The 57,671-nt window shown below is 47.2% G+C and carries 45 protein-coding genes; 24 read left to right on the forward strand and 21 right to left on the reverse strand.

What is annotated here, in order from left to right; genetic code table 11:
* Window positions 1-7 precede the first annotated feature (7 nt).
* A complete protein-coding gene (locus RIF36_RS23985) occupies window positions 8-2,116 on the reverse strand; it encodes a ComEA family DNA-binding protein (RefSeq protein WP_350120045.1) in 2,109 nt (702 codons plus the stop codon).
* Window positions 2,094-2,915: a PorV/PorQ family protein gene (locus tag RIF36_RS23990; protein WP_350120042.1), complete on the reverse strand. Its 822-nt coding sequence runs from the start codon at window positions 2,913-2,915 to the stop codon at window positions 2,094-2,096. The genes RIF36_RS23985 and RIF36_RS23990 overlap by 23 nt, the downstream gene beginning before the upstream one ends.
* A 63-nt stretch (window positions 2,916-2,978) precedes the next feature.
* On the opposite strand from RIF36_RS23990, the gene RIF36_RS23995 reads away from it, so the two are divergent.
* Window positions 2,979-3,623 carry a toxin-antitoxin system YwqK family antitoxin gene (locus tag RIF36_RS23995; protein ID WP_350120039.1) on the forward strand — a complete coding sequence of 215 codons (645 nt, stop codon included), beginning with the start codon at window positions 2,979-2,981 and terminating at the stop codon, window positions 3,621-3,623.
* 21 nt (window positions 3,624-3,644) lie between these two features.
* Here the strand turns inward: RIF36_RS23995 and RIF36_RS24000 are convergent, their stop codons facing one another.
* Complete coding sequence (locus RIF36_RS24000) at window positions 3,645-5,162, reverse strand: POTRA domain-containing protein (protein WP_350120036.1); 1,518 nt, start codon at window positions 5,160-5,162, stop codon at window positions 3,645-3,647.
* Window positions 5,163-5,340: 178 nt separating this feature from the next.
* Here RIF36_RS24000 and yidD point away from each other — a divergent pair, with 178 nt between their 5' ends.
* Window positions 5,341-5,580 carry a membrane protein insertion efficiency factor YidD gene (gene yidD, locus RIF36_RS24005; RefSeq protein ID WP_350072221.1) on the forward strand — a complete coding sequence of 80 codons (240 nt, stop codon included), beginning with the start codon at window positions 5,341-5,343 and terminating at the stop codon, window positions 5,578-5,580.
* A 12-nt stretch (window positions 5,581-5,592) separates the two neighbouring features.
* Here yidD and RIF36_RS24010 read toward each other — a convergent pair whose 3' ends face one another.
* From RIF36_RS24010 to RIF36_RS24035, 6 genes are all read right to left on the reverse strand, one after another.
* Window positions 5,593-7,104: an alpha-amylase family glycosyl hydrolase gene (locus tag RIF36_RS24010; protein ID WP_350120033.1), complete on the reverse strand. Its 1,512-nt coding sequence runs from the start codon at window positions 7,102-7,104 to the stop codon at window positions 5,593-5,595.
* 93 nt (window positions 7,105-7,197) lie between these two features.
* Window positions 7,198-7,578 (reverse strand): GxxExxY protein, encoded by a 381-nt coding sequence (locus tag RIF36_RS24015; protein WP_350072223.1) that lies wholly within the window; start codon window positions 7,576-7,578, stop codon window positions 7,198-7,200.
* A gap of 499 nt (window positions 7,579-8,077) precedes the next feature.
* On the reverse strand, window positions 8,078-9,919 hold the full coding sequence (gene nadE / locus RIF36_RS24020; protein ID WP_350120030.1) for an NAD(+) synthase: 1,842 nt from the start codon (window positions 9,917-9,919) through the stop codon (window positions 8,078-8,080).
* Between the two features lie 185 nt (window positions 9,920-10,104).
* Window positions 10,105-10,848 (reverse strand): ribonuclease III, encoded by a 744-nt coding sequence (gene rnc, locus RIF36_RS24025; RefSeq protein ID WP_350072225.1) that lies wholly within the window; start codon window positions 10,846-10,848, stop codon window positions 10,105-10,107.
* A complete protein-coding gene (fabF, locus tag RIF36_RS24030; protein ID WP_350120027.1) occupies window positions 10,848-12,101 on the reverse strand; it encodes a beta-ketoacyl-ACP synthase II in 1,254 nt (417 codons plus the stop codon). Before fabF ends, rnc begins: the two co-directional genes overlap by 1 nt.
* Before the next feature lie 25 nt (window positions 12,102-12,126).
* Window positions 12,127-12,363, reverse strand: a complete 237-nt coding sequence (locus tag RIF36_RS24035; protein WP_151998840.1) for an acyl carrier protein — start codon at window positions 12,361-12,363, stop codon at window positions 12,127-12,129.
* 539 nt (window positions 12,364-12,902) lie between these two features.
* Between RIF36_RS24035 and RIF36_RS24040 the strand changes: the two genes are divergently transcribed.
* The 3 genes from RIF36_RS24040 (at window position 12,903) to RIF36_RS24050 (ending at window position 15,628) form a co-directional block, all read left to right on the forward strand.
* Window positions 12,903-13,331, forward strand: coding sequence for an IPExxxVDY family protein (locus RIF36_RS24040; protein ID WP_151998839.1), 429 nt, complete (start codon window positions 12,903-12,905; stop codon window positions 13,329-13,331).
* A 5-nt stretch (window positions 13,332-13,336) separates the two neighbouring features.
* A complete protein-coding gene (gene pyk / locus RIF36_RS24045) occupies window positions 13,337-14,773 on the forward strand; it encodes a pyruvate kinase (protein WP_350120024.1) in 1,437 nt (478 codons plus the stop codon).
* Between the two features lie 267 nt (window positions 14,774-15,040).
* Window positions 15,041-15,628: a DinB family protein gene (locus RIF36_RS24050; protein ID WP_350120021.1), complete on the forward strand. Its 588-nt coding sequence runs from the start codon at window positions 15,041-15,043 to the stop codon at window positions 15,626-15,628.
* 260 nt (window positions 15,629-15,888) lie between these two features.
* On the opposite strand, the gene RIF36_RS24055 is transcribed toward RIF36_RS24050, so the two are convergent.
* The 4 genes from RIF36_RS24055 to RIF36_RS24070 form a co-directional block, all read right to left on the reverse strand.
* On the reverse strand, window positions 15,889-16,497 hold the full coding sequence (locus tag RIF36_RS24055) for a hypothetical protein (RefSeq protein ID WP_350072230.1): 609 nt from the start codon (window positions 16,495-16,497) through the stop codon (window positions 15,889-15,891).
* Between the two features lie 340 nt (window positions 16,498-16,837).
* Window positions 16,838-17,791 (reverse strand): transglutaminase family protein, encoded by a 954-nt coding sequence (locus RIF36_RS24060; protein ID WP_350120018.1) that lies wholly within the window; start codon window positions 17,789-17,791, stop codon window positions 16,838-16,840.
* 161 nt (window positions 17,792-17,952) lie between these two features.
* Window positions 17,953-18,888 carry an alpha-E domain-containing protein gene (locus RIF36_RS24065; RefSeq protein ID WP_350120015.1) on the reverse strand — a complete coding sequence of 312 codons (936 nt, stop codon included), beginning with the start codon at window positions 18,886-18,888 and terminating at the stop codon, window positions 17,953-17,955.
* A gap of 36 nt (window positions 18,889-18,924) precedes the next feature.
* On the reverse strand, window positions 18,925-20,370 hold the full coding sequence (locus RIF36_RS24070; protein WP_151998832.1) for a circularly permuted type 2 ATP-grasp protein: 1,446 nt from the start codon (window positions 20,368-20,370) through the stop codon (window positions 18,925-18,927).
* 616 nt (window positions 20,371-20,986) lie between these two features.
* Here RIF36_RS24070 and RIF36_RS24075 point away from each other — a divergent pair.
* A complete protein-coding gene (locus tag RIF36_RS24075) occupies window positions 20,987-22,678 on the forward strand; it encodes a GMC oxidoreductase (RefSeq protein WP_350072233.1) in 1,692 nt (563 codons plus the stop codon).
* Between the two features lie 3 nt (window positions 22,679-22,681).
* Entirely contained in the window at window positions 22,682-23,272 is a 591-nt protein-coding gene (locus tag RIF36_RS24080; RefSeq protein ID WP_350072234.1) for a gluconate 2-dehydrogenase subunit 3 family protein, read from the forward strand.
* Window positions 23,273-23,326: 54 nt separating this feature from the next.
* Here the strand turns inward: RIF36_RS24080 and RIF36_RS24085 are convergent, their stop codons facing one another.
* Window positions 23,327-24,040: a hypothetical protein gene (locus RIF36_RS24085; RefSeq protein WP_350072235.1), complete on the reverse strand. Its 714-nt coding sequence runs from the start codon at window positions 24,038-24,040 to the stop codon at window positions 23,327-23,329.
* Between the two features lie 286 nt (window positions 24,041-24,326).
* Complete coding sequence (locus RIF36_RS24090) at window positions 24,327-25,121, reverse strand: PAS domain S-box protein (RefSeq protein WP_350072236.1); 795 nt, start codon at window positions 25,119-25,121, stop codon at window positions 24,327-24,329.
* 354 nt (window positions 25,122-25,475) lie between these two features.
* Here RIF36_RS24090 and RIF36_RS24095 point away from each other — a divergent pair, with 354 nt between their 5' ends.
* On the forward strand, window positions 25,476-26,669 hold the full coding sequence (locus RIF36_RS24095; protein WP_350120012.1) for a PHP domain-containing protein: 1,194 nt from the start codon (window positions 25,476-25,478) through the stop codon (window positions 26,667-26,669).
* A gap of 68 nt (window positions 26,670-26,737) precedes the next feature.
* Window positions 26,738-28,213 (forward strand): outer membrane protein assembly factor BamB family protein, encoded by a 1,476-nt coding sequence (locus tag RIF36_RS24100; protein WP_350120010.1) that lies wholly within the window; start codon window positions 26,738-26,740, stop codon window positions 28,211-28,213.
* Window positions 28,214-28,220: 7 nt separating this feature from the next.
* Here the strand turns inward: RIF36_RS24100 and RIF36_RS24105 are convergent, their stop codons facing one another.
* The 5 genes from RIF36_RS24105 to RIF36_RS24125 form a co-directional block, all read right to left on the reverse strand.
* Entirely contained in the window at window positions 28,221-29,372 is a 1,152-nt protein-coding gene (locus tag RIF36_RS24105; protein WP_350120007.1) for an MBL fold metallo-hydrolase, read from the reverse strand.
* 76 nt (window positions 29,373-29,448) lie between these two features.
* On the reverse strand, window positions 29,449-32,118 hold the full coding sequence (locus RIF36_RS24110; protein ID WP_350120004.1) for an ABC transporter permease: 2,670 nt from the start codon (window positions 32,116-32,118) through the stop codon (window positions 29,449-29,451).
* Window positions 32,119-32,136: 18 nt separating this feature from the next.
* Window positions 32,137-32,469: a PadR family transcriptional regulator gene (locus tag RIF36_RS24115; protein WP_350120002.1), complete on the reverse strand. Its 333-nt coding sequence runs from the start codon at window positions 32,467-32,469 to the stop codon at window positions 32,137-32,139.
* 247 nt (window positions 32,470-32,716) lie between these two features.
* A complete protein-coding gene (locus RIF36_RS24120; protein ID WP_350119999.1) occupies window positions 32,717-33,109 on the reverse strand; it encodes a response regulator in 393 nt (130 codons plus the stop codon).
* Window positions 33,106-37,017: a PAS domain S-box protein gene (locus RIF36_RS24125; RefSeq protein WP_350119996.1), complete on the reverse strand. Its 3,912-nt coding sequence runs from the start codon at window positions 37,015-37,017 to the stop codon at window positions 33,106-33,108. Before RIF36_RS24125 ends, RIF36_RS24120 begins: the two co-directional genes overlap by 4 nt.
* Window positions 37,018-37,583: 566 nt before the next feature.
* Between RIF36_RS24125 and RIF36_RS24130 the strand changes: the two genes are divergently transcribed.
* From RIF36_RS24130 to RIF36_RS24170, 9 genes are all read left to right on the forward strand, one after another.
* Entirely contained in the window at window positions 37,584-39,224 is a 1,641-nt protein-coding gene (locus RIF36_RS24130) for a TldD/PmbA family protein (protein ID WP_350119994.1), read from the forward strand.
* Between the two features lie 62 nt (window positions 39,225-39,286).
* A complete protein-coding gene (locus RIF36_RS24135; protein ID WP_350119991.1) occupies window positions 39,287-40,927 on the forward strand; it encodes a TldD/PmbA family protein in 1,641 nt (546 codons plus the stop codon).
* Between the two features lie 31 nt (window positions 40,928-40,958).
* Window positions 40,959-42,275 carry a TldD/PmbA family protein gene (locus RIF36_RS24140; protein WP_350119989.1) on the forward strand — a complete coding sequence of 439 codons (1,317 nt, stop codon included), beginning with the start codon at window positions 40,959-40,961 and terminating at the stop codon, window positions 42,273-42,275.
* A gap of 66 nt (window positions 42,276-42,341) precedes the next feature.
* Window positions 42,342-42,971 (forward strand): DUF4159 domain-containing protein, encoded by a 630-nt coding sequence (locus tag RIF36_RS24145; RefSeq protein WP_350094881.1) that lies wholly within the window; start codon window positions 42,342-42,344, stop codon window positions 42,969-42,971.
* Window positions 42,972-43,005: 34 nt separating this feature from the next.
* The gene (locus tag RIF36_RS24150; RefSeq protein ID WP_350119986.1) at window positions 43,006-44,013 is read left to right on the forward strand and encodes an AAA family ATPase; all 1,008 of its coding nucleotides are present in this window, start codon (window positions 43,006-43,008) and stop codon (window positions 44,011-44,013) included.
* 104 nt (window positions 44,014-44,117) lie between these two features.
* On the forward strand, window positions 44,118-45,014 hold the full coding sequence (locus RIF36_RS24155) for a DUF58 domain-containing protein (RefSeq protein ID WP_350119983.1): 897 nt from the start codon (window positions 44,118-44,120) through the stop codon (window positions 45,012-45,014).
* Window positions 45,011-46,222 carry a BatA domain-containing protein gene (locus tag RIF36_RS24160; protein ID WP_350119980.1) on the forward strand — a complete coding sequence of 404 codons (1,212 nt, stop codon included), beginning with the start codon at window positions 45,011-45,013 and terminating at the stop codon, window positions 46,220-46,222. Before RIF36_RS24155 ends, RIF36_RS24160 begins: the two co-directional genes overlap by 4 nt.
* On the forward strand, window positions 46,204-48,447 hold the full coding sequence (locus RIF36_RS24165; protein ID WP_350119977.1) for a hypothetical protein: 2,244 nt from the start codon (window positions 46,204-46,206) through the stop codon (window positions 48,445-48,447). Before RIF36_RS24160 ends, RIF36_RS24165 begins: the two co-directional genes overlap by 19 nt.
* Window positions 48,440-50,224 carry a hypothetical protein gene (locus RIF36_RS24170; RefSeq protein ID WP_350119974.1) on the forward strand — a complete coding sequence of 595 codons (1,785 nt, stop codon included), beginning with the start codon at window positions 48,440-48,442 and terminating at the stop codon, window positions 50,222-50,224. The genes RIF36_RS24165 and RIF36_RS24170 overlap by 8 nt, the downstream gene beginning before the upstream one ends.
* Before the next feature lie 16 nt (window positions 50,225-50,240).
* Here the strand turns inward: RIF36_RS24170 and alr are convergent, their stop codons facing one another.
* On the reverse strand, window positions 50,241-51,392 hold the full coding sequence (gene alr / locus RIF36_RS24175; RefSeq protein ID WP_350119971.1) for an alanine racemase: 1,152 nt from the start codon (window positions 51,390-51,392) through the stop codon (window positions 50,241-50,243).
* 171 nt (window positions 51,393-51,563) lie between these two features.
* Between alr and pyrF the strand changes: the two genes are divergently transcribed.
* The 6 genes from pyrF to RIF36_RS24205 all read left to right on the forward strand — a co-directional run bounded on the left by pyrF (window position 51,564) and on the right by RIF36_RS24205 (window position 57,615).
* Window positions 51,564-52,379, forward strand: coding sequence for an orotidine-5'-phosphate decarboxylase (gene pyrF / locus RIF36_RS24180; protein WP_350119968.1), 816 nt, complete (start codon window positions 51,564-51,566; stop codon window positions 52,377-52,379).
* A gap of 56 nt (window positions 52,380-52,435) precedes the next feature.
* Window positions 52,436-53,743: a DUF2851 family protein gene (locus RIF36_RS24185; protein ID WP_350119965.1), complete on the forward strand. Its 1,308-nt coding sequence runs from the start codon at window positions 52,436-52,438 to the stop codon at window positions 53,741-53,743.
* Window positions 53,744-53,843: 100 nt separating this feature from the next.
* Complete coding sequence (locus RIF36_RS24190; RefSeq protein WP_350119963.1) at window positions 53,844-54,998, forward strand: hypothetical protein; 1,155 nt, start codon at window positions 53,844-53,846, stop codon at window positions 54,996-54,998.
* Between the two features lie 60 nt (window positions 54,999-55,058).
* Entirely contained in the window at window positions 55,059-55,694 is a 636-nt protein-coding gene (locus RIF36_RS24195) for a NeuD/PglB/VioB family sugar acetyltransferase (protein ID WP_350072257.1), read from the forward strand.
* 77 nt (window positions 55,695-55,771) lie between these two features.
* On the forward strand, window positions 55,772-56,758 hold the full coding sequence (trhO, locus tag RIF36_RS24200; protein WP_350119960.1) for an oxygen-dependent tRNA uridine(34) hydroxylase TrhO: 987 nt from the start codon (window positions 55,772-55,774) through the stop codon (window positions 56,756-56,758).
* Window positions 56,758-57,615 carry a nucleoside phosphorylase gene (locus RIF36_RS24205; RefSeq protein WP_151998805.1) on the forward strand — a complete coding sequence of 286 codons (858 nt, stop codon included), beginning with the start codon at window positions 56,758-56,760 and terminating at the stop codon, window positions 57,613-57,615. Before trhO ends, RIF36_RS24205 begins: the two co-directional genes overlap by 1 nt.
* Window positions 57,616-57,671 lie beyond the last annotated feature (56 nt).

Genomic DNA, 57,671 nt, shown 5'->3' on the forward strand with positions numbered 1-57,671 from the left:
TAAAAATTCACCAGAGAGCCACCTTTATTTGTACTTTAAAATCATTTTTTAAAGAGCCATTTATCTCTTGCAAACCGGATCCGGTACTTTTGGTATTCATATAGGAAAACTTTGCCCAGCGGCCCCATATGGTAACCTTATCGGCAATTTTGTATTGAGCAAGCAGGTAAGTTCTGATGCCTTTGCCCGTGTATGCAGGAATAGAAAAGGCATAAAGCACATCTTTTTCATACACATATTGCCGATTGCTATAGTCGTCGGTGTCGAACAAGGCAATGCGTGAGCTGAGCCTCCATTTTGGTAGCGTAAGGTTCAAATCCTGAATGATGGCAAATCCTGTGCTCACCACTTCTTCCTTTTGGTACCTGCTTAGCTGTAGCCGGGATTTGAAACTTAACAGGTGTCCAGTGTCGTGATCAAGATTGAGAATTATGTTTTCTTTTTTGGTTTCAACCGGCACCTGTAAATTATTTGTAAGTACTTCGCCATTTTCGGCCTTGGTTTGATGCCTTAGTTGCACATAAACTTTGGTCAACTTGCTGAAACTGTAAGTGGCCATGGCAAGGTATTCGTTCCCATCTGAAGGAGCGTCGGTATTGTAGCGCAGCCAGGGAAAGCTAAACTTGTCATAATATGCAGTGAACAATAGTTTTGATGCGGCTCGCCATTTGATGCCCCAATAGATGCCTTTCTCATTCACATTTCTCGAGGCCTCTCCAAAAGATCTTGCGTAGAAACTATGAAAATCCCGCTGGTAGTTTCTCGCCACCATGCTGGCACCAAGACTATTGGTAATGCTCACCATAAGGCCGCCAATGGCACCCCATCCTCCGGAGCTAGACCTGGCTGCTTCGCCAAAAAATTGGGTGTTTTGCCAGAGCTTGGAGAAATATAAGCTGCTGATATGGTTAGCTCGGCCGGAAAACTCAAACTGGTTGTACAGTGCAGGCGTTTTTTGAATAGGTGTACTGAATTGGGTGTACAAAGTGTTGAGACCAAATTGAAAAGTGCCGCTTTTGTATTGCAGGTTGCCTCCCACGTCATGCTCCACCACCTGACCTTTGCCATTTATTTCCGATTCGGTTCGGTGGAAGCCTGTGTTGAGAATGGAAGAGATGTAGGCTTCTGGGCCGTCGGTGATGGTGTCTGTTCGCACGGTGCCGTCTTGCCGGAGTCGGGAGGCAATGGCGGTGAGCTCCCATTTTCCGAACGAATAGGTAGCGGCGGCCCCTCGGAAAAAGCCGGTTTCCAGCACGGAGGTGTAAGGGAGCAGACCAGTAGAGTTTCTTTTGACTGTCAGTAGCGTTTCACCACCTTTGCCAGCGGCAAATCCTGCTCCAAACACCAGCCCTTGTCCCATTTGAAGCTGGTAGTCACCAATATTGATGGCCTTGAAATTGCCCTGGTTTTTCACTTGCCCATGAAATGAATAGAAATCAGCACCGTAGGTATGTCTTGATTGGTTCCAGGCCAACTCCTCGCCTGCATCTTTCTCCACTGTGAAACCAAAACTAAAGTCGTTGGGATGACTTACCCGAAAGCGGGCGTAATGCTTGTAGGGGCTTCCGGCATACCTGCTACTCAGATCACCATTGTTGGCGGTATCCGCCTGGGTGTAGCCCCTGGCTGTTTCAAGAGTTCGCTCCGTTCGCAGCAGCAGGTAGTTGTTCTTTTCATTTACCACACGTTGAAAAAGTGACTTCCCTTGTTTGCTGCCTGCTCCCGAAACGGTAACGAAGGGCCTGATATTTCTGATTGTAGCCAGATCAAAATTGGGTACGGCTTGTAGCTCATAAAGGGAAAGAAGAGGCCCGTTAAGCTTCCGGTAGTTGAGCAGGCTTTCTATTTGAATCGGACTTAAAATATAAAAAGACGACAAATCTTCGAAAGTGGCAAGATTGATGTCTATCGGGCTGGTATAGAGCTGGAACAAGGACTCATACAAGTCGTCGTAGTTTACGTCTTCGTCCTGTATGGCAAAGAGCTCTTGTACGAAGGCATATAGATCGATGTCCTCTGCAGGTGGTTCAGGCGGCAACTGCTGTGCATGTAGCTGTAAGCAACACAAGAGGCAAAAGGCAATGCCTGTCAGGCTATTTTTTAGGGGCGAAAGCATAAATCACTGACATTTGGTGCAGTTCTCCCAATCTTGCATCATTCCTGAAGGCGTAGTCTATTTGAAATTTGCCCGGCTTAAACCCAAGGCCGAAGCAGGAAATAAAGGGGCCGGTGCTGAAACCGGTTCTCAGCGCAAGCTGGGGAATGATGAAATACTCCATCCCTGCTCTTGCTATCGGCTTGTAGTTGATGTCTTTGGATACTTCCATATTGACCATGAACGCCGTAATGGGCCGGTACGACACCCCAAGCTTCATCACAGTCGGCACCCTTTCACCAGTGCCGGGCACCAGCTTTGATTGGGTGAGGTTGTAAATATGTGCGCCCAGGTGCCACTGCTTGTTGATTGCCGCTATGCCACCCAGGTCAACTACCAATACGCCCCTGGTGCCAATGGTGGGGATGTTGTACTGCACATAGCTAAGACCTCCACCAAGGCTCACAAACCCAATTTTATTGGCCACTTTTAAACTTGCCAACTGCTCTGTGTAGAGTTTGCCACCGAACCGATAAAAGCCTACACCGGTGGTGAACTTTCCAAAAGGAATGGAAGCACCTGCGCCCATCACTTGAAAATCTTCTATTCGATAACGATTTTCATAACTTGCAAAGACGCCTGGTGAGTTTGCCTGAGCCAGCCCGGCTGGGTTGTTGAAAAGACTGAACTGATCGGTGAGCGTAGAAGAGGTGGTTCCCAGGGCGGCGCTTCTGGCACCCAGGGAGTAATCGCCGGCCTGACCAGCTGCCCTAAGTGCGAGAAAAACAATACATACAGAGAGTAAAAGCTTTTGAACCATCGTATTAATCTAGCTAAAGCTCTCTCTTTTGCAAAATTATGTGGAGGTTAAAACAAGATTGGCGTGCCTAAATCATTGAAGTTAAATGTTCTAATAGGGCTCATTACTTTTAATTTATCGCTTTTTGCGCAGCCTGTAGTAGAGAAATACCCTACTGGGAGTATTAAAAGTGAGGGGATATTAGACGAGCATCGTAAGCAAGGAGAGTGGGTGTTTTACTACCCGTCGGGAACGAAGAGCGCCACTATCAATTACAGCCTTGGCCAGCTCGATGGCCTGGCGATGTACTATTATCCCGATGAAACTATCATGGCTAAAGAGACCTGGGAAGATGGACTGCTCACTGATTCAGCCTTCTATTATCATGAAAACGGGCAGCTTGAGAAAAAGGGAGTCTATGAGGACGGTTTGTACAAGGGGCAATGGGTTTTTATGAACGACCAGGGTGTTCTGATTCGTAAAGGTACCTATGAAAATGGGCTGCCGAACAGGAGTTGGACGTCTTATTATGATGATGGTACTATTTGGCAGGAAGGAGCTTATACCGAGGGCTTGGAAAGCGGTTTGTGGAAGTTTTATAGAAAAGATGGCTCTTTGGAGTATGAGGGCCACTATGAAAATGGAGCACGGGTGGGGGAGTGGTTTTTGGTCAATAGAAGGGGGAAGAGAAAGCTCGTGGTTTTTGAAGAAATTGAGGAGAGTAATTGAAGGCTTGGCTATGAAAGCTTATTACAGTTCTGCCTTGAAGTTGAGGAAGAAATGAAAGTCTCCCTGGCTGTTATAGGAGTATTCCGTTCGTACGACAAAATCGTAGAAAGAAACCAGGTCGAGGCCAGTGCCGACGCCATAAAGCAGCTTGTTGCTCAAGCGGGTGTTGAGTTCATAGTTCGGGTAGTTTTGCACGTAGCCCAGGTCAAAAAACACTTTTGCGTATAGAGCGAGCGGTAGTTTCTGAAACTGAGGGATCAGCATGATTTTGCTAATGTCTTTCGTAGTCTTGAAAATCTCTTTTTTGAAAGTGTTTTTACTCAGTACATACCTTGGCCCTTCCACCACGTTGAGTTCGAAGCCTCGCACATAATTTCGGCCGAATCCCAGACTTTGGTTCAATGAGTAGGGCTGGCTTGAGGGGCCCGAGACTAGGCCGGTAAGGCCTGTGGCAAAGTAGAACCCTTTACCCATATCCCAGAATTTAGCATAGAGCAATTTTCCGCTCCAAAGGTTAACATCTGACTTATTGCTGAGACCGTCCTTTTCACCTATGAAGGATATATAGTAGCCCTTTAAAGGATAATTTCGGAAATCTCTCCTGTCTCTTAAAAATTGATATTTTAGATGAACGAACTGTTGTTGCTCCTTATTGATGCCAAAGTAGTTTGGGTTTAGCTGCCGTATTGTGTCGGCTGCCTGTAGCTTTTGATATCCAACAGTGAAGTAGTGAAAGTTGTAGAAGGCATTTCTGTAACTATACTGGAGGTAGGTATTGAATCGGTTCTGTATCAAGTCTTCCGACCGGATAAAGGTGGGTATGTGGTTATCTGTTTGGTAGGCCACATTCTTCGACTCGTTGTAGGAGGCGCCGGTTGTAAAACCATGACGCTGCCGTTTGTCGAAATAGGGAATGCTGTAAGTAATATCAAATTGCCTTGTAAAACCGAACTGGGCTATTAGCCGCAGTCGGTCATTCATGCCCCGCAGGTTGTACTGGTCAACCCTTACACCATAGTTGACTCTACTAAAATCCCGCCCCCGGTTTGTCCACCAGTCGTTAAAATTACGGTCGGCTAGCTGAAAGATAGGGGCAGGGAAGAAGTACCAGCGCTCTTCCACTTTCACCAGCACACTCCCTATTCCGGGGGCTGTTTCAAGCAGGGTCACATCCACGGTGTTAAACAGCCGGGTGTTAAAAATCTTTTGTTTGTCCAGCTCCAGGGTAGTAGCCAAAGTAGTTGAATCGTAGATGCCATTCTCTTCGATGCTCAGCTCCCGGGTAATGATCGACTTGCGGGTTCTTTTATGGCCGATAATGTAGATTTTCTCGACCTTGATAAAACGCTGCGGAATGGTGTCCGCAGCAACCGTCTTATTTTTTTTACCTGAATCCTGAGCAGCCGAAGGCAGGCAGCTGAAAAATGTCAGCGCAAAAAAGCAGGCAATCGCAAATGCATTGATTTTCAGCTGCATTACCGGTTCATCCTTTCCTATATTCCTTTTCTGTGGCAGCTTCATTTCACGGACAGACCCCAATTTCCCTTTATTTGTTGTAGTTCAGATTCTATAATGGAGAAAATTAAATAAAGAAACCTCAAACTTAGTTACTCTGCCAAACAAGTCCTCATTAATGCCGATATTTAAGGTGAAAAGGAAGTGTTTCAGGCTGGGGAATATTTTGGCCGGACTGATTGTTGTATAGGAAATCTAAGACATGGGAGGCAGGACATCTTTTCGAAAGCTGGGTATTTGGTTGGCTGTTTTGCCTATCAAGTTTTATCAGTATAGTATTTCGCCACTGTTTCCATCGGCCTGCCGCTACGCACCCACCTGTAGTGAGTATGCCAAAGAGGCCATTACCAAACATGGTCCTTTCAAAGGTGGTTGGCTGGCCGCAAAGCGGATTGGCAAGTGTCACCCCTGGGGAGGAAGCGGGTACGACCCGGTGCCCTAGGACGCTGCGTTGCTATTGAGTAGTGAGAACCAAACTGGACCTGGCACCTAGTGTTCGCACGCCGCCCGACCGCTCCACCTTGCCCTGGACGAATGTTTCTCTAAATCTCTCCGGTATTCCAATCGATATTTTTTTCGAAGACAAGTTGTGATAAACCAAAGCATGCATTTCTCTCAGCTTTCGGCTAAACGCCAGGATATTGCCCTCTTCCAGTGGCAGGCTCTCAATGGCTCCCAATGAAAATAGGTCTGTCTTCTTCAACGCAATAAGTTGCTTGTAAAGATTGTAAATGGAGGTTTTATCAGTCTTCTGCTGCATCGCCGGAACAACTGTTTCGGCAGTTGAGAATCGGGGCGTTATCCAGCGGGTTCGGTATGAGTCTCTTTCGGTTTCGTCCCACAACATTGGCTCCCTTATGTGTTCGTCCGGCTTCATGCCCAGCATGCCCAGCTCCTCGCCGTAGTATATGAATGGAATGCCCGGAAGTGTGAACAGGATGCAAGCAGCCAGCTTTATCTTGTCCATCTTGCCGCCCAGAACGGACGCTGTCCTGTTCTGGTCGTGATTGCTAAGGAAGCTTGCTTCCAGAAAATGTTCGTTATGCGCTTTAAACCATGGCAACGATTCGTTTATTATGTCTACCAGCCGCTGACCTTCACTTATTTTGTAGGAGTTGCCCACCACCGCTGCCGCTCTCTGTTGCCTGTTCTTCACAGATTCAAGAATGCTTTGAGCCCGATCAAAATTGAATAGTGAAGAAAACCCTGCTGCGTAAGGGGAGGCGCTTTTGGCATCGGACCATACTTCGCCAATGAGATAGACATCGGGCTTCACCGACTGCATTTGTGCCCTGAATGCTTTCCAAAACGCATGAGTGTCGGCTGCTCTATCGTCTGGGAAAATGTGCTTAGCTGCGTCCATTCTGAAGCCATCAACGCCCACTTCCGACAGCCAGAATTTGCCAATGGCATATACCTCGTTCCTTACCGCTGGGTTGTCATGATTCAGGTCGGGCATGTCACTATTGAAAAACCCATAGTAGTATTGCGCTGTTGAGTCTTTTGTGCTGATTGGGTGCCATTGCCGGATGTTGTCCGAATCTGCTGAGGTTTCCTTCTTCTCTATTTGCTCTGCCACATTCTCTTTGTCTGACCAGATGTAATAGTCACGGTACTTTGCGTGGATGCCCGTGCGGGCATTCAAGAACCATGGGTGCTGAGAGGAGGTGTGGTTGATGACAAAATCGATGATTACATTGATACCACGACGATGGGCTTCGTGAACGAAGTTTTTGAAGTCGTCAATTGTGCCGTAGTAGGGATGGACGGAATAGTAGTCGGTCACATCATACTTGTGGTAGCTGGGCGAAGGGCAAATGGGCATGAGCCAGACGGCAGTGATGCCAAGCCCTTGCAAGTAGTCCAGTTTGGTAGTCATCCCATTGATGTCACCAATGCCATCGCCGTTGGAGTCGGCAAAGGACTGCACAAAAATCTCGTAGAAGATTGCTTGGGTGTAGGACAATTTTGTCTGTAGAGGTTAAAGGCGCAATTTGCTAAAAACTGGGTACTTATTTAGTCCGATGGATCATCGGGCCACAACAGGCCAGCTTTAGATTCAAACGTATTTATTTACCACCCTTTTCAAGCCATCTGTAAGGAGCGAAACGTTGAAATTGATGATCAAACCAACACTTTTTTTTGCTAACTTCATATAGGTTAAAACCTGCGCAAGGGCAATAGGAGGTAATTCTGTTACAGCTTTTATTTCTACTATGATTTGCTTCTCCACAAAAAGGTCAATTCTGTACCCACATTCCAGAACGACACCGTCATAAATCAATGGCATCGGCTTTTCCTTTTCAACATAAAGCCCGGATTTAACTAATTCGTAGTAAAGACATTCTTGATAGGAAGATTCAAGCAGGCCCGGGCCCAGCGCTCTATGCACTTTTATAGCGCAGCCGATGATCTTTTCAGTTAGTTGGTTGTCAGTCATAGTTTTGTGAATAAGTAGTGATTATTTTACACGATAATTTAACATTATAAAGTTTATATTTGCTTTTTTATTCAAAGTGAACGCCACTTTAAAGCTACGAAGACTCTTTATAACTCACTTATCTTTATTGTGAAGGCAAGAAAAAGACCACCACAGAGAAAAGGAATGGACACAGAGGGAAGTCATCTACTTCAGGTTTGGTTTTGGCTGCACAGCAGGTAAAATCTCTGTGCAACTCTTTTTAACTCTGCGGTAGAAATAAAAATAAAGAGGAACCACCGAAGAGAAAGGGGAGTGACACAGAGGAGAGCCTCCGGCCTCAGGTTCTGTTTTGGCTGCACAGCAGCTAAAATCTCTGCGCTACTCTGCTATCTCTGTGGTGGGGAAAATGTGGTAGTAAAATTCCAGGTACTTACTGAAATAATCCCAGGTATATCAGCACTCCTCAACCGCAGTGCATCAATTGCCTTCTGCCTCGCTGTCACTAGTTGTGTAGAAGCTAACCAAGTTCCTCCAGCTCCTCCTCAAACCCTCCCGATAAAATAGGAAACCGGCACCACGTCCGTGGGTCCACGTTGAAATCGTCGAGGTGGAAGGCGGGGGCGATGCGCTCTCTTTTCCATTGGTTACGGCTCCACAGGCGGAAGAAGCGCTTGATGTGTTGCTTCAATAACGCATCGGGCTCTAGCTTCAGCATTTTCACTATTTCGAAAACTTCCAGAGGTGACTTCCGGTTGCGGATGCCTTCCCGTTCTATGGCTACCAACACGTGGTAAGGCATCAGGTCAGTTTCATCGCTCTGGTGCTGCTCTTTAGGCCGCAGTTCGGCTGTTGGTGTAAGGCTGTTCACTCTTCTCAAGCCTTCGTAGCCAAGCTCCCTTTGCGCCCACTTGAGCCATTGTTTTACAAACTCCTTGTCAACAGCGGCAATGGGCGCCAGGCTGCCACTAGTGTCGCCGTCCATGGTGGCATAACCCACATCGCCTTCACTGCGGTTGCTGGTGGTGAGTAGTAGCGCATTGGCAATGTTCGCCAGCATCCAGATAATCGGTGATCGGGCCCGGGCTTGTATGTTCTGCAAAGCAATGTCGTCCTTTTCCCAGGTAAGCTGCCGACCCAGTGCCTTTTCCACCTTTTCTCTGTAGCCCCTTACTTCGTCGTCGATCTGCCATTGGAAGAAAGTGGCTCCGATGCTTTCTGCCAGCTCTTTGGCGGAATCGAAAGTATCGTCGGAGCTATTCACCGTGCCCTGGTAGGCCGTTTGCAAAATGCTATGGACAATTGTCTTTCTGTCGTTTGGCAAAGAGGATGGCAACCCCAGCATTGTTTTGAAGGCATCGAACCCCAGCTCTTCAGTGCCTCTTCTGACCATTTCGGCCACCAGCACAGCGCAGGTAGATGAATCGGCGCCACCGGAAAGTGACAGCACAAAACCCTTGCTGCGGCTCTTTCTCATGTAGTCAAACAAAGCCAACGAAGCTGCCTTTGGAAACTCTTCATTTTGATCCGCTATTGGCTTGATCGCCTGACGTTCCGACCGCTCAGGGTTGCTGAAGTTGACCTCACAGGTCTGCAGCTTCCAGCTTACAAACGAAAGTCGCTGCCCATAAGAAAGTAGCTCTCCATACTGCGCTAGTATCACATCACCATCGTACACCATGCGCCCCGCCTCATTGCCCAATAGGTTGCAGTAGAGGTAGGCCACATTGAATTTCTTCGAACTCTCAACGACCAGGTTTTGCCTGAAGCTGGCTTTACCAAAGGCAAAATGACTGGCGCTTGGGTTGAGAATAAGCGCTACGCCTTTTTCCATATGATGGCAGGCTGGTCGCACGTCATGCCAGGCGTCTTCACAAATCTCAAAACCCAGGTGTACGTCTTTCAGGTGAAAGGTGAGCTCGCCTATAGGATAAGCCTTGCCATCAACTTCAATGGTATCACTGGTAGAAGGGGGCCATGGGGTAAACCAACGGGGCTCGTAGTGAACACCTTCGTTGGCCAGAGTTTGTTTGGCGTAGAAGCCCTGGATTTGACCATCGACTATATAGCAGGTGCAGTTGTATACTTTGTTCTGATGACGCACAGGCAAGCCAAGCGCTACGGCTAGTCCGTCACACTTCGGGGCTATTTCGAGCAAGATTTCCATGGCTCTGGTTGGCAGCCATTTGCTCAGAAAGAGGTCTTCACAGCCATAGCCTGTAATGCACAGCTCGGGCAGGCAAAGCAACTCTACGCCTTCCTTTTTCGCTTGTGCGATGCAGGCCAGCATATTGGCTTTGTTGTTTTTCCAGTCTAAAGGGATTTGGTTGACGGTAGCGCCACCCAGCTTGAGTGTTTTCATTCGTTCATTCAGTACCAGATAAGGTGTGTTTGGTAGGGGAGGATTATCAATTGAAAACGAGTGTCAGTCTGAGCCTGTCGAAGACCGATTCAAACACCAATTCTATGTTTCGACAAGCTCAACATGACATTCCTGTGAAGCTCGCTGCCCTCATCCATCAAGCACGTCCTTAAAACAAGCCGAAGTTATGGCAGGTTTAGCATTTCGCAAGTTTTTTGAGCGGCATCTTGCTCGGCTTTTTTCTTGCTCAACCCAAATCCTTTGCCGAAGGGTTCTTCATCCACCATCACAAGTGCTTCAAACTTGCGTGGAAAGCTGTCCTGATTGAGCTCGGTAATTTCGAACCGAATGTCCCTGTTTTCCTTTTGGGCCCATTCTATGACTTTGCTTTTGTAGTTAGGGTTGTTTCGAACAATATGATGTATGTCGAAGTGGTTTTTCATCAGCTTGTTCATCACAAACTTGCGGCAGAACCGGTAGCCTCTGTCGAGGTACACAGCGCCAATGAGTGCCTCCAGGGTGTCGCCGTATATCGACTTATGACCTACACCGTTACGGCCTCCCCCTTCATATTCTATGATCTCCCCAATGCCCAGCTTTCTCGCAAGGTCATTGAGGCTCTCCCGGTTCACAATGCGTGACCTGATCTCAGTGAGGAAGCCCTCGTCTTTGAAAGGGTATTTATTAAAGAGATACTCTGCCACAATCATGCCCAGCACTGCGTCCCCAAGGTACTCCAGCCTTTCGTTTGATTCCTTGAAACCGTTATTATTTTCTTTGGCAGCAGAACTATGGATCACCGACAGCCTGTACAACTGGATATTGATCGGAGAGTAGCCGACAATGGTTTTGACAGCTCTGCTTAGGGAGCGTTCCTTTTCTGTGTAAATTGTAAAGACTGACTTGAGACGCCTGACCAGATTCAGCACTATCCCTCGTATTTACGGAAGATGATGGAGGTGTTGTGGCCGCCAAAACCAAAAGTGTTGCTTAGTGCGATGTCGATTTTGCGTGCCTGTGCCTTGTTGAATGTGAAATTCAGCTTGCTGTCCAGCTCTTCGTCGTCAGTGAAGTGATTGATGGTAGGAGGAACGAGCTGATGTTGAATGGCCATGATCGAAGCCACTGCTTCAATAGCTCCAGCAGCTCCAAGTAAGTGCCCTGTCATGGATTTGGTTGAGCTGATGTTGACATTGTAGGCATGGGATCCAAACACTTCTCTTATCGCCAGCGTTTCGCCTTTGTCGCCAAGTGGTGTAGAGGTACCATGAACGTTGATATAATCTACGTCTGTAGTTTTGATGCCGGCATCTCTTAAAGCGTTGATCATCACATTCTTTGCTCCCAAGCCTTCAGGATGCGGAGCAGTAATGTGGTAAGCATCGGACGACATGCCGCCGCCAATAAACTCAGCGTAGATTTTTGCACCACGGGCTTTGGCATGCTCCAGTTCTTCAAGAATGATACATGCCCCTCCCTCGCCTAATACAAACCCGTCCCTATCTTTGTCGAACGGACGGGATGCCGTGGCAGGGTCATCGTTGCGCTCAGAAAGAGCCTTAAGTGCGTTAAATCCGCCCACACCCGCTTCACACACTGTGGCTTCAGAACCGCCGGAAATAATCACGTCGGCATGGCCTAGTTTAATATAATTGAGCGAGTCGATGAGGGCGTTGGTAGCAGAGGCACAAGCAGAAACTGTAACGAAATTGGGCCCTCTGAACCCGTAAGTGATGGAAATGTAGCCGGCAGCTATGTCGGCAATCATTTTGGGAATAAAGAATGGGTTGAATCTGGGTGTTCCATCGCCACGTGAAAAGTCAGTGACTTCGTCTTGAAAAGTTTTGAGGCCTCCGATGCCGGCACCCCAAATCACTCCAACCCTGTCTTTGTTTACTTTTTCCAGGTCAAGACCTGAATGTTTGATGGCCTCTTCACTCACTATAAGTGCATACTGAGTGAAGGGGTCCATCTTTCTTGCATCCTTTCTATCGAAATGATTGAGAGGATCATAGTTTTTTACCTCGCAGGCGAACTTTGTTCTGAATTTTTCGGCATCAAACCGGGTAATAGGGGCCGCACCACTTACTCCATTGGAAAGTCCTTTCCAATATTCTTCGAGGTTATTGCCGATGGGGGTAAGCGCTCCAAGACCTGTAACTACTACTCTTCTGCCATTCATAAAAGGGTGTCCGCCGGGTTGAGATTTATTTTGCGTTTTCTTCGAGATATGTAATTGCTTGTCCTACAGTGGTGATATTTTCGGCTTGATCATCAGGAATAGAAATATTGAACTCCTTTTCGAACTCCATGATAAGTTCTACTGTGTCAAGAGAATCAGCACCCAAGTCGTTGGTGAAGCTTGCCTCAGGAGTAACTTCAGATTCTTCTACCCCAAGCTTATCCACGATGATAGCCTTAACTTTTTGTGCAATTTCAGACATTTTTTTAATGTTTAGTTAGTAAAAAACACTGCAAAGAAATAGATATTCCCCAATAATGTCAAACAAATTCGTTCAATCTTAATTTTAGCTAAAGATAGCAAAAAACGGTTCGGAAAGGGCTTTTTTGGGCTGAAAATGAATGGGTTACCTGAACTTAAAAGTGAGTGCGTAAGCCTGGGGAAAACATTGCTTTAATAGCCTGAAGGTGCCTTAAAGCGACACTTTAGCAAGCTGGAGAATTGTTGGAGTGTTGCAGGTTGCATCCTCTTGTTGCTTCCTTTGCATGGTATGCCTGCTGCTAGTTTCGAATGGGGCGGTGCGCCATTGATTACCCTCAGGGAGTAAAAAAGATTTGACAGCCGGTGTTTTTTCGACGTTGAATTTGCCCTTTTTGCCTTTATGGCTACCGCAATAACGCTAACTTTGTGTTGGTAAACGCTCCGCCGCCTGTCACATAATAGTGAAATGTGCGCTATACTCACAGGCTGGGCCGAAGAGGTGATGCCGAATAGAAATGACCAAAATTCCGGAAGCCACAGGTGAAGAGCAAAAAGTTACATATTGAATACAATTATGACTTCACGCTGCTTGGCCTGGCCACTTCCGCCAGGGAGTATAAGCTTGCCTGGCATATTAATAGTGCGCTTGGTGTGAGACTGGTAAAACAGCAGGAACTCAGTGTGGAATTTCTCAATGATCGTGAAATCACCATTTCACACTTTTTATTTAAAACGGAATACAGTACTTTTCGGCTCCTTAAGAATAAGAGCCTGGCAGGTGCCGGAAAATCCGGCTTTTTACTAGCTGAGCTGGCTCACTTCGATTATCTCATAATGATTAATGACGACGGCGGATTTTTTGATCCTGATGGTACCCTTACGGCTCTGAAAAGCATACCCGTGGTAGAGTATCTGGCCTCAATTAATATCAATAAACTGAAAGAAAAGGAAAATCTTATATTTGAATAACACTCATGGAAAGCTCACCAATTTTTAATAAGACGAAAATCATAGCCACCGTAGGGCCTGCCTCTAACAGTAAGGACATGCTGAAGAGCCTTATACAGACGGGGGTAGATGTTTTTCGTCTCAACTTTTCCCACGGTTCGCATGAAGACCACCTTAAGGTCATTAAGCTGGTAAGGGAACTCAACGAGGAAATGGGTACGCATGTGGCTTTGCTACAAGATCTTCAGGGGCCTAAGATTCGTACCCGTGATATGGAGAATGGGGGCGTAGAAATTGTGCCGGGTCAGGAAATCATTATCACCACAAGAAAGCTGGTAGGTAATGCTCAGATTATCAGTACGACCTATACAGGTATTTGTAACGATGTGAGCATTGGAGACTCTATCCTTATCGACGACGGCAACCTGGAGCTGAAAGTGTTGGCTACTTCCAGCGACGAAGTGAAGTGTCAGGTAGTATACGGTGGCATTTTGAAGTCAAAAAAAGGCATCAACTTGCCTAATACGCCAGTGTCCGCCCCGTCGCTGACTGAAAAGGATGAGGAGGATTTGTATTTTGGTTTGGAGCATGAGGTTGACTGGATAGCACTTTCATTTGTTCGGAAAGCGGAGGATGTACTTGACCTGAAAGAAAAGATAAGGAGGAAAGGCGGCACTTCTCGGATCATCGCCAAGATTGAAAAGCCGGAAGCGCTCAAAAATATAGACGCTATTATAGAAGCAGCCGATGGCCTGATGGTGGCACGTGGCGACTTGGGTGTGGAGATTCCTATGGAAGACGTACCGTTAGCTCAGAAGATGATGGTAAGCAAGTGCAACAAGGCGGCAAAGCCTGTGATTATTGCTACTCAAATGATGGAGAGCATGATCGAAAACCCAAGGCCTACCAGGGCTGAGGCGAACGACGTGGCCAACGCCGTGATGGATGGCGCTGACACGGTGATGCTAAGTGCAGAGTCAGCTTCAGGCAAGTTTCCGGTGCAGTCGGTAAAAAGCATGGTGAAGATCATCACCTCCATTGAGCAGGGCACCGACGTAATGTTCAATAAGTTCTCTGAAAGTAACGACGACTCTGCCACACTTGTGAACGACAAGCTGGTAAGAGCTGCCGCACGTTTGAGCGCCAACATCGATGCCAAAGCTATTTTGGGAATGACAAAATCGGGATACACAGGTTTCAGACTATCGTCGCACAGACCTAAGGCGAATATCTTTATATTCACTGATGACCGAAAGATCTTGAATACCATGAATCTTGTTTGGGGTATCCGTGGGTTTTATTACAACCAAAGGGTTGGCGCTGAAGAAACATTGAAGCACCTGGAAGACATCCTCATAGATAAAGGCTTCTTGCACAAAGGCGACACCGTGGTGTACACAGGTTCACAGCCACACCACTGGGAGAACCGCACCAACATGATGAAGGTGGATGTAATCGAGTAATATTGATTGTTAATAGATGATGTGAGAGCCACCGGAGAGTTTCGGTGGCTTTTTTGACCCTTTGTATGGAGCTACTCTGCTCATTTCAAGCCGACGCCACTGGTATATTCCGCCTGGCGTTCATACTCCTCCCACCACCAGTCGGACATGTGCAGTCGCCGGTATTTTGACTTGGTACGCTTTTCCATCCTTCATGGTAATTTCTGAGATAGCCAGCCAGAAAAAAAAACGAATTCTTACTTTTGGCTTTATCAAAAACTCAATACCATGTTAAAAAACTTACTCTTCTGCGGTCTTGCCTTTGTGTCGCTGGCGTTAAATGCACAAACCTCCAACCTCCCATACTATCAAATCCCTGACTACCCGGCTTCCTATGGCCCTGGCACTGTTGCTGCCCGCATGGTAGACGGCCTGGGCTTTCGCTACTACTGGGCTACAGAAGGGCTGCGCCCTGAAGACCTGGCCTGGAGCCCCGGCGAAGAGGCTCGCAGCAGTATGGCTACTGTAAAGCACATTCACGGCCTCAGCCAGGTGATTGTGAATGCTACCCGCAAGCAACCCAACGTTGGCGGAGAGCCTGCGCCCGAAACTTTCGAGGCGTTGCGCAAGGCTACGTTGCTTAATATTCAGGAGGCCAGCCAAAAACTGCTTACTGCCAGTGCGGCAGATCTGGAAAGCTACCAGATGGTGTTTGGCAGTGGAGACAAAGCGCAGGTATATCCTTTTTGGAATGTGATCAACGGCCCTATTGCCGATGCCTTGTGGCACGTAGGTCAAGTGGTTACCTTCCGTCGTTCGTCGGGCAACCCGCTGCCCAAGGGAGTAGGGGTGCTCGAAGGGAAGAAGTTTGAGTAACTAAAGAGGTTACTCTCTACATCCCTGCAGATGTAACCTCTTTAGTTTTTGACGTATCGTCTTCGAAGATTAAAGAAGTTACTATTTTCTTTGGGGCAGAGTAACCTCTTAAACTTAATGCTATTTACCAAAGAGGTTATTCTCTACATCCCTGCAGATGTAACCTCTTTAGTTTTTGACGTATCGTCTTCGAACATTAAAGAGGTTACTACTTTCTTGGGGGCAGCGTAACCTCTTTAATTTGCCGCAGAGTAACCTCTTTATTCCGATACCCCCAGCCCCAGCTGCACAATTGGCTTCGCCGCCTTATGGTGCTCTTCGTCGAGCTCGTCTACTATTTCTATGTCGGCAATTCGGTGGATTTTGGTTTCTTCGCCCAACAGGCACGTGACAAGGTGGTTCACAGCCGCAAGCAGGGTGTTGTCGTCGAGGTGCGGGCAGTTGCCCGCCTCTATGAGCAGGGTGTGTTGTCTTCCGCTCGCAGGTATCAGCACATAGTGCCAGGGATTGGCATCTACCGGCTGTTGGTTCATTTCTTCGTCGTAGACCGTGAAGTTAAAGTCTTGTTTCTTTGGCTGATGGGCCGGGTAAAACTCCCAGTCAGCCAGGTCAGGGGCCTGCTCCACAATGGCCTTGGTTTGCTCCAATAGGTCGGGATCGCCGTTAGGAGAGATAGTCAGGCTCCAAGGGTGGTGCATGCCTTTCTCAATGTCCCACGTGAAGGTGCCAATGGCCAGGATGTGCTGGTCGAGGGAGCTAACTATGTATTCACGATCAGGGTGGGAGGGGTTAAGCAGCACGGTGCGGATGCGGCCAAGGTTGTCTTCGAACCAGGACCAGAAGGCGAAGATGTTGTTGTTGGAGGACATGGGCGAAGGGTTGAAGATCTGAGTATTTGAAGAATTGAGGATGCGAAAGTACGGATTTGGAGGTTACGGATTGAAGGTATTTGAAATTTCTGATTAGAAATCCCTTTTAGCCTTTCGGGCGTCTGACGATTGCCGACGCAAAAAAGCCTGCGCTATCATACCGACGCCAGCTCCGGTCTCCCGTCTTCCAGCTTCTGTCTCCCTTTAAGTCTTTCGGGCGTCTGATGATTGCCGATTCAGAATGCCAGCGCTATCGTTCCGCCTGCTTCGGACTTCGGTTTCCTGTCTTCCGGCTTCTGTCTCCCGTCTTCCCATCTTCTTAGCCTCTGGCGCAAGAGGGCTACTGCTGCTGCTGTATCTGTTGGTAGCGCTGGAAAGAATTGACGTCGGGCGTAGCGGTAGCTTTAGCGATTTCTTCCAGGGCCAGGTCTTGGTTTACTTTTGGCCCTCCTTCATATTCTACCGATACCGCTACTTCCAGGGTGTGGTCTGCTGCTCCTTTGTAGGTGCCTTTCACTGGTGAGCAGTCCACAAAGCTGCGGCCTATGGCCAGGCGCACGTGCAGGTCGTTAACCAGGCAATTGTTGGTAGGGTCAATGCCCACCCAGCCATGGTCGGGGACGTAGGCTTCCACCCAGGCATGGGTAGCACCTTCGCCCCTCATACCATTTTTATTGGGACACACATAACCGCTCACATAGCGGGCCGGAATAAAGAGCTGACGCAACATCACAAGCAACATGTGCGCAAAATCCTGACAAACGCCAGACTTCAGTTTCCAGATTTCATCGAGGGTAGTTTCCACAGTGGTTACACCTTTGATATAACTGAAATTGCTAAACACATACTCGCTAAGGTTAAGTGCGGCTTGTAGTGGAGTGGCGTTTTGTTTCTTGACCGACTCAATCATTGACATCACTTCAGGAATCGCCTGAAAGTTTTCCTGCCTGAGAAAGTCGATGTAAGGCACATGATTCGATATGTTGTAAAGGTGCTTCCATTGCTCATCGGCTGGGCTTTCGTCGGCAACCTCCGGTGCTTTCTTTGTTTCAACCTCCAGAATAGAATCGATCAGCAGCTGCAAGTGTGGCTCAGCGAAAGCAAAGGAGCCCACGTTGTTGCCGTAATAGTCTTTGTGCACATACACTTCCGGGTTGCCGGTAATGATCACTTGATGCTGGAGAACCTCCTGATGATCGTCCTGAATAGGATAGAGCATGATTTCGTTGGCACTGTTCGTCGCCGAGGTGGTGTAGGTGTATTTGGTCAGGTGGCGGATGTTGAACTTGGGCATAAAGGAATTGCTAATTTGAAATTCAGGGTTTGACAATTTCGGATTGGAAGTTACAAATTTGATGTTAAAGAATAGGAAGTTGCTGATTTGAGATTTCTGATTTAGCCACTTTTATGTCTCCGACTTTCGCCTGTCTTCCGCCTCCTACCTTCCAACTTCCTCTAGCTATACGCAAAGCAATACTGGTTCAGCTTGCTGCTAATGTCCGACAAGTCCTTTTTAATATCTGCCAGATAGGTATGTAGTCCCATGGCCTCAATATCGTTGAGCGTAGAGTAGCGTACCTTACTGCGCAGCTTGCCTATTTCGAAATTGAGTTCATCAAAGCTTGCTTTGTCAAGGTAGGCACTGAGCTGCTCGAAGTTGCGGTGGAGGTGATCCAACGAGTAGATGACAGACCTTGGAAAATGCGTATTCAACACAATTTGATGAACCACATTGCGGGCCTCAAACCCTGATTGGTAGTTTTTTAGGTAAAGCTTATACCCCGACACCGACATCAGCAGGTACTTCCAGTAGAGCGTGTCGTAAGCTTGTGTGTCTTCTGCCGACATACTGCCAAGTTTTACATCAAGGATATCGATAGACTGCAGTGCTCTTTCCAAAAACTTACCGAGCGACATGAAACAGTAACCGCTGCCTCTCGACATGGTAATGTCTACGGTGCCATAATAAACCAGGCACTGCTTTACCATCAGGTCAATGACCGAGATAGCGTCGCCTTGCGCCAGGCTGTTGATGTGGCGTTCGTCCCTGATAAGGTGATAGAAGTCGTTGAGGCATTGCCAGACCTCTATAGTGACATTGTCCTGCACAGAGCGGGCATTCTCCCTGGCGTGGATCACTATGTTTTGTACGGAGTTGCCATTTTCCTTGTCAAGGATCATGTAACGCAACACCTCACTGCTTTCGTTGGCCAACTCAATAATCGCAGGCCCTTCCAGATAGGTGAACACCTTCAGCACCGGCTGCCAGCTAAAGTCGCTGAGGTTGTCCTGCGACGAATTGTAATTCACTTTCAGCATGCGGAGAATGCCGTCGGAGCGCTCCATGTAACGAGCCATCCAAAAAAGTGAGTCTGCTACTCTGCTAAGCATATATTTGTTCTCTAAAGTGTTTTACCAATTTAATAATTAAGCCAATACCCAGGTGTCCTTGCTGCCACCGCCCTGTGAGGAGTTCACCACCATGGAGCCTTCTTTTAAAGCAACTCTGGTGAGTCCACCGGGCACTATTTCGATGCCTTCAGGGCCAAACAATGCAAACGGGCGCAAGTCGACACGTCGTGGTGTTAGTTTGCCATTAATATAGCAGGGGGTGGTGGAAAGACTGATAATTGGTTGTGCAATGAACTGTCTTGGCTCTTTGATCACCGCTTTCTTATAGTCCTCAATTTCCTTTTCTGTAGCGGAATTACCCATCAACATATCGTAGCCACCTGAGCCATTGGTCTTTTTGATCACCATAGAGGTGATGTTGTTGAAAACATGCTCGAGCTGTTCGGGGTCTGCGCAATGATAGGTCGGCACATTGCTGAGGATGGGTTCCTCGTTAAGGTAGTACTTGATCATGTCAGGCACAAAGGTGTAAATGGCTTTGTCGTCGGCTACCCCATTGCCTACTGCGTTCACAATAGCTACGTTACCTTTTCTATAGGCCGACATAATGCCCGCAACCCCCAGCACACTTTCCTTGTTGAAAACAAGTGGGTCAAGAAAATCATCATCCACCCTGCGATAAATAACATCCACCTGCTGTAGACCATAGGTTGTTTTCATGAACACCTTATGGTTTTCCACCACAAGGTCACGCCCCTCCACCAACTCTATGCCCATGAGGCGGGCCAGAGTCGTATGCTCAAAGTAGGCAGAGTTGAACATGCCCGGCGTAAGCAACACTACGGTTGGGTTAGCCACCTGCCGGGGCGAGAGCGACTTGAGGTTTTTGTGTAGCAACGTGGGATACTGCGTCACTGACCTCACAGAGTTGCGTCGCAGCACGTCAGGAAAAATCCGCTTGGTAATCTCCCTGTTTTCGATCATGTACGACACGCCGGACGGCGTGCGAAGGTTGTCCTCCAATACATAGAAAGTGCCATCGCCACCACGGATAATGTCAATACCCGATATATGCACATAGATGTCGTGCGGTACTTTCAGCCCGTGCATTTCACGAATAAAATGAGGGCAGGAATAGATAATGTCGGTTGGCACGATACCGTCCTTCAGAATGAACTGATGGGAATAAATGTCTTTCAGGAACAGGTTGAGCGCCTTGAGCCTCTGTCTGATGCCTCTCTCTACAAAATCCCACTCGTCGGCCGTGATGATTCTTGGGATGATGTCGAAAGGAAATATTTTTTCTATGCCCTCGCCGCTGGAGTACACCGTGAAAGTGATTCCCTGGCTCATGAAGAGGCGCTTGGAGAGCTCTTCCTTCATGGTGAGGTCTTCAGGACTGTTACTCTTAAGAAAATTAAAAATTCCCTGATAGGCAGTTCTTACGTCTTTGCCCTGGTACATTTCATCAAAAGTACCCTCGCCGATGTGGTAAGACTCGAAAATGTTGGTGTGTTGCATGAAGCCTTTGCTTAATTTTAGTCGATACCTTTTTTAAACATTTGTGAAGCGGCCATTGTTCGGGTCAATCATTTCGATTGACTTTGCAATGAATCGCCACGCAGTTTCCTCCTCAGCCCGAGGACATGAAGCAAAGCCTGCCTGGCGTCCGCAGATCAATCCGATTAGGTTGCTCGCAAATGGACTCTATATAATCAATCAGGGTGTGTGTTAAATATCTCGCAATAAATTATGACTTCATTTGAAATAAGTCTAATGAATATCAAAATTTATTAGAAAAGAGTCCAAATTATGTTTGTCTTTCTAATACATGGAGGCCGTTGACAGCGATTTGACACGCCAGTAACGGCTATCTTCTTTAATATAGTCAATAGTGGAGATTAATAAAAATGAATGATGGTAGTGTTAGGTTGTAGGGCAAGCACTCCTTAACGGCTGGCTAAACTAGTGAGGATTTACTCCGTTTCTGGTTTTCTGATTTTACCGATAGGTAATTTAGACAGGTTCGAAACACGGGATATTGTTCGGCGTTTTCTTGTTCTATTTATAGCGGAATGGCTATATTGAAAGCTTTTCCCCGAAAGGGAAATACTGTTACTTAAACTACATTGATACCATGCAGGATCAGAATAGCACCCACCAATACGATGCCATTGTTGTAGGGTCAGGAATAAGTGGAGGTTGGGCCGCCAAAGAGCTTTGTGAAAAAGGATTGAAAACGCTGGTGCTCGAAAGGGGGCGGTCGGTGAAGCATGGTGAATACCCAACTGCCCATCTCGATCCGTGGGATATGCCCAATAATGGCGCACTCACCTATGAAGAGCAACAGGAGCGACCCGTACAAAGCCGCACAGGATGGATAGGTCAGGACACCAAGCACTTTTTTGTTAATGATAAAGAGAACCCTTATGATGAAGTGAAGCGTTTTGACTGGATTCGCAGCTACCAGACAGGCGGCCGCTCACTTACCTGGGGCAGGCAAACTTACCGGTTAAGCGACCTCGATTTTGAGGCCAATGCCAAAGAGGGTATCGGAGTGGATTGGCCCATTCGATACAAAGATATATCTCCCTGGTATGACTATGTGGAAAGGTATGTGGGCATCAGCGGAGAAGCCATGGGCTTGCCACACTTGCCCGACGGACAGTTCTTACCCGGTATGGAGCTTAACTGCGTGGAGCAACACACAAAAGAACAAATAGAAAAGAACTTCAAGCACCGCTACCTTACCATTGGCAGGGTCACTAACCTCACCCAGCAGCACAATGGCCGGGGGCCTTGTCAGTACCGCAATAGGTGTTCACGTGGCTGCCCATTTGCAGGCTACTTTAGTAGCGTGTCTTCCACCTTGCCGGACGCTGAAAAAACTGGCAACCTTACCATGGTGTCCAATGCAATTGTTCATTCAATTATTTACGACGATAAAACCGGCAGAGCCAGTGGCGTGCAGGTGATTGATGCCGAAACTAAGGCAACAACAGAATACTTCGCAAAGATCGTTTTCCTGAACGCTTCGGCGATGGGGTCGACTTTTATCCTCATGAATTCGATCAGTGAGCGATTCCCAACGGGCCTGGGCAACGACTCTGATCAGCTGGGCCGTAACTTGATGGATCACCACTATCGGGTAGGCGCTATTGGAGACTTTGAAGGGTTTGCCGATAAGTACTACGAAGGCCGCAGACCCAACGGTATTTACATTCCTCGCTTCAGGAATATCAATGAAGAAACCAAAAGGACAGATTATGTCAGAGGCTTTGGTTATCAGGGCGGCGCCGAAAGGGCAGGAGCTGGCCGGGGAGGGAGTGTGCCTGGCTTTGGCGCCGATTTCAAGGACGGACTGATGGAGCCAGGGCCATGGCAAATGGCTTTGGTCGGGTTCGGAGAATGCCTTCCGCATCAGGACAACCGCATGTGGCTGAATTTCGACAAAAAGGATCCTTACGGCTTACCTACGCTCACGGTTGACGCCGAATTCAGAGAAAATGAAATGGCCATGAGAAAGGACATGGCTGACTCCGCTGCCGAGATGCTTGAAGCCAGCGGTTATAAGAAGGTAGAAACTTATGACTCTCCTGCAGCTATAGGGCTCGGTATACACGAGATGGGAACCGCCAGGATGGGTAGCGATCCAAAAACGTCTGTTCTGAACAAATGGAATCAGGTGCATGGTGCTCCTAATGTATTTGTGACAGATGGTGCAGCAATGACCTCGTCGGCATGTCAGAATCCCTCACTTACTTATATGGCTCTCACAGCCAGGGCTGCCAATTATGCGGCTGAACAACTAAAAAAGAAAAATCTCTAAGCCATGGATAGAAGACAAGTAATCAAAAGAATGGCCCTGAGTATGGGGTGTACGCTTTCGGCACCGGCAATTGTATCGATCCTCAATAGCTGCGAAGCTGCTCCCGAGGTTGGGTGGCAACCTTTGGTGTTTTCTCCTTCTCAAGCAGCCGCCCTGGAAGAGTTGACAGAGGCTATTCTTCCTAAAACCACTACGCCTGGCGCTAAGGATATGAAGGTTGCCCAGACCATGGATGCCTTTATTTCAGTGGTATTTTCTCCGGCGGATAGAGAACAGTTTAAAACAGATTTTGAGGCTTTTTTGAATGAGTGCGAAAGTAGCCAGGGCAAAACGTTTGTAAAATGTGGTGCTGAGGAAAGGAGTGCCTTTCTAAGCAACTACGATACACCGGAGTCATACGGGATATCGGTTTGGGGCACAGATATGGCCAAAAAGCCAGTGAACTCCATTTTTAAGAAAGTCAAGGCAATGACAGTGTCCAGCTACTTCAATACTGAGGAGCTGGGTGAACGCATATTAAGGTACCAGTCAATACCGGGCAAATACGTAGCCTGCCAGCCTTATGAGAAAGGAACAAAGGTGTGGTCGTTGTAATGGGGCAGCAGCATACTTGGGAGTCGGTTACTTTCGGTGTGTGAGTAATAATCATTAAAGGTTCTGGCAGAAGCTTAAGAGCCTGACCAGACCCTCTTCACTTTTCAAATCGATTGATTCCTTTTTTATGAAGTCACGGATTTCATTTTTATAGCGTGGCAATATCCTGTAGATGTTCTTGCCACTGGCCGGGAACACTCTTTGGTTTCGGTCAACAAGAAAGAATGCCACCTTCTTTTCAACGATGATGTTGCTACGGGCAAACTGATCTTCCAGCACTCTATCGGTGTCGTTTCCTACTCTCCTTAGTACGATGTTGGTAGTGGAGGGATCGACAAAATTGGAGTATCCATCAAAGGTGCCTTCGTCTACCGGAATTAAATGAACGAAGTCTTTTCTGGCAAGCTTTGGGAACAATGAGTCGCTCTCTACTTCTACAAGGCCATATTTATAGTCGTTGAGAATGATCGTACCTCCAAAGTCATACTTTTGAACCAGATAGTCGTTTTTCAAAAAAGTGGTATCTTTCTTTACGCTGATCAACACCATTTTCTGATATAGCAGGCTATAGTTGGCCATGGCCAGCGAGGTGTTACCATCCACATAGAAAATTGCGCATTTACGGAAATCCGGAAACAGATACAGCTCATCGAATGGTACTATGCTTTCCACCCTGACACCTGCGGGGACACGGTAAGGCCAATTCGACTGGCCCACCATCTCTCCCTGAAAAAGAAAAAATAGCAATGTAACTATCAAAGCCCTCATATCAGGTGGTTTTTGCAAGTACCCGTGAAACCCAAGCGTTTAACAACTCAACCGCTGTTTGGTTTGGTGGCAGGAGCTTTTATCAAGGTATGAATTTAGGCAGAGGAGTTCAAGATAGTCGTCCTGTATTAATATGCACAACCTGTCAGTAAATGACTGGCTATCAATATTGCGGGCGTGGCAGACGCACTCAGCGAGAGCAAAGCAACCCTTTAGAATTGAATAGGGCCAGGAAGGGCTTTGGAGGCGAACTCTGTACGCTATTCAGCTTCTGGAGGCACTTATTTCACTGCGAAGAGTCCTCCTCTTCGAAGAGGTTCCCCGTTTTGTTGACGATTTCATGAATAATAGCATCCAGTTGCTCGATAGTTAGCTGCATGTTCTTAAAAACTTGCCGGTTTTCTTCAAGCGAGTTTTGATCCCAATCAACCAGCATCATCAGCCCTTTAATCGAAGCCACCGGCCCCCGCACCTTGTGCGATTGTATCCAGGCTATTTCTTTCAAGGCCTCATTTTGGCGCTTAAGCCGCTCTTCAGTTTCTTTAAATGCAGTGACATCTTTGGCAGTGACCAAAATGCTGGTATCGAGGTCGCTGCTTCCCGACAGAAGCGAAAAGGAAACGGCGTGTGTAACGGCAACGTTACCCGACGTAAGGAAATTAAGCTCCACATTCACCGAGATGTTATTTTCCTTCAAATCTTTCTCGATCCGATTCAGGCTATCCTGATAGTTGGGGCCGAGTAGCTTGCTGAATGGCTGGTCAACAAGCTGGTCTTTCGTATAGCCAAGGGAGCTTAGTACCTGATGGTTGACTGTCTCAATTGTGAAGTCTTTCTTTAATATTATCAAGAGGTCAATTACTCCCCTGTAGATGTTTTGGAGGTAGTTTCTGGATACGGTAGATGCCTTAATCTCTTCTCCCAGCATGTTGATGCCCCCGATGAGGCCATCAAGCTCGTTGTTTTCGGCTGAGCGCTGAAGTCGGTAGTTGTAATTTCCGTTGGCAATTTCGAATATCATAGACTGGATTTCTTCAATCCGATTGTAGATATCTGCTGGTAGGGTTGATTTAAGTGACATGCTCTAAGGTAAAATATGCCCAATAAATTGGACATAAACAGGTTAGGTTAATAGTGGTTCTACTTATAAGGTTATTGAATGCTAACGTATATTATGCAATTTCTTTTCATAATTCAACTTTTGAGGTCAAATTGTAGAGGTTATGCAACTAAATGAAGGAATTGACTCAGTTATTCTAATTATATTTTTCAAAGAATTAGTTGTTTGATTCTTTGGAGAATTTGGTGCGTGAATTGAGCATGAAATGATGGATAAAAGCTACCGAAAGGCGCATCTGTCGGATGACTTATTGCCATATTTACTTTCTTCTTGAAACATTTGTTTGATGAATTGATAAAGTTTAAATTTTAGAAAATGAAAAGATTAGGCATTCTATCGCTTTTTTTGCTGATTCTTTGGTCGTGTGGTACGCAGAAAACAGCTAAGGTTGAAAGGCAATGGTACAAAGGAAATTTACACACCCATAGCTATTGGAGTGACGGCGACGAGTTCCCTGAAATGATTATGGGTTGGTACAAAGACCATGGTTATGACTTTGTAGGTCTTTCTGACCACAACACATTGGCGGCTGGAGAGAAATGGAAACTGGTGCCGAAAGGTGGAGTGTACAAAGACGCTTTTTACACTTACCTTGAAAAATATGGTAAAGACTGGGTGGAATATAAAGAAGATACTGGTAGGGTAAGCGTAAAGCTGAAAACCTTTGAGGAGTATGTGCCACTCTTTGCCGAAAAGGACAAGTTCCTCATCATTCAGTCAGAGGAGATCACCAACAGCTTTGAAGGGAAGCCACTGCATCTCAATGTTACAAATGTGAAGGAGCTGATTGGGGCACAGGAAGGGAGTAGTGTGTCGGATGTACTGCAAAAAAGCATTGACGCAGTAGCTGAACAACGACAGGCCACCGGGCAACCAATGATTATCCATATCAACCATCCTAACTTCTATTTTGCTATTACTCTCGATGACATGATCTCTCTCAACGGCGAGCGATTCTTCGAGGTCTTCAACGGGCATCCGATGGTGAACAACTATGGTGACTCCACCCACATTGGTATGGAGGAGATGTGGGACCGCATCAATATTGCCTACCTGGCCGCCGGAAAGCCCCTCATGTATGGTGTGGCAACGGACGACAGCCACAACTACCATATGTTTGGCGATGCTTACAGCAATAGTGGCCGGGGCTGGGTGATGGTGCTGGCCGACTCCCTGCAACCTGCCTCTTTGATTGAAGCCATGGAAGCAGGGGACTTTTACGGTTCTACCGGAGTGACTTTGAGTGGAATTAGACGGGAGCGAAACAAGGTCAGAGTAGAGGTGGGGGCGGAAGAGGGTGTTGCTTATACAATACAATTCATTGGGGTGAAGAAAGGGGAAGAGATGTCTTCGGTGTTGATGGAGAAAAAGGGAATAGCTGCTGAATTTGATCTAACCGAAGACATCGTGTTTGTCAGAGCCAAAGTAGTGTCGGACAAGTATAAAGAAAACCCGTTCAAAGAGGGTGATTTTGAGACCGCCTGGACGCAGCCAGTGGTTTATCAGTAAGACTGGCCGTTTTGAAACTCATGCCCTTTTGATCTATCTTTCAAAGGATTTAAAAGCAATGGCATCTGATGGCTTTTCGGTTTACACTTTTTATGCTGACATACATTGGCGTAGCTGCTCAATTGTTGGCGCAAGAATCATGGACAAAGCGTCTTCCCGGAATTGGGACGTTTTCCTCGCCCAGAGTGGCTGACCTCAATGGAGATGGCATCAAAGATATTATTCTCGGGGCGGGCAGGGAGGAATTCAAAGCCTGCGACTCGGCAGTGTTTGCACTGGACGGAAGAACCGGCGACATGCTTTGGAATGTGTCGGCTATTGATCAGGTGTTTGGTTCGGCCAGTTTGAAAGACATCACCGGTGATGGCGTGATGGATGTGTTCATCAATGGGAGGTCAGCGGAGTTACAGGCTGTGAATGGCAAGACCGGGGAAGTGATCTGGCATTTCAATGACCCCGACCTGGCCAAAGAGCGGAAGCAAAAGCAGTGGTTCAACTTCTACAATCCACAGTTTGTACCAGACCAAAACGGAGATGGTGTGGAGGATATATTGATTTCCAATGGCGGCGATGTAATGGCGGAGCCTTACGACCCAAACAGACCGGCGGGCCATCTGGTAGTGCTCAACACCCTCAATGGCGAAGTGCTGGGAAAAGCGAAAATGCCCGACGGCAAGGAAATATATATGTCGGTGGCCACTTTGCCGATAGCCGGGAGCAATGACAGAGAAATTATTTTTGGAACAGGGGGGGAAACCATTGGAGGTAACCTGTGGCTGGGCACTCTCTCTCAGGTAATGAAAGGTGATTTAATGGCCGCCATCAAGCTCGATAGCAGCGCAAATAAGGGGTTTATAGCTCCAGCTGCCTGGGTAGATGTGAATGACGACGGCAGGCCCGACATCATTGCCAATGCAGTGGATGGGAGATTTCTGGCGTTCGATGGGAAAACTCACCAAAAAATCTGGCAAGTGAAAATAGACAACGCCGAAGCTTACAGTTCGATCTCAGTGGGGAATTTTAACGCCGACAAGATACCCGACTTTTTCCTGTCTTTTGCACAGGGATCCTGGCCCAACCTCGACTGGACCAAGCAATTCATGGTGAGTGGTGCCAATGGAGCTGTTGAGTTTCTGGACTCACTTGGGCTTTATCAAACTACTACACCTGTGATTGCCGACTTTACCCTTGATGGTGTTGACGATGCATTGGTAATTGTTAACTATCAGGCCGAGAGCCTGGAAAATGGATTAATGAAGAAGTACTTCTACAACATGCTGGCGGTGATCGATTTCACAACGGGTGAAGTCATTGATCTCGACGTCCATACGGATGGGCATAATCTTTCGTCAACACCTTGGGTCGGTGATTTGGATGGCGACGGCAATATTGATATCGTTTACTGCCACGCCACTAACACTGAGCATACCTATACCTTTGATGGCATGGAAGTGATAAGATTGACGACCACTTTGCCTATCGGAAATGAGATCAAATGGGGTGCCTACATGGGTAGCTGGTATGACGGCGTGTTCAAAAAATAAGGCAGTATCACCTTAGAGAATCCCACCACCGCTCCATAGGGAACGTTGGTTCACCTACTAACAACCTTTCACCGATCTTTGGGGTGGTGATTGCCATGCCTAACTCGCCAGCCTTTTTGGTTACCCTGTCCACAGGATCTTTCCACGCATGAAGCGCTAACACGAACGCTCCCCAATGAATAGGCATCATGAGCTTCGCATTTAGATCAACGGCACCCTGAGCCGTTTCTTCCGGCAACATATGAATATTGTGCCAGCGCAGGTCATATTGTCCGCACTCCATGAGTGCTGCATCAAACGGGCCGTACCTTTGACCGATTTCTTTGAAATGTGGGCCATAGCCACTGTCGCCACTGAAATAAATGTTGGCGTGGGTTCCTTTGATCACCCACGAACCCCACAGTGTTGAAAAACGGTTGGTGATGCCCCTGCCAGAGAAGTGCCTTGCTGGTGTGCAGACAATTTGAAGATTCTCATGCGTGGTTTCCTCCCACCAGTTCATTTCATGTATTTTTTCTCCGGCTACCCCCCAGGCAACCAGGTGAGCGCCGACACCCAATGGTACGTAAAAGTCATTCACTTTGTCCTTCAGCCGCATCACTGACTCGTAGTCGAGGTGGTCGTAGTGGTCGTGCGAAAAGAAGACCGCATCGATGGCCGGAAGCTGTTCGATTTCTATCGGTAGGCCGTCGGTAAACCGATGCGAGCCCAGCCACGAAACAGGGGAAGGGCTGTCGCCGAACATGGGGTCGAGCAATATGGTTTTGCCTTCCATTTCCAAAAGAAAAGCCGAGTGACCAAACCAGGTGAGCCTGGTAAGCGTGTCGGGCCGGTTCACGATGCTAAGTGAATCGACTTTGAGTACGGGTAGTAAGTTTTCCGGCGCAAGGTTAGGCACGCCAACAACGAAGTCCCGTAGCAGGGTTTTGATGGTAGCCAAGTCCATGTCCATGGAAGTGGGGGTGTCGTTAAAGAACAAGCCCTCTTCATAGTGTCCGGACTTTTGGTATAAGGCAACCTGTGCCTCCGTTGGAGAGCCACCAAACTGTGGGCTAAAGCTGGTAAAAAGCCAACCACCGACAACCACCAGTAGCAAAATGACAGCCAGTGTCAGGCCAGTGTATTTTAGTATTGAAAGGAAACGTCGCATGTATTTCATAAAAAAGCCTGATTGACTTGTCTCAATCAGGCTTCAAATTAACTCAATCTCATAAGAGATTGTTCCCTAAGTGTATTTATTCGTACCTCAGCGCTTTCACAGGGTCGCTTTTGGCTGTTGCCATCGTTTTGTAACCAACTGTGAGCACAGCAATGATCAGAACCAAAAGCCCTGCGACTACAAACACCAGCGGTGTGATGGCAATCCGGTAGGCAAAGTTATCCAGCCAGGTATTCATTACGAACCAGGTGGCCGGCCAGGCAATCAGGTTAGCGAAAAGCACTAGGTACACAAACTCCTTCGAGAGCAGCATCACTATGTGGGCGACATCGGCTCCAATGGCTTTCCGGATGCCAATCTCCTTGGTTTTTTGCACGGCGTTGAACGACGATAAGCCAAACAAGCCGAGGCAGGCCACAATGATAGCAAAGCCTGCAAACAGTGTAAATACTCTGCTGAATTTCTTCTCGGAATTGTATTGACGGTTAAAAAAGTCGTCGAGAAAGAAATAGTCAAACGGATTGCCGGGGAAGAGCTTTGCGTACGAGGTCTCTACTTTCTCAAAAACCTGCTTGAGGTCTTTGCCTGCCGTTTTGTCCAATTTGATAGTGAAGAAGCTACTTCTTCCGGTGATTAGCGGAAACAATAGTGGCGTCACACCAATCTTGGCCGACATTTGGTTGTAGTCTTCCACAACGCCGATAATAGTTTTTTCTCCTCTACCCCAGAAAACTTTTTTATTGATGGCTTCCTCGGCCGATTGAAACCCCAGGTATTTAGCGCCCGACTCATTGAGGATGACTGCACCAGTGTCTGTAGTAAACGTTCGACCATAGTTGCGGCCGGCTACCACTTTGATGTCGTAGGCGGGAAAGTAGTCATAGTCAACACCGGCTATATAGATGGCTTTGTTCGACTCCCTTGGCTCTTCAGCTCTTCGGATGCCATTTGCCCAGAATATCTCATCTCCGGGCACATTGGTGCCTGAAGCAAAGGCTCTTATCTCAGGGTTTTGCAGGAGTTCATTTCTGAAAGTCTGCAAAGTAGGCCGGTAAAGTGAATCTGCTGTGAACACACCGGGCCCTTTCACAACCAGGGTTTCCGTCATGTCGAAACCAAGGTCAAGATTGTTCATGTATTTGAGCTGCTGATACACAATGAGCGTGCCGGCGATGAGGCAAACAGAGGAGGCAAACTGAAATACAACCAACACCTTGCGAAGGTAGATACCGGATTTGTTTCCAGTCATTTTTCCTTTCAGCACCTTGGAGGGCTGGTAGGAGGATAGCACAAAGGCTGGATACAGGCCAGCAAGAATGGATCCTGAGAATATCAGGAGTACTGATATGCCCCAAAAGCTTCCTTCAGCAAGAAAAGCGAGGCTTAGTTTTGAGTCAGTCAGTCCATTGAACTGGCTGATGCCGATCATTACAATCAAAAGCGCAATGGTGAATGCCAGTAAGTTGAGAATGACCGACTCCGTCAGAAACTGGCCAATAAGCTGGCCTTTCACCGCTCCCATTACCTTTCTTACCCCAACTTCTTTGGCTCTTTCGATGGACCTTGCAGTGCTAAGATTGATATAATTGATCCAGGCGATAAGCAGTATAAAACCGGCAATGATGACAAGAAAAAACACGGCCTGACCATCGCCTTGTTCGTCTGGCTCCGACTCCTGCAAGAGGTTTGAATACAGGTGAATGTCTGTAACAGGTTGTAGCGGGAACTCTTGACGAAAGTTGTACTTATCAAAATCTTCCTGTCTTTCTGCAAGTAGCGCCTCTTCGAATTTCTTGTCAAATTCTTTGGGGTCAGCGCCAGGTCTCAGCAGCACATAAGAATTAAAATCGTACCAACCCCAAGCCGTTTCGGACTCGTTGTCTGTTTGGTTATTGAGGGTTTGGTAAGAAATGAGAAAATCGAATTTGATGTGTGAGTTTTCAGGGACGTCTTTAGCAACCCCTGTTACTGCCATGCTATACTGCCCATCAGCTCTGATCATTTTTCCAATTGGGTCTTCTTCTCCAAAATACTTTTTGGCGGCCGTCTCCGATATCACCACCGTGTTGGGCTCATTCAGGCATGTTTCAACATTTCCTGTAAGCAGAGGGAAAGTGAAGATTTTGAGAAACGCAGGGTCGACGATGTGGATTCTGTTTTCTCTGAAATTGATGTTTTGATAGGAGACCACCATTGATAGCGGATAAGCCCTGGCAAAGTCTACCACTTCGGGCATTTGCTCCTTCATGAAAGGCCCCACTCTGGGAACTGCAGCGGCACACTCATACTGAAGCTGCCCGTCTTTGAAATTGTTGTATTGGATGCGGTAAAGGTTGCTGGCATTTTCATGAAACTTGTCATAGCTTCTTTCGAATGCCACATACTGCATAATAAACATGCAGGCAGCCATGCCAAGTGCCAGCCCCAACACATTCAGAGCTGTGTACACTTTGTTCTTGGAAATGGTGCGTAGCGTAATCTTGATGTAATTTCTAATCATAGCGCCTGAGTTATTTTGAGTTTTGTAATGTTGTGTCCTTCTGAGATCATAGTTGCGTGCTGAAAGCACTACATCTTTTATGTAATGGGCGGAGGCATTCCACTTGCCTTTCGTTTCCATTCGTTCTTCGTACAACTCAAGGAGGTCGCCATGAATCTCCTCAAACAGTTCTTCGCTGTAAATCTTCCTCAGCAGGAAAGTGCCGAGAGCTGGCGGTTGATTCGGTGGCTTGCGAAGGGGCTCCATAACTAAAACGCAAAGTGCTTATATAGTCAAAAATGACAGTTGAGGGATATTTGACCAAATCTGCTCTTTTGTTTCTTTCGCTTCTTTCAGGATGGCATAACCAGCTGAAGTGACTTTAAATAAGCGCTTCTTTTTACCGCCTCTTTTAGATGTAGCGCCGCCGAATTCGGAGGTAAGAAAACCCTTGTCCTCAAGCCTGTAGAGCGAAGAATGAACGGCACTTATGTTGACCACCCTGCTGGCAGATTTTTCCAACTCTTCCCGAACAGCTACCGCATAGGCCTCTTCGCTAAGCGACGCAACCATGAGCAGCACAAGCTCTTCAAGTTCACCGAGGTTATTACCTTTCATTTTTTTAAGTTTGCGATTGATTATCCTCACAAACGTAAATAAAATAGATTTGTTTTCCTCAGTTTTGTAAATTATATACCAGCAGGGGATATCAGATGAGTTTTTCGAGGGTGTAACTGGCTAATGAAGCTGTGAATAGGTATCCTGCCAAGGGGCTGGCATGCCCTTTTTTTAATACATTAAGCTTTGCCAGGCGAGGTAAAGGGTGCCGCAAGCAAAAAAAAGGACAGGAATTTGGGCTGAGCTATTAGCTAAGCATTTTTTCTAAGTCTTCCGCTTTCACTGGTTTAACAATAAAATCACTTACTTCCTCGTAGGTTTTGGCCCTTTCCAGGTCTGCTTCGTCAATCGACGAGCTTACCATGTAGATGGTGATCTTCTTTTTTATCAAGGGTTTAATTTTTACAAACTCGTCAAGAAACTGCCAACCATCCATCACTGGCATGTTAATATCCAGTAGTATAACGTCAGGCAATTCATCACTGGAAGTGATCAAGGGTTTCATGTACTTAATTGCCTCTGCTCCATTTTTAAACACCAATAGATTTTTACTGTACTTGTGAAAATGAATCAGCTTTTTAAGGCCAAATACATATATCTGATCGTCGTCGATGATGCAAGCTAAATCCACCATGCTCATGAAAAATATATTTTAAATGTAGTGCCAACTCCTACTTCACTTTCTACTTCTATTTTTCCTCCCATGCTCTCTACCTGGTTTTTTGTGATAAAAAGCCCTATGCCTTTGGCATCGGCGTTGCCATGAAAGGTCTTGTACATACCAAATAGCCGGTCACCGTGAAGGGTAAGGTCTATTCCAATGCCGTTATCGGCAATTTGCAAAAATTTTGAATGATTAGTGGCAATAAAATCGATATTAATTACTGGGTTTCTCTCCGGGTGCCTGTACTTAATAGCATTGCTCAGGAAGTTGAGCAGGATGCTTTCCAGATAAGCTTTGTTGTAGGTAATTGTGACCCCGTCACCTATGTTTAAATTTATTCTTGCTCTTTTTTCCTTTATGTCGCCCGACAGTATGCGCATCGTTTTGACGAAATACTCTTTTAAGCTGAGTTCCTCTGTTGGCATGTTAATATCCACCTGTATTTTGACCACCTCATTCAAGTTCGTGATAGTCTCGCTCAGTGATCCGGATATTTGTGCCAGGTGCTCGATAAGTTCTTCTTTTTCTTCGGGCGTAGAAGACATATCGATAAGGTTGATCATCATCTCAAGATTGCCCGAATGTGAGCGGAGGTTGTGCGAAACTATGTGGGCAAAGTTGAGCAGCCGCTTGTTCTGCTCGCTGATAATATCGAAGGAGTGCCTGACCTGCGCCTCTTTTTCCTTGCGCCAGGTAATATCCGAATGAGTGCCAATGACTCGCAAAGGCTGGCCCTTCTGGTCAAATTCCGTGACTTTGCCCCGATCAAGTATCCATACATAGTGTCCATCTTCATGTTGTACACGATGCTCATTGATATAAACCTCGCTTTCGCCCCTCAAATGCTTCTGCATTTCTTCAAAGTACGCTTCCTTGTCCTCCGGGTGTACCCGATTATCCCAGGCCCCAGATTTGTTTGGTGCGTCTTTGGTGCTTAGCCCCAGCATGTCGAGTGATCTTTTGGAATAGAATACTTCGCCGGTTGTCAGGTTCCAGTCCCACACGCCATCGTTAGCTCCTTCAAGGGCGAAATGCCAGCGCTGTTCACTTTCTTTCAGTGCTCTTTCGGCAAGTTTCCTGGCTGTGATATTGTAGCTAATCCCTATCAGACCAACTATTTCCTCTCTATCATTTTGCATGGGAATCTTCGATGACAGAAACCAATTCGTACTGCCATCATGCCGGGTGTTGATCGTCTCTTTGTTCAGAATTGGTTTGCCAGTACTGAATACTTCAAGATCTTCATCTCTTGATACTTTGGCTGACTCTTCCGGGTAGAGGTCGAAGTCGGTTTTACCCAGTACCTCTGATTCACTTTCAAAACCAGAGTATTCCATTTCCAGCCTATTGACAAGGATTTTTCTCGAGTCCAGGTCTTTAATGTAAATATTTACCGGAATATTATCGATCAACGATTTCAAAAGCTTTCTTTCCTCTTTCAGGGCATTCTCTGTTGCCTTCCTTTCTGTAACATCTTCTATTTGAGAAATGAAATGTAGGGGCTGGTTGTTGGCATCATGCACCAGTGAAACACTCAGTAGCACCCAGACGATGTTTCCCTTTTTATGAAAATAGCGCTTCTCCATGTTGTAGGAATCAATTTCTCCGCTCAATACCTTTTGCACCAGTTGAAGGTCGCTTTCAAGGTCGTCAGGGTGAGTAATTTCTTGAAAAGTGGTTTGCAGGAGCTCAGCTTCTGTGTACCCAAGCATTTCGCAAACTTTGCTATTTACTTGCTTCCATTTGCCATCCGGCGACACCAGTGCCATTCCAATGGCTGAGTGTTGAAATGCTCCTCTGAATTGTTCTTCACTTACCTTGAGGTTGACCTCGGCCTTTTTTATCTGGCTGATGTCTTGAAAAACGCCAAAAAGTCTCTTGCAATCGCCATCAGCAAATTCAGCCTGGCCCACTGCTCTGGCCCATACAGTGGAGCCATCGGCAGCAACGAGCTCTACTTCCAGGTCGTAGGGAGTGCCGTCTAATATGGCGTTCTGAACAGCGGCCTCTATTTTCTGCCTGCTTGGGCCCTCCTTGAAGAACTGGATGGCTCCGTCGAGCTTTGGTACATAGTCCTGCGCTACTTTGTGTATTTTCTTTGTGATTTTGTCCCAGTAAACGGCGTTGTTAACCAAATCCACCTCCCAGGCACCAATATTGGCAGTTTCGCTTGCCTGATTGAGAACAGACTCAAGGCGCCTTTTTTCTTCTTCTTTTTCCTTCAGTGACGTGATGTCGCCGGTATACATGATAAGACCACCAACAACTCCTTCAATTTTATACCATGGTCGCACCTCCCAGGTCAGCCATTGCACCGAACCATCGGCCCTGGTGAAGGGTGCCTCTTCCGCTTTGTTGATAGCTCCAAGAAGACATTCGGTATGAATTTTTTTCCAGTCATCGCCTATTTCAGGAAAAATGTCATAATGAGAGATTCCGATGATTTCTTTGTTCTTGATTCCGTAATCTTCTTTCCATTTTTCGGAAGCGGCCAAATACCTCATTTCGGTATCGAACATGGCAATGGCTAATGGAGCTTGTGCGACAAAAACTCTGTTCCGCCTATCGCTTTCCTCCAGGCTGATTTCAATAAGTTTTTGTTCGGTAATATCCCAATGAGTGCCCGCAATTCGGAAAGGATTGCCCTGTTCGTCATAGTGGACTACGCCATTGACCTTGATGTATTTGATAGATTTGTTGGGTAATATAATCCGGTGCTCAAGACCGATGGACAGCTCATTTTTTACGGCCAGATCAAACATCTTGTCAGTTCGAGCCAGGTCTTCGGGATGAGTTCTTTTGCTAAGTGAATCCAAAGATATTGGCTCGTAGGGGTCAAAACCCCAGATTTTTCGCAGCTCATTGTTTACGTCCAGGAAGTTGTCTTTGATGTCGATAGTCCATAGGCCTACTTTCCCGCTGCTGGTAGCTAGCTGTAATCGTTCATTGAGCAAGGTTAGTTCTTCGGTGCGCTCTGCGACTTTTTCCTCCAGCGAATGATTGAGTTCCGAAAGCTGATGCTCCGCATTTTTTCGCTCCATGTCTACCCTCTTGAGTATGAAGGCCATCCTTAGTATCAGGAGTAATGAAATTACAAGAAAGGATATTGTGTGGAGTGAAACGGCAAACTCCATTGAAAGAATACCAGATTTCTCAAGTATAATCATTATAAAGCCCAGGGCAATTACCAGGAAACAAATTTGCGGTAAGAGTCTTTTAGCTAGCCATGTGCCCAGGTTGCTGCTTTTAAAGAAGCCGACCAAACCGAGGTGTGGCTGGCTTAAGCTAGCTGCCACCGAAATCAATAAAAAATTGATCGATGTATGGATTGCCATCGTGCTGAAAAAGGGCAATTTGGCATTTGACGGAACCTGGTATAGAAATCCTATCAAAGATATAAAAGCCAGCAAGCTCACCAGGTGCAGGATATATTGAGCAGCGGCAAAAAGTCGCATTCTGAATGAGGAAAAAATTAGCAGGGATGTTCCCAACAGTAAAAAACACGTAGCAGTTGCGGCCGACATTCGTCCCGGGTAGGGCCTACCGAGTGTTCGGGAAATACTGTCGGTGAAGAAAAACTCATCAATTCCGAAAGAGTAGCCAAATGCGTACTGTAACAGCGAGGTAAAGCCGATTAAGAAGGTGGCAATAGAAAACAGCTGAACAGGCAAATTGGAAGCTTTTCTAAATGCGTCGAGGAAGGTCAAGGCAAGCCCCGCAAACAGGAAGCCCAGGGCCGTGTTGAACTTCATAGTGGGTAGGCCCGGAAGTATTTTCAGTAAACTTTCAGTACCAGTGATCCATCCTGTAATTACCAGGATAGCAATAAAATTAACCGCCAGGCTTGTGTAGGTAATAAATGAACTGTCCTTGCTTGTTCTCATTTTATCTTTTGCTGGTTAGCCTATTAACAGGCGTCAAGAAGTACTTTCGCTAAAATAGACCCTCTGAATGTATAAGACTTTACTTTAATTAGGAAAATAACATGTAAAAATATGACGGAAGGAGGGATTTCGGTCTGTCTCCGGATCGGTCAGATATTGTCAATATGAAATTGTATGTCGTAATCCGAACGCTATATAGTTGGTGGTCAGTGGAGAACGGAATTTGGTAACTATCGGCCAATGCTTGCCGGAGCCAATTTTCCGTCAAATATATATTGTACTATTCTTAAACAGAATGACGATTTTTCTTCAAAGCAGCACAAAACGACAGACTTAGGTTCTCCGGTCTGTCGGCACCTTTAATTTTTAATGATTGCCACACTCCATCGATTTACAATACAACAGCTCGATGATTCCGCTCCTCCAAACCCATTTCTAACCGCTGACCATTTTTTACTATCGTTGTGTAATTGAAGCTGTGTATTTTACAACTTATTTAACGATCAGCTCCTTTTGTTTGAAGGGATGCAAGAAAGAATTCTTATTACTACAAAAGCGATAATACTTTGAGACGCAGAGACTTTGTACAGATAGCAGGTTTAGGAATGGCAGGGGCTGCTTTGTCTATTCCAATGATAGGGAATGCGGTGCCAGTACAGCGCTTTTTAGAGTCGCCACTGGATGTGGCCCAGAAGAAGCAGCTTGCAGATGTAGCGTTGAATGCTGCAAAGGCGAACGGTGCTACTTACGCCGACGTGAGAATAGGCAGATATCTTAACCAATATGTGTTTACCAGAGAAACGAGGGTGCAAAATATAGTCAACACTGAGTCGTTTGGTGTAGGCATTAGAGTTATCGCCAATGGCACCTGGGGTTTTGCGTCGACCAACGAGGTCAATCCGGCGGGTATCCAAAAAGCCACCATGCAAGCGGTGTCCATAGCCAAAGCCAATTCAAAATTTCAGACTGACCCTGTAAAGCTTGCTCCTGTTCAATCATACGGAGAAGTAAGCTGGAAAAGCCCAATAGAAAAGAGTGCTTTTGAAGTGCCTGTATCCGAGAAAGTTGATTTGCTCCTGGCCGCCAATGCCGCCGCCATGGACGCTGGTGCCAGCTTCGTCAACTCTAACCTGTTCATGGTGAATGAGCAGAAGTATTTTGCTTCTACAGAGGGGTCGTACATCGATCAGGACGTGCACAGGATATGGCCTACGTTCAATGTGAATGCCGTGAACCGTGCCGAGGGAAAATTCAAATCCCGCTCTGCCATGAGTGCCCCCATGGGAATGGGATGGGAGTACATGCTTCCCAAAGAATCGGACAAGCTGCAAGGCCCGGGAGGAATGAAATTGTACAAAAACAGTTACGATATCGTAGAGGATGCCAAAACTGCGGCGCTTCAGGCGAAAGAGATGCTTGACGCCAAGTCGGTGGACCCTGGTAAATACACCATGGTACTGGAACCGAACCACCTTGGTTTGACAATTCACGAATCTGTTGGGCATCCGCTGGAGTTGGACAGGGTGCTCGGTTATGAGGCCAATTATGCCGGCACAAGCTTCGCCACATTGGATAAATGGAAGTCAGGTGACTTCAACTACGGCAGCAAGGAGGTGAATATTTTTGCTGACAAGCTACAGCCTGGTTCGCTGGGTGCGGTGGGTTACGACGATGAAGGCGTGAAGACCAAGCGTTGGGATTTGATCAAAGACGGTATTTTGGTGAACTATGAGGCCATTCGTGATCAGGTGCATATTCTTGGTCAAAATGAGTCGCATGGCTGCTGCTATGCCCAAACCTGGCAGGATGTGCAGTTCCAGCGTATGCCCAATGTGTCGCTGGCCTCAGGCAAGGAGAAGTACTCCTCGGCTGACATGATTAAAGACGTAGAAAAAGGCATTTACATTGCGGGTAGAGGCTCTTATTCTATCGATCAGCAGCGCTACAACTTCCAGTTTGGTGGCACTGTCTTTTATGAAATCAAAAACGGTGAAATAGTGGGTATGCTTAATGACGTAGCATACCAAAGCAATACCCAGGAATTCTGGAATAGCTGTGTGAAAATATGTGATGAAAATGATTATCGGATGTTCGGCTCTTTCTTCGATGGCAAAGGTCAGCCTTCGCAGGTAAGTGCCGTGTCGCACGGAAGCTCCACAACAAGGTTTGATGGAGTGAATGTGATTAATACTGGAAGGTCTATTTAATAGCCCCTTGAAGAAAGAAGGAACTCAAACTAAAATAAAACAAGGACTAACTTAATTAACCCATGAGGAGAAGAGATTTTGTTCAACTGGCGGGTTTGGGAGCTGGGGCAATGATGCTGCCTGTTTCCGCTTTCGCCAAATCGGTAGACCCCAGCCGACTGCTGGAGCCTGCGCTGGATGTAATCCAGAAGAAAAGACTGGCCGACGTGGCACTCAATGCGTCCCGTTCTGCCGGTGCGAGTTATACCGATGTTCGTATTGGTCGTTACCTTAATCAGTTTGTGATCACCCGTGAAGACAAAGTGCAGAACATGGTGAACACCGAGTCGTTTGGCACGGGTATTCGTGTAATCGCCAACGGTACCTGGGGTTTTGCTTCGACTAACGATGTGACCGAGGAGGGAATTGCGAAAGCAGCAAGACAGGCAGTGGCTATTGCCAAAGCGAACTCCAAATTCCAGACGTCGCCGGTAGAATTGGTGCCCGTGAAAGGCTACGGAGAGGTGAGTTATAAAACACCGATCAAGAAGAACGGATTTGAGGTAACCATAAAGGACAAGGCTGACCTTTTGCTCAATGCGAACGCAAGGGCGATGGAGAACGGAGCCAGCTATATTAATAACATTCTGTTTCTGGTAAATGAGCAAAAGTATTTTGCTTCATCCGAAGGATCATACATCGATCAGGATGTGCACAGAACCTGGCCTTTCTTTACTGTGACTGCTATTGACAAAGATTCAGGACAGTTCAAGCAGCGTGGTTCGTTCAGTGCCCCGGTGGGCATGGGTTACGAATACCTCGACGGCCGTGCTGAAGATAAGATTGTTGGTCCCGCTGGCGTCACGCTTTACGATAAGTCGTACGACATGGTGGAAGATGCTACAATGGCAGCGCAGCAAGTGAAGGAAATCCTTTCTGCCAAATCGGTGGAGCCAGGCAAATATGATTTGGCACTGGAACCTTCGCATCTGTGGCTAACTATTCATGAGTCGGTAGGTCACCCGCTGGAACTGGATAGGGTGCTGGGCTACGAAGCCAACTACGCAGGCACCAGCTTTGCTACTTTGGATAAATGGGAAACCAAGAAATTTAACTATGGCAGCAAGGAGGTCAACTTTGTGGCAGATAAGACGCAGGTAGGTTCGCTGGGTGCTGTCGGCTGGGACGATGAAGGTGTGAAGACAAAAGAGTGGGACCTGGTGAAAGACGGTACGCTGGTGAACTACCAGGCCATCAGAGACCAGGCCAAAATCATTGGAGAAACTGAGTCGCATGGCTGCTGCTATGCTGACAGCTGGAGCAGCGTTCAGTTTCAGCGCATGGCCAATGTGTCGTTGAAGGCTGGTAAAGAGCAACTCACTCCCGAACAGCTTATTGGAGGCATTGACAAAGGCGTTTACATTGTAAAAGACGGTTCATTCTCCATTGATCAGCAGCGCTACAACTTCCAGTTTGGAGGGCAGCTATTCTTCGAAATTAAGAACGGAAAGATAGCCGGTATGCTGAAAGATGTGGCTTACCAGTCGAATACCCAGGAGTTCTGGAATTCCTGTGTGCAGGTTTGCGACAGCAGAGATTACCGGTTGAACGGCTCTTTCTTTGACGGAAAAGGCCAGCCGGGGCAGTCAAGCGCAGTGTCGCACGGAAGTGCAACGACAAGGTTCAACGGTATCAACGTGATCAATACTGCGAGAAGCATTTAACCTATTAACTAACTCGAAATCAGAATTCAAAATGGCAATATTTTCAAAAGACGAAGCAAGGGCGATCCTGGAGAAGGTAATGAAATTCTCGAAGGCCGATGCTTGCGAGGCTAACCTCAACGGCTCCAATGGGGGCAATATCCGCTATGCAAGGAACACTGTTTCTACCGCTGGGGAAAACAGTGATGTAACGCTTGTGGTGCAGTCGAATTTCGGCAAGAAGTCAGGCACAGCTACAGTGAATGAGTTTGACGAAGCCTCACTCGAAAAAGTGGTGAGAAGATCGGAAGAACTGGCACAGCTAGCACCAGAAAACCCGGAATTTATGGGGCCTCTTGAGCAACAGACCTATGGTGAATCAAAAACCTACGCCGAAGCAACAGCTAAGATAACTCCGGAATACCGGGCGCAGGCAGCCGCCAACAGTATCAATCCGGCGGCGGCGAAGGATGTTACGGCTGCAGGCTTTTTGGAGGACAGCTACGGTTTCGCTTCCATGATGAACACAAAAGGCCTTTTTGCCTACAACAGGTCGACAAACGTCAACTTTACAGTGACAATGCGAACCAACGACGGGCTTGGCTCAGGCTGGGCCACGAGAGACTACAACGATGTAAGCAAACTTGATACGGCTGAGGCCTCCAAAATTGCCATTGAGAAAGCCGTAAAGTCAAGCACTGCCAAAGCCATTGAGCCAGGGAAATACACGGTGATTCTTGAGCCCCCTGCGGCTTCCGATCTTCTGCAAAACATGCTTTTCAGCATGGGGGCACGCCAGGCCGACGAAGGAAGAAGCTTTCTCGCTAAAAAAGGCGGAGGAACTAAGCTGGGTGAAAAGATAGTAGACGAAAGAGTGAACATCTATACTGATCCGTTCAATACCGAAGTGCCTGCTTCTCCCTGGACACAGGACGGCCAGGCCAGAAAGAAAATGGACATTCTTAAGAATGGTGTGGTAAGCAACATGTTCTACGACAGGTACTGGGCCGAGAAACAAGGCGTGGCACCAGTACCATTCCCAGGCAATGCGATCATGGAAGGTGGCACGGCCAGTTTGGAAGACATGATCAAGGACACTAAGAAAGGCATTTTGGTGACCCGTTTCTGGTATATCAGAACGGTTGATCCTCAAACGCTGCTTTATACAGGTCTTACCCGTGACGGTACTTTCTACATTGAAAATGGCAAAATTGCCTATCCTGTAAAAAACTTCCGTTTCAATGAGAGCCCCGTGATCATGCTCAATAATCTGGAAACGCTGGGTAAGCAGGTGCGGACTGATGGTAATTTGATTCCTTACATGAAGATCAGGGACTTTACCTTCTCCAGTTTATCTGACGCTGTTTAAAACTCTCAAGGGAACGTCTTCCCGGTACCTTAGCGTTGTCGGGAAGACGTTTAGTTGTAAACTGGTATGAGCAGAAAGCGCTTTGAGGAGTTTTTCTTTACACGGCTTCAGTATGAATCAGGCGATTGGGATGTAGATCAGCGCATGCCATCCAATTTGCTCAATTCTCTGGTGGAGTATACCACTCTGCCGGTGAATACCAGAGAGAATATTGTTTCTCTGAGCTCTGACGAAATTTTCAACAGCCCTTTTTGTTACCTGAGCGGACACAAACTGGTTGAGTTTACAACTACCGAACGGGAGAACTTCAAAAAGTATGTTGACAACGGAGGCTTCGTTTTTGTGGACGACTGCAACCATGATATCGATGGTCTGTTTGCCAAGTCATTTGAAACGCAGATGGAAAAGCTATTCGGGCCAGGTAAGCTGAAGAAAATACCCAACAACCACCCTATTTATTCTTCTTTTTTCGAATTCGATGGCCCGCCTACCACCTCGCAGGAGTTGAACGGTTGGGGCGACGATATTGTACATGATTATTTGAAGGCCATAGAAATAGACGGAAGAATAGGAGTGCTTTACAGCAACAAAGATTACGGTTGTGAGTGGGATTATGATTTCCGCAACAAACGGTTTTATAAGATCGACAACACCAGGTTTAGTATTAATATAGTGATGTACGCCATGATGGCCTGACCATTTAGCTGGCCGGGTTTGAGACATTGATAGCATGAATGCAGAATTAAAAGAGATAGAGAAAAGGGCTGAAAAGCTGGTGACCAGCCTGGGTGAGCTGAAGAAGGAGATTGGGAAGGTGATTGTGGGGCAGGGCGAAACAATTGACCAATTGCTGATCACCTTTCTGGCAGGTGGTCATGGTTTGCTTGAGGGCGTGCCTGGCTTAGCAAAGACGTTGATGATCCGAACGCTTTCAGAAGCGATTGACCTCAAGTTCAAGCGGATTCAATTCACTCCAGATTTGATGCCGACAGATATCATTGGTACGGAAATATTGGAAGAAGACCATACCACAGGTAAAAGGATATTCAAGTTCAATAAAGGGCCTATTTTCGCCAATATCATTCTGGCAGATGAAATCAACCGAACGTCGCCCAAAACGCAGTCGGCATTGCTTGAAGCCATGCAGGAGTTTGAGGTGACCTATGCCGGAACAACCTATCCGCTGGAGAGACCCTTCTTTATTTTGGCCACCCAAAACCCGATTGAACAGGCGGGTACTTTCCCCCTTCCCGAAGCACAGCTTGACCGCTTTCTTTTGTACATCCGAATAGGCTACCCCACAGCGGACGAAGAGCTTAATATTTTGGAAAGCACTACTGGCAAGAAGAAAGAAGCGGTGAAGAGCGTTATCAAAGGAGAGGAAATTCTGGAAGCACAAAAGCTGGTGAGGGAAGTGCATATCAGCAGAGACCTTATTGGCTTTGTGAGCAGGGTGGTGCGAGCTACCAGGGCGGGCGAAAGCGAGGTGAGTTTTGTGAACGAATGGGTGCGCTGGGGAGCTGGGCCAAGAGCAGGGCAGGCGATGATTTTGACAGCGAAGGCAAGGGCTTTGCTCAAAGGCCGTTTTGCCGTGACCATGGAGGACATCAAAAGCGTCGCATTTCCTGTCCTTCGTCACAGAATCCTCATGAACTTCAAAGCAGAGGCCGACGGTGTGACTTCCGACAGAGTAACCGCCGAACTTTTGGACAAGATTAAGCTTCCAAGCGGAGTCTAGCAGCAATACTTCAGTGACCAATAGCCCCATCGGGGCGTCACATTGGTAATTGCTGGAATGAGTTATCAAAGTCCCGTAGGGACGGAACATACACACTACCAACAGTGAACCCACAGATTCGCCAACTACTTACACCAGAGATCCTCTCCACCGTCAACGGACTGGAGCTGGTAGCCCGTGTGATTGTGGAAGGCTACATGAGCGGAGGCAACCCTAGTCAGTCTGTTGGGGCTGGACAAGAGTTTAGCCAGTACAGAAGCTACGAGCCCGGCGACGACCTTCGTCAGCTCGACTGGAAGATGTTTGCCAGGTCGGAGCGCTACTACATTAAGCAGTCGGAAATCGAAACCAACATTACCGTCAAGTTTATGCTGGACGCCAGCCGGTCTATGGAGCATGCGGAGGGCGGCGTCAGTAAAATGCAGATGGCCAAAGTGTTGATTGCAGCGTTGGCTTTTCTGGCGAGAAAGCAGAGCGATACGTTCGGTTTGTACGCTGTCAATGACCAACATATTACCGCCGTGCAACCACGCTTTGATCAGCAGCAGTACATCAGGTTTTTGAATGAGCTAATCAAGATAAAGGCTGAAAGCACCTGGAAGACCGGCAATGGACTCGAGCACATCTACAGCCACCAGGGCAAAGAGATGATCCTGTTTTTCACCGATATGTATGACAACGAGGGAGACCTACAGGATTTCATTCGAAAGCTGAAAACTCCCCGCAATGAAGTCATAGTCTTCCATTTGATAGGAAGGGAAGAATTGGAATTGAACTATAGTACCCAGCTTACTTTCGAAGACCTGGAAACAGGCGAACGGCTAAAAGTAGACTCGCCTGCTCAGCAAAGCGTCTATCGCAAGAAGATGGGCGAGTGGGTAGATGCTACCAGGGACTGGATGCTGCAAAAGCAGGTGATCTACCAACCGACCTACCTTGATGATCCGGCACCTGAGGTGCTTCGGACTTTCCTGAAGGCTCGTAAATCAATGATAAGATGATGCAGCTGACGAATCCTATATGGCTTTGGGGATTGCTTGGGCTTGCTGTGCCACTCGCTATTCATTTGCTGAGCAGGAAAGAAGGCAAGGTGATAAAAGTGGGTAGCATTCGACACCTGACTGACTCCACCACCAGGCAATTCAAAAGCGTAAAGCTCAATGAGCTTTTGCTGCTGGCATTGAGAAGTCTGCTTCTACTCACAGTGGTGGCTTTGCTTGCGGGATTGCTCTTGCAGTCTTCGGCGAGCCTTCCAAAATGGGTAGTGGTGGATAGGGGAGCAGAGCAACACAGTGAGATCAGCAGGATAATAGACAGCTTGACGAGCAGTGACTATGAGCTAAGGTACCTGGAACAAGGGTTCCCTCTGCCCAAAGACACGATGTCAGAAAAGCAAACTTTGAGCCATTGGTTTCTTGCCGAGCAGCTTGGAGAAGCAAATATTAGCGAAGCTGTTGTTTTTACAAAGGCTTACATGTCCGGCTTTCGTGGAAAAAGGCCGCCAAAGCCAGAGCATATTGCCTGGTTTGATATACCCGTAGGGCTTGAAAAGCTGCCTGCGATCACCATTATTGAAAGTGATACCGTTTGGGAAGTTTCGGAGCAAACGGATGATAAGTTTACGAAATTCACCTCGATTAAGGCAGCTGTAAAAAGCGCTGTCTCTACTGAGGTTCAAGCAAAAAAGGTAGCTATCGTATCAGACGAAGCACATGCTTACGACGCAAAAGTCCTGGAAACTGCATTGATGGTTTTGAACGAATTGCCTGGTTTCAGGATTGATATTCAATCGGCAAGCGCTACCTCTTTTAGAGCCGACGAAGAAGCCGTAGTTTTTTGGCTGGCGTCAATACCTGTGCCCAACCTGGACAACGAGCTTATTTTTCTTGAGGAAACGACTTCCGACGATCTTTTAGTACAACTATCGCCAATGCAATGGCAAATTACCCGTCGGCTCAATAAAAATGTGGTGCTGGAAAACCAATTAATCATTGAACTGTCGAAGTTTTTCGACGCCGACCTGCCAGCGATGGCTGAGAGCGACCACCGAACAATGCCGGAGGATTGGCGTTGGAGCAAGGTAGTGCCAGAGGAGGTTGACGTCGATAGCAACACTGCAAACTATGCCGACATTAATCAGTGGCTGGTGGCACTCCTGGTTTTGACGCTTGTCATTGAACGCCTTGTAGCATGGAGGAGAGGCCAATGAAGCAGACACAAAACCATCAACTCATAGCGTTGCAGCGGAGATACCTGATGCTTCGGATGCTAGAGGTACTGTGCCTCGCTGTTGGCGTTGGACTGATTTTGATGGTGGTAGCTGAGGTCGCCGGTTTGGATAAAACTGATGCGTTGGTGCTCGCCGGAACTGTTGGTTTGGTGGTACTTCTCCAGCGAGTCTATAAACTAGGTTTGCACCAGCTTACTGCCGCTCGACTAGCATCCTTCATCAATCGCCAATACCCCAACCTCGGTTGGAGCGCCGACCTTTTGACAACTGATCAACCTTTGTCTGGCCTACAGCAGCTACAGCGAGAGAGGGCTTTGGTGAAGATTATGGAGTTGAGCAAGCTGCGATTCCCTCACCAGTTATGGGTGGCGAGTTTGGTTTTATTAGCAGGAATTTTACTTCTCATTTTCTTCCCTGGAGTTCCGATTGGCGTTGGTTCTGGTCAAAGTGCTGCGGAAAATTCCCCTACTACAGCATCTGTTGAAAGTGTTTTCCAGCCAGTTGTGCTCGAAAGCATTGCGGGCACAATAAACGCTCCAGCTTATACAGGTTTGAGAACCCTTTCATTTACCGATCCCAATATTAAAGCAGTTGAAGGTGGTGTTGTCAGTTGGGAATTGGGCTTTTCGTCAGCGCCACAGCAAGCGCTGATCATCTTCTCTGGCTCCGACACTTTAGTGTTAAAGCAAGAACAGTCGAGGCTTACTGGTTCGGCTAAAGTTTTCAACACCGGATTTTATCAGGTCGCCTGGCAGCAAGACGGCGATTGGAAAGCTTCTGATTTTTACAAACTTGAGGTGGTGACAGACTTGCCTCCGCAGCTTGCTATAAGAGACTTGCCTCAGTTTCAGCAATTCGAGTGGAGCGACGTTCAAAAGATAAGTGTAAAGACAGATTTATCAGATGATTATGGATTGAAGGACGCCTACCTGATAGCCACAGTAGCCAAGGGAAGCGGGGAGTCGGTTAAGTTCAGAGAGGAGAAGTTGCTGTTCGACAAGCCGCAGACAATCTCAGGCAGAAAATTGTTAGCAGAAAGAGTGATCGACCTGAAAAAAATGGGACTGGAACCTGGCGACGAGCTTTATTTCTATGTGGAAGCGTGGGACAACAAATTGCCAAAACAGCAGGTCGAAAGAACAGAAACCTATTTTCTCCAGCTAAAAGATACTGCTTCATACATTGTGTCCAACGACGGCGGTTTGGGTGTCGATCTCATGCCCGAGTACTTCCGTAGCCAGCGCCAAATTATTATCGACTCTGAAAAGCTTGTTGCTGAAAGGGGTAAAATTGAAAAGGAAGTTTTTGATAACACCAGCAATGGTTTAGGGCATGATCAGAAAGTGCTGAGACTCAGGTATGGTCAGTTCCTTGGCGAAGAGTTTGAGTCGGGCATCACCGAAACTGAGACGCAGGAACCTGAAGAAACGGCTGCTCCTACCAATACTGATGAGGCGATGAAGCAGTTTGGGCATGCGCATGACACCGAAAATGAGCATAATCTGGTGCCGCAAAAGGATCATGAGCATGCAGGAGAAGAAGAGGAGAACCCTTTGGAGGCATTCGCTCATATGCACGACAGCGAGGAGGAAGCTACTTTCTATATCCAATCGGTCAAAACGAAGCTGAGAGCGGCCTTGTCGATGATGTGGGACGCTGAACTGCATTTGCGGATGAACAATCCGGAGGAGTCACTGCCTTATCAGTACAAGATTCTAAAGTTGTTGAAAGAAATCAGTAACGACTCCCGCATTTACGTACACCGCACGGGATTCGATCCACCGCCAATCAAAGAAGAAAAGCGGCTTACTGGCGATCTGGCAGAAATCAATCCTGCCAGGAGGAGGTATGCGTTAGAGCCCAATAAGTCGTTTCCTAATTCCAGAAGGGCCCTTGTTCTGCTAGAGAAATACCTGCAACAGCCAGCATTGACGCCAACTGACGACCAAAAGGACGTGCTTCAGTTGGCAGGCAATGAATTGGCACAACAGGCGATTGAGTTTCCCGGGCGATACCTCGAAAGCATGAGTTTGCTAAAAGCTTTGATTGATGGTGAAGTTGTGCAAAATCGAATAGCGCTGATGAAAATTAGGAAGTCGTTTTGGGAAATAGTACCTGAACAGCCTGCCTCACCTGCGTTACACCCAACTGCTGCCAGCGCCATTGATCAGCAGTTCTTAAAAAGAATGGAGGCCAATGAATAGCTGGATGATATCATTTGAGCCTTTGCTAAATATACATTTGACCTTGTGGGGCTTGATTTTGCTCTTTACCATTATTGCTGTGGCAGAGTGGCGGAGGAAAATGGGCAGGAAGTTGCTTAGACTCTCTGCGCTATTGGTGGCCTTTATTGGTCTGACCGGTATACTGTTGAGGCCTCACTATTTGAGTGAGAGCCCCCAGTCCGATATTATGCTGCTTACCCAAGGACACAATGCGGAGGAAGCAGATAGCCTGCTTCAATCGAATCCCGGGTTGAGTGTGTACAAGGCACCGGGCGTAGCTGACTTTAAAGCAGCTGCTGAACTCAAATCATTTAATGAGCTGGCGGGAATCAAAGAAAGAATTCGCTATGTGCTGGGGAACGGACTGCCTGACTATGTCTTTGAAGAAGCAGCTTCCTTTCGATTTGCCTATTTTCCGTCATCGTCTCCCGAGGGCATTCAGGCAATCAATGTGCCCGAGAAGGTGAGTGCAAACAGGAGAAGTGTCGTAGACGGAAATGTGAACCACGTAGCATCAGGAGGCATAATCAGGTGGAGTGGCCCTGAAGGAAGGATGGACTCTCTGATGCTTTTAGCAGATACTGAGGAATTTTCCTTTGGCTTTGTACCTAAACTAGGTAGTAAGTTTATCTACGAACTGGAGTTGCTGGATAGTGCAGGCTCCTCAACAGCCACTTACAAAGTTCCGGTGCAGGTAGCCGAAGAAAGAAAGTTGAAAATGGTCTTCATTAGCCAATTCCCAACTTTTGAATCGAGGTATTTAAAAAACTTGTTGGTGGAACAAGGACATTCCCTGGCGCTGAGGTATCAGTTATCGAAGGACAAATTTCGCTACGAGTTTGCTAATCAAGGCGAGGTGCCGTTCAGGAGATTGACAACAGCTCTTTTAGATAATGCCGATTTGCTATGGATTGACGAAGCGTCGTTGGATGCATTGAGCAGAGAGGAGGCAAATGCCCTGAACGCAGCCGTTGATCAGGGTTTGGGTGTCTTTATTACAGTCAACGAGGTGTCTGCCAGCCGGAAGACCAGGCGTTGGATGCCCTTTCAGTTGACACGGTATGATGCGGATACTTTGTCGGTTGCTGTTGACTTAGGCAGGCAAGTTAGTTTGAGTGGTGTAGGGCTTGCGATTGACAGGTCGCCGGAAGTAATCCCGGTTTGGGAAGAGACAAGTGGCAGCGTGCTGGCCGCTTATGCTTATCAGGGTTTGGGGAAAATTGGGACCGCTCTGTGGCAAGACACTTATAGGTTGGTTTTGAAAGGGCAGGAGCTCACTTATGCGGCTCTGTGGACAGAAGTGATTGAGTCGCTGGCCAGGAGGGTATCTGTGTGTTGCCAGATTCTGATAGAGACTAAAGAACCACATTTTATAGATGAACCCATTCGATTTACGGTTATAAGTTCCCTGGAAGAGCCGCCGGTGGTGAGGTACAAAGGTGAAACCGTGCCACTGATAGAGAACTGGCAGCTGGACAATGTTTGGAGCGGCACCATTTGGCCGGATGGGGCAGGTTGGGATTCACTTTTTGTGGAAGCGGCCGGGCAATCAAAGCATTTTTTCGTGCATGAACAGTCAGACTGGCAATCGGTAGCCGTTTCCAAGCAAATAGCCAATACAGCATTACACGCCAGCATGGATTCAGGAATTGCTACACTCCAACTACAGTCAATTAAAAAGCCGATCTCTGCAGTTATTTTCTACCTACTACTGCTGGTTGGTTTTGGGGGATTATGGCTGGCTCCGAAGGTTTGATTTCGTGAGGACGTACTCACACCACCACCCTTGGAATATCCTTATCCAACCTCGTCAGTAGCTCGTAGTTTAGAAGCTCGCTCAAATTGCTGAAGTGGGAAACGGATATCGACAGGTCGCCATCTTTGCCTATTAGCGTTACTTTGTCGCCAATATTCACCTCAGCGTGAGTGATCTCCACCAAAAACATGTTCATATTCACCACGCCCACCACACTGAGCCGGTGCCCGTTGATCAGCACCCTCCCGTGGTTGCTAAGGCCCCTGCTGAAGCCATAGCTATAGCCGACTGGCACACTTGCCACCCTCATGTCATATTCTGCAAGAAAGGAGGTGCCATAGCCGATGAATTCCCCCATCTTCACGGTTTTGATGTCCATTACATGGCTTCTCCACGAAATAACCCTGCTCAAAGGATCCTCGGTAAGTTTGTGCTCCCTCATGTAGCTCACCTGCGTTTCCTGGCTTGGCCAAAGCCCATATTGTAATATCCCAATTCTCACCATGTTGAGGTTATTTTCAGGATACATAATGGCCCCCGCACTGCACGACGTGTGGAGTACGGCCGGGTGTATTCCTTTTCCTTTGAAATAGGCCACTCCATTACTGAACACCTCCTTTTGATTGAGGATTCGTTTGTAGTTAGACACACTTTCGGCCCCTGCAAAGTGAGTACACATGCCTATCACTTCAATGCAGTCGCTGTAGTCTTCCAGCAGTGCTGCCATTTCTTTCCACTCTTTCGGGTTGATCCCTGTACGGTTCATGCCCGTTTCCAACTCAAGGTGAATGCGGGCTTTTTTCTTCATCAGCCTGGCTTGCTTGCATAGCGCATTCAACCTGATTTTATTGAACACAAAGCATTCTACATCATTTTCAATCATCCACGGCATGTGGTCATCCAGGATATCACCCATGATCAAAATGGTGGACGACTCGGTGCTAAAACTGGCCACGTCCAGTGCTTCGAACGAACCGAACACAGAAAAATGGCGAATACCCAACCTTTCAAGCTCAGGCACCATGTGTTTGATGCCATGTCCATAGGCGTTGCCTTTAAGCACCGAAGAAATTGTCACATCAGGGCCGACTAATTTTCTGAGAAAATCAAGGTTGTTTTCTAGCGCCGACCGGCTAAGCTCAATGGAAGAGCTGGAATTTGGGAACATGCCTTTTTTGATTTGGCCAGCTAAAAAAATAGCCAGCCTTTGGATAAATGAATAATGTCTGCAATATGCCGCCTGACAATGCGTAAGGCAAGTAAAAACCGGACTAATGGGGTTTTATATTCAAAGCAGATTCCTGCCATGTCAAATGCAGCATATGTTTATCTTTGCCGCATGACCCGTCAAGAACTATTTGCCAATATAAAGAAGAAGCGTTCTTTTTTATGTGTTGGCCTCGACACAGATATCACCAAGGTTCCCTCGCACCTTCACAAAGCACAGGATCCAATCTTTGAATTCAATAAGCAAATTATTGATGCCACGGCCGATGTGACCGTTGCTTACAAGCCCAATATCGCCTTTTACGAAGCCATGGGGCCAAAGGGGTGGGAGTCGCTGCAAAAAACGCTGGACTATATTCCGAACGATATTTTCACGATAGCCGATGCCAAAAGAGGCGACATTGGCAACACATCTGCTTTGTATGCCAGGGCATTCTTTGAGGCCATGAGCTTTGATAGCATTACTGTGGCACCTTACATGGGAAGAGACTCGGTAAAGCCCTTTCTGCAGTTCGATAGCAAATGGGTGATTCTGCTGGGGCTCACCAGCAACGAAGGCTTTGCTGACTTCCAGAATGAGCCAATGGCAGATGGTCAAAAGCTTTTTGAAAAGGTAATTGCCACCAGCCAGCTGTGGGGGAGTGCCGACAACATGATGTATGTAGTGGGCGCTACCAGAGGCGAAATGTTCAAAGAAGTGAGAGCCCTTGCTCCGGAGCATTTTCTGCTGGTGCCGGGCATTGGTACGCAGGGGGGCGACCTGGAAGCCACCTGTAAGTATGGCATGAACAGCCAATGCGGACTGCTGGTGAATTCGGCAAGGGGCATTATCTACGCAGGTAACGGCGTCGATTTCGCCGAAAAAGCCAAGTTGGCCGCCATCGATCTTCAGCAGCAAATGGATGAAATGTTGGAGAAGTATTTATAAATTGGAAGACTGTGATGCTTTAGACAGCCTAATCTGTTCACTTTTTCAATGATCAAATGTTCCCTGAAGAGTTTCTCCACTTTATCTGGCAATTTCAATACTTCGATAGCGCTGAGCTGCGGACTACCGACGGACAGGCCATCCTGATTAGTAAGCAGGGTTTTCTCAACTCCGATGCCGGACCAGACTTCAGGGAGGCTCGCCTGCGAATTGGGGAAATGGAGTGGAATGGGCAGGTGGAGATACATCTCAAGAGCAGCGACTGGCACAACCACAAACACCAGTTTGATAAAGCGTATGACAGTGTCGTTCTCCATGTGGTTTGGGAGGCTGATCGTGAGATACTGAGAACCGATGGTACGTACGTGCCGCAGCTGGAGCTCAAGGATAGGGTGTCGCTGCAACTACTCTCGAAGTATCAGGGCCTGATTCAGCAGCGAGTGGATGTGCCCTGCCAAACACAAATCAAAAACATTGACGCTTTAAAAAGGCAGTCGATGATTGATCGGGTGCTCGTGGAGCGCCTGCAGAGAAAGACAAAGGATGTTGAGATACTCCTGAAAAAGTACGGTGGCGATTGGGATGCCACAGCGGTTCATTTCCTCATCCGGTATTTTGGCTTCAAGAAGAACGAAGAAGGTTTTCAGCAGCTAAGCAAGCGGGTTTCGTACAAGGTGATGAAGAAGCTGGCTTTCGATAAGAAAGACCTGGAGGCCTACCTGCTGGGCCTTGCCGGGCTGCTTGATGACGACTCAAGTGACTTTTACTCGAAGGCCCTCAGAGAACGGTTCGATTACATCAACCACAAATTTCAGCTCATAGCCACCACGCTGCCTCCTATACCCTGGAAGTTTATGCGCATGCGGCCAGCCAACTTCCCTACGATCAGGATGGCCCAGCTGGCAGCTATCATCCATCAGTCGCCCCGGCTTTTTGCAGTGTTTGTTGAGTCAGAACTTGCCGGACTAAGAGGCGTTTTTAAATCAAAGGTGTCTGATTATTGGTTGACACATTTTCAGTTTGCAAAGGAAAAACCTGGGGCGGAAAAAGCGAAATCAAGCGGACAAAGCGCTTTTGTGGGAAGCAAAAGTATCGACATTTTGCTTATTAACTGTGTGGTGCCTTTGTTGTTTGCCTATGGGAAGGAGCAGGGAAGCGCTGGGCTTGAGGAAAAGGCATTGCTGCTGCTGAATCAGCTTCAATTCGAGGAAAACACGATTACCAGAAAGCTCTCTTTCATGCCTGTCGAAAAACCCACGGCCTACGAGTCTCAAGCCTTTATCGAACTTTACCAGCACTACTGCCAGCCCAGAAGATGCCTTTCCTGCCAAATAGGTACTCACCTAATCAGGCAAAGCCACTAGCATGCTCGCTGGCGTTTTCATTCTTCTGATATTTGGCTTGGCTTGCTGGCAATTTTCTATGCCAGTTTTCGGAACCAGGGCCACGTTTATGCTTATGTTAATGAAGGTAGCAGTCGGCATGATAGCAATGGTTTACTACCTGGAAATCCGGCATGAAGGTGACCTCTTTTACTACGATGAGACGGCTACCCAATACCTGGAGGATATTCGTTCGGGCTATGCGGTTTGGGATTTCCTTGCGCAGGATGCCGATCCGGCAGCCAGGGCAACTCCCCAAAACCGAACCTTTTTCTTTGTGAAGGTTATCACAGTATTATACATGATGCTGGGAAGCAGTATTTGGTTCATCGGCATACTTTTTAGCTTCATCAGCTTCTTGTCGGTCATTTACCTGATCAAAAGAATGCAGTCAATCGATATCGATATTCGGTGGTCAGCCATTCTTATCTTCTTCCTTTGGCCAAGTATAGCCATTTGGGGGAGCGGGCTTTCAAAGGAAACGCTGATGCTGGCTGGAGTCAGTGTATTTTTAGGTGCTGCCATTCCCATTGCTAGTGGAAGCCGTTCCAATTGGTTTTTACACGTAGCGTTACTTATTCTCGCTTCTTTGGTGTTGACAAAGCTGCGTATTTTCGTTTTGCTGAGCCTGCTTCCATTCTTGTTTGGTGCTGTGCTTTTTAAGGTTCTTCAAAAGTACATGCAAAGACTCGCATGGCATTGGGCGGCGGGTATTGCGGGCGTTATCTTGATTATGTGTTTTGTTGTTGCATTTAGCTATACTGACACGAGTTTCAATCCTGGGTATATAGTAAAGGCATTCACTGACAACCATGCGGCGATTGTGGCCCAGTCCACGCCAGAGCACGTTGTGTCAGGTCTTGAAACGCTATGGGAGTGGCCTCAGATCGTGCTGCAGCTTGTACTGGCAGCTATGGCAGGGATGCTTGGCCCATTTCCCTGGGAGGTCAATTCCACTTCGGAAATCCTTATTCTGCTTGAGCCGATGTTACTACTGACGCTCTTTTTTACCAATACGCCGACAAAGGCGAGATTTCCGATGCTCGTTTGGTTGCCACTACTCGGTTACGTTGTGTTCACTGCCGCTATGATCACGCTCTCAACGCCTAACTATGGCTCTCTGTCAAGGTATCGATTGGCCTTTTACCCCATGCTTGTCTTTCTTGTTTCCTTCAAACATCCCTGGCTGTCAAAAATCAGTAAATTGAAAATCTTCAGGAGCGATATAGGTGTTTGATGATAAGGCCAATAGCCCTACCTTTGCACTCTCAAAACTCATAGCAACTAATAGACAAGAATGATCAACCCGGTTATCATATTCGGAACTGGCCCTATGGGGCACCATGCCATGGAAATTTTCGAAAGCAATGGAGTAACGATATATGGATTCCTGGAGGAGGATGCCTCCCGCCACGGCACAGAACTTAATAGTATCTCTATCCTGGGCAGGCCTGATGATGATGGTTTTCTAAAGTTGATTGGAAAGAAATGCGACGCCTTTGTTGCCAGCGATGACAATGCTTACCGCAAGTCGATGGTGAAAATGCTCAACGAAAGGAGGCAAGTGCAGCCAGTGAATGCCGTGCACAAAAGAGCCGTGTTGGGCGTGTCGGTATCCCTTGGGCATGGCAATATGATCAACTCAGGCGCTATTGTGGAAGGCGGAGCAACCATAGGACAGCATTGTGTGATTCACTCAAATGCTGTGGTTGGGTCCATGTCCAAACTGGGCGACTATGTGCAGATAGGCATTGGTAGCATTATCAATTCCAATGTGGAGATAGCAGATGAAGCATTTATCGGAAGCGGAGTAACAATTGTGGCAGGCGTGAAAATTGGTAAAAAAGCCAGGATTGGGGCAGGTTCAGTTGTTATTGCCAGCGTGAAAGACGGAGAAACAGTATTTGGAAACCCGGCGCAAGCCGTTAAATAAGTTAAATCTAACAGCTAAAGGCCAAGTGCCAATAGCAGAAAAGTAACACCTTGTTGAAGCAAGGCAGAGTTATAAAAATGAAAAATTACAGCATACTTCTTTATTACTGCTATGCCAGGATCGAGGATCCGGAGGCGTTCAGAGAGCAGCATCACCTTTACTGTATCGAAAACAACCTGAAGGGAAGAATCATCATCGCCCACGAAGGCATCAACGGAACCATTAGTGGGGGCAGAGAAGATTGCCAGCGCTATATGGACGATCTGAAGGCCGACCCCAGGTTCGCCCATACCGACTTCAAGGTGGATCACAACGATGCCAATGCGTTTGCAAAGCTGCAAGTGCGTGTTAAGCCTGAGATTGTTCATTCCAGCCTGAGTCATATCGATCCCAATCAGCGCACAGGCACTTATGTGGAGCCCGCCGAGTTCAGGGAAATTCTGAAGAACAAGACAGATGATGTGGTTATTTTAGATGTCAGGTCTAACTATGAGCACTCTTTAGGCAAGTTCAAAAATGCTGTTACGCTCGATATCGAAAACTTTCGTGACTTCCCTGAAAAGGTGGAGGAGCTGAAGGCTTTAAAAGATAAAAAGATAGTGACCTATTGTACTGGTGGTATTAAGTGTGAAAAAGCCAGCGCCTTTTTGTTGGAGCAGGGCTTTGAAAACGTCTACCAGCTTCATGGGGGCATTATCAAATACGGCATGGAAGAGGCTACGCAGGGTGAGGACTTCGAAGGCAAGTGCTATGTGTTTGACAACCGGGTGGCGGTAGAGGTGAATAAGGTTAATCCGAAGGTAGTGTCAACCTGCTACGTATGTGGCACACATAGCGACCGCATGGTGAACTGTGCCAATGCTGAATGCAATCGCCATGTCCCAATCTGTGAGAAATGTGGATGGGAAATGGAAGGCGCTTGTTCCGAAGAATGCAAATCTCATTCCGATAAAAGACCGTATGATGGCACCGGCTACTACCAGAAGGAGATGAATGGTTATAATCCTTACAGAGGACTGTACAGGAAGAAAGAAGAACCGCAAGGTGCAACCGACGAGCGCTGATGGCAAAAATTCCTGAGTCAGAGCTTATCCTCAATTCCGATGGTAGTGTTTACCATCTCAGCCTCAGGCCTGAGCACATTGCTGATACCATCATAGCAGTAGGAGACCCGGGCCGGGTGCATCAGGTAAGTCAATATTTCGACTCAATAGAGTTTGAGATGAACAAGCGGGAGTTCATTACTCACACTGGCTATCTCAACAAAAAGAGAGTGACAGTTATCAGCTCTGGCATTGGCACCGACAACGTTGAGATACTATTGACCGAACTCGATGCGCTGGTCAACATTGACCTGGCCAAACGGGAGCCAAAGAAGAAACTCAAGAGTCTTAATATTATTCGTATAGGCACTTCTGGTGCCATGCAGGAGGATATCAAATTGGGAAGTTATGTTGTCTCAGAGAACGCCATCGGCTTTGATACACTAGGCTTTTTTTATCCTTACCATCAGTCGGCCAGGGAAACAAAGATAGCGGCCAAGCTGAAAGAGGCCATCTCTTTGGAGTTCATGCCGTATATCATCAGCGGATCCGAAAAATTGATCGAAAAATACGCCTTTGACATGGTCAAGGGAAATACGGTCACCGCACCCGGGTTTTATGCGCCGCAAGGGAGAGCACTTCGCCTGCCCATCAAGCATCCTAATTTGGTGGATCAGCTGATGTACTTTCACGAGGGCGATTTTTGGATCACCAATTTTGAAATGGAAACCGCCGGCTACTATGGATTGTCTCGCATGATGGGACATAACATGATCAGCCTTAATGCGATTGTTGTGAACAGAGCAAAAGGTACCTTTTCAAAGAACCCCCTGAAGGTTGTTGACGGTCTGATTAAAAAAGTGCTTTCCAGAATCTAGCCCCAGACCAGCCAAAGCTCACATTTAAAAATAAATTTGATGCTAATGAAACATTT

Origin of the sequence: Imperialibacter sp. (assembly GCF_040222815.1) — a bacterium.
Classification (GTDB): Bacteria; Bacteroidota; Bacteroidia; order Cytophagales; family Cyclobacteriaceae; genus Imperialibacter.

Coding starts and splice junctions, on each gene's coding strand:
- RIF36_RS23985 (WP_350120045.1), bottom strand. CDS start 2,116: ATGCTTTCGCCCCTAAAAAATAGCCTGACAGGCATTGCCTTTTGCCTC.
- RIF36_RS23990 (WP_350120042.1), bottom strand. CDS start 2,915: ATGGTTCAAAAGCTTTTACTCTCTGTATGTATTGTTTTTCTCGCACTT.
- yidD (WP_350072221.1), top strand. CDS start 5,341: ATGGGAGGCAGGACATCTTTTCGAAAGCTGGGTATTTGGTTGGCTGTT.
- RIF36_RS24015 (WP_350072223.1), bottom strand. CDS start 7,578: ATGACTGACAACCAACTAACTGAAAAGATCATCGGCTGCGCTATAAAA.
- nadE (WP_350120030.1), bottom strand. CDS start 9,919: ATGAAAACACTCAAGCTGGGTGGCGCTACCGTCAACCAAATCCCTTTA.
- fabF (WP_350120027.1), bottom strand. CDS start 12,101: ATGAATGGCAGAAGAGTAGTAGTTACAGGTCTTGGAGCGCTTACCCCC.
- RIF36_RS24035 (WP_151998840.1), bottom strand. CDS start 12,363: ATGTCTGAAATTGCACAAAAAGTTAAGGCTATCATCGTGGATAAGCTT.
- pyk (WP_350120024.1), top strand. CDS start 13,337: ATGGAAAGCTCACCAATTTTTAATAAGACGAAAATCATAGCCACCGTA.
- RIF36_RS24050 (WP_350120021.1), top strand. CDS start 15,041: ATGTTAAAAAACTTACTCTTCTGCGGTCTTGCCTTTGTGTCGCTGGCG.
- RIF36_RS24055 (WP_350072230.1), bottom strand. CDS start 16,497: ATGTCCTCCAACAACAACATCTTCGCCTTCTGGTCCTGGTTCGAAGAC.
- RIF36_RS24060 (WP_350120018.1), bottom strand. CDS start 17,791: ATGCCCAAGTTCAACATCCGCCACCTGACCAAATACACCTACACCACC.
- RIF36_RS24065 (WP_350120015.1), bottom strand. CDS start 18,888: ATGCTTAGCAGAGTAGCAGACTCACTTTTTTGGATGGCTCGTTACATG.
- RIF36_RS24070 (WP_151998832.1), bottom strand. CDS start 20,370: ATGCAACACACCAACATTTTCGAGTCTTACCACATCGGCGAGGGTACT.
- RIF36_RS24075 (WP_350072233.1), top strand. CDS start 20,987: ATGCAGGATCAGAATAGCACCCACCAATACGATGCCATTGTTGTAGGG.
- RIF36_RS24080 (WP_350072234.1), top strand. CDS start 22,682: ATGGATAGAAGACAAGTAATCAAAAGAATGGCCCTGAGTATGGGGTGT.
- RIF36_RS24085 (WP_350072235.1), bottom strand. CDS start 24,040: ATGAGGGCTTTGATAGTTACATTGCTATTTTTTCTTTTTCAGGGAGAG.
- RIF36_RS24090 (WP_350072236.1), bottom strand. CDS start 25,121: ATGTCACTTAAATCAACCCTACCAGCAGATATCTACAATCGGATTGAA.
- RIF36_RS24095 (WP_350120012.1), top strand. CDS start 25,476: ATGAAAAGATTAGGCATTCTATCGCTTTTTTTGCTGATTCTTTGGTCG.
- RIF36_RS24100 (WP_350120010.1), top strand. CDS start 26,738: ATGGCTTTTCGGTTTACACTTTTTATGCTGACATACATTGGCGTAGCT.
- RIF36_RS24105 (WP_350120007.1), bottom strand. CDS start 29,372: ATGAAATACATGCGACGTTTCCTTTCAATACTAAAATACACTGGCCTG.
- RIF36_RS24110 (WP_350120004.1), bottom strand. CDS start 32,118: ATGGAGCCCCTTCGCAAGCCACCGAATCAACCGCCAGCTCTCGGCACT.
- RIF36_RS24115 (WP_350120002.1), bottom strand. CDS start 32,469: ATGAAAGGTAATAACCTCGGTGAACTTGAAGAGCTTGTGCTGCTCATG.
- RIF36_RS24120 (WP_350119999.1), bottom strand. CDS start 33,109: ATGAGCATGGTGGATTTAGCTTGCATCATCGACGACGATCAGATATAT.
- RIF36_RS24125 (WP_350119996.1), bottom strand. CDS start 37,017: ATGAGAACAAGCAAGGACAGTTCATTTATTACCTACACAAGCCTGGCG.
- RIF36_RS24135 (WP_350119991.1), top strand. CDS start 39,287: ATGAGGAGAAGAGATTTTGTTCAACTGGCGGGTTTGGGAGCTGGGGCA.
- RIF36_RS24140 (WP_350119989.1), top strand. CDS start 40,959: ATGGCAATATTTTCAAAAGACGAAGCAAGGGCGATCCTGGAGAAGGTA.
- RIF36_RS24145 (WP_350094881.1), top strand. CDS start 42,342: ATGAGCAGAAAGCGCTTTGAGGAGTTTTTCTTTACACGGCTTCAGTAT.
- RIF36_RS24150 (WP_350119986.1), top strand. CDS start 43,006: ATGAATGCAGAATTAAAAGAGATAGAGAAAAGGGCTGAAAAGCTGGTG.
- RIF36_RS24160 (WP_350119980.1), top strand. CDS start 45,011: ATGATGCAGCTGACGAATCCTATATGGCTTTGGGGATTGCTTGGGCTT.
- RIF36_RS24165 (WP_350119977.1), top strand. CDS start 46,204: ATGGAGGAGAGGCCAATGAAGCAGACACAAAACCATCAACTCATAGCG.
- RIF36_RS24170 (WP_350119974.1), top strand. CDS start 48,440: ATGAATAGCTGGATGATATCATTTGAGCCTTTGCTAAATATACATTTG.
- alr (WP_350119971.1), bottom strand. CDS start 51,392: ATGTTCCCAAATTCCAGCTCTTCCATTGAGCTTAGCCGGTCGGCGCTA.
- pyrF (WP_350119968.1), top strand. CDS start 51,564: ATGACCCGTCAAGAACTATTTGCCAATATAAAGAAGAAGCGTTCTTTT.
- RIF36_RS24185 (WP_350119965.1), top strand. CDS start 52,436: ATGTTCCCTGAAGAGTTTCTCCACTTTATCTGGCAATTTCAATACTTC.
- RIF36_RS24190 (WP_350119963.1), top strand. CDS start 53,844: ATGAAGGTAGCAGTCGGCATGATAGCAATGGTTTACTACCTGGAAATC.
- RIF36_RS24195 (WP_350072257.1), top strand. CDS start 55,059: ATGATCAACCCGGTTATCATATTCGGAACTGGCCCTATGGGGCACCAT.
- trhO (WP_350119960.1), top strand. CDS start 55,772: ATGAAAAATTACAGCATACTTCTTTATTACTGCTATGCCAGGATCGAG.
- RIF36_RS24205 (WP_151998805.1), top strand. CDS start 56,758: ATGGCAAAAATTCCTGAGTCAGAGCTTATCCTCAATTCCGATGGTAGT.